This window comes from Mesorhizobium sp. M1142 (genome assembly GCF_040318565.1).
Classification (GTDB): domain Bacteria; phylum Pseudomonadota; class Alphaproteobacteria; order Rhizobiales; family Rhizobiaceae; genus Mesorhizobium.
This window is the reverse complement of record NZ_JAMYMK010000009.1, coordinates 168988-225893: the sequence shown is the minus strand read 5'-3', so window position 1 is coordinate 225893 and position 56906 is coordinate 168988. Positions and strand designations below refer to the sequence as shown.

Sequence of the window (56906 nt, the reverse complement as noted above, 5' to 3'; positions counted from 1 at the left end):
CCTTGGCCGCACTTTATGCACTGGTTGGAGAAACGGTCACAGCCGATCGACGATCCGCTCGACAGATGGTCGCGCGAAGTGATCGGCGCGGTGGCCGGAAAATTAGGGGCGCGCGCTGTGTCGCCGTCCGACAGGCCTTATCTGCCATTCCAGCAATGGGCGATGCGTGCGGAGGGGTTGAAGCCGTCACCGCTCGGCATTCTCATGCATCCGCAATATGGGCTCTGGCATGCCTATCGCGGCGCGCTGCTGTTCGAAGACGAAATTGCGCTCCAAGAACCCCGCGACATGATTCACCTTTGCGACACATGTCTGGAAAAACCCTGCCTGAAATCCTGTCCGGTAGAGGCTTATTCTGCGGATGGTTTTGCACATGAAGCCTGTCTGGCGCATGTGCGCGGGCAAAACGGCGAGCCCTGCCGGACCGGCGGCTGCCTTGATCGCAACGCCTGTCCTTACTGCACCGACTATCGCTATCCGGCCGAAGTTCAGGCCTTTCACATGGCAGCATTCGCGCGTCTGTAGCGTCGCCGAATGCCGCACGAAATCTTGAAGCAGATCGCCTCACTACAGCTTGCGGCGACGGTCACCGCCGGTATCTATCGCACGTCGGGCCGGTCGGCATTGTCGGCTGCTGCATGGGTGGAGCGCGGGCACTGAACGCAGCGGCCAGCTATCCCGGCCGCATCGTTGCCGCGGCCAGTTTCCACGGCGGCAATCTGGCTGGTGACGCCGCCGACAGTCCGCACCGGAAGGCCGCTTCGCTCAAGGCAAGGGTTTATATCGGTACGGCCGGCACTGATCGCAGCTTTCCGCCCGCGCAAGCCGCGCGGCTGGCCGAAGCGCTGCGCGCGGCCGAGGTCGACCATGTCATCGAGAACTATGCCGGCATGGCGCACGGCTGGTGCGTGCCGGACCACAGCGCCTTCGATGCAGCCGGCGCCGAGCGCCACTGGAAGCGGCTGACGACGCTGTTCGCGGAGACGCTCGGTCAGGGCACGCCAACCGTTACGACGTGACGGCGCGCCAGAAAATTCTTTCCATCGCCCCAAGGAACAGCCATTAGCCTTCGTCCAACAGGCAATGATGGCGATGATGCTGGACGAAAGCGAAGCCTCCGACGCTGAACTGATCGGGCGGGCGAAGGGCGGAGATCGGGGTGCTTTCGGCAAGTTGCTCGAAAGGCACTACGGTTTCGTCTATCGCGCCGCCTATCGCTGGTGCGGGAAAAAGGCCGACGCCGAGGATATCGCCCAAGAAGTCTGCGTCCGGCTTGGCCGGGCGATCCGCGACTATCATGGCAGCGGCGTCTTCACGACATGGCTCTACGCTATGACGCTGAATGCGGCGCGCGACATGATGCGCAAGACCGCCCGCGAGACGGTCAAGACCGATGCCTATGGCGCCTATGTCCTGATTTCGGGGGAAATCTCGGCTGAGCCGGAAGACCCGGCCGAGGCGCTCTGGGCGGCGGTGCGCAAGCTGCCGGACAAGCAGCGCGACGCGGTGCTGCTGGTCTATGGCGAAGGGCTGAGCCATGCAGCCGCCGCCGAGGCGATGGCGATCTCGGAGACGACGGCTTCCTGGCACATCCATGAAGCGAAGAAACGGCTGAAGACGCTGATGCGTTCAGCCGGGGAAGTGTGACCATGGTCGACGACAACGAACTCAACAAACTGCGCGACATCGCGGCACCGGCGCCGGACGCGGACGCAAAGGCGCGTGCCCTCCAGGCCGCGCTGCGCGCCTATGACATGGAAGAAAAAACTTTACCGGCCGCCCAAGGATCGGCAAGCGGGCTTCGTCTCACAGAGCGAGCACAAAGGCTCTGGAGCGAAATCATGCAAAAGAAACTCTTCGCCACGCCGGCCATCGCCGGGCTCGTTGCCCTGCCGATCGCCGGATACGCTGCCATGTACATGCTTGGGGAATCCACATTCAGCGGGCCCGAATTCGGCGGGGACGACAAGATCACCGAGACACTGGCCGACAAGCCGGCGGCCGTCAAACCGCCGGTCGTGGCCGAAGCAGACAAGCAGAAGAAGGCGGACGCCGACAGCGAAAGCCGTAACGCCGGCGAGGCGCTTGTGGCGCCGACATCGCCGCCGAAAGCGGAATCGACCGCAGTCGGCGGGTTGACCCAGCAGGACGTGCTCACCCGCAATGCTCCCGAACCGGCGCAGAGTGGCGAGTTTGTGCTGAATGGCGGCACCAGCACCGCGGCTCCGGCCGTCGATGGCGGCGCGCGGGTCGGACGCATGCCTGGCACGGTTGCCGAGCCCAAGCTGATGGCACAGCAGCCTGCCGCTGCGCCGGCCGACCAGATGCTGCCGCAAGAGGAAAACCGCGATCGCATCGAGAATTTCAAGACCAATCCGGTGCATGCCGCGCTGGAAGATCCGGTCTCGACGTTCTCTATCGATGTCGACACCGCTTCCTATTCCTTCGTGCGGCGCTCGCTGAAGGAAGGTTTTATTCCGCAAGCCGATACGGTGCGCGTCGAGGAGATGGTCAACTACTTCCCCTATGACTGGAAAGGCCCGGACTCCACCTCGACGCCGTTCAACTCGACCGTCAGCGTCATGCCGACGCCATGGAACGAACACACCAAGCTGATGCACGTCGCCATCAAGGGCTTCGACGTGAAGCCGGCCGAGCAGCCCAAGGCCAATCTGGTCTTCCTGATCGATGTGTCGGGCTCGATGAACGAGCAGGACAAGCTGCCGCTCCTGCAGTCGGCCTTCCGACTGCTGGTCAACAAGCTGAGACCTGACGACACGGTCTCGATCGTCACCTATGCGGGCGATGCCGGTACCGTGCTGGAGCCCACCAAGGCTTCGGAAAAGGACAAGATCCTCGCTGCCATCGACAATCTGACATCGGGCGGCTCGACGGCAGGCGAGGCCGGCATCAGGCAAGCCTACCGGCTGGCGCAGAAATCCTTCGTCAAGGACGGCATCAATCGGGTGATGCTCGCCACCGACGGTGATTTCAATGTCGGCCAGACCGACGACGACGATCTGAAGCGGCTGATCGAAAAGGAGCGCAAGACAGGCGTATTCCTGTCGGTGTTCGGCTTCGGCCGCGACAATCTGAACGATCAGATGATGCAGACCATCGCCCAGAACGGCAATGGCACCGCTGCCTATATCGATACGTTGGCGGAGGCCGAGAAGGTACTGGTCGAGGATGCCTCCTCGACACTGTTCACCATCGCCAAGGACGTGAAGATCCAGGTCGAGTTCAACCCGAACAAGGTTTCGGAGTACCGGCTGATCGGCTACGAGACCCGCGCCATGAATCGCGAGGATTTCAACAATGACCGGGTCGACGCCGGCGAGATCGGCTCAGGCCATTCGGTCACAGCGATCTACGAAATCACGCCTAAGGGCAGCGGCGGCGAACAGATTGATCAACTGCGCTATGGCCAGGCCTCGGTGAACAATGGCGGTGTTGCCAATGCCGACGAATATGCCTTCGTCAAGATCCGCTACAAGCTGCCGAACGAGGACACTTCGAAGCTGATCACCACGCCAGTGACGTCAGCCAACGAAGTGGCGTCGTTCGACCAGGCCAGCACCGACCAGCGTTTCTCCGTTGCCGTTGCTGCCTTCGGCCAGAAGCTGCGCGACGAGGATGCGACCGCGAAGTTCGGCTACGACAAGATCATGCAGATTGCCATCGCCGCCAGAGGAGCCGACCCGTTTGGATACCGGTCCGAGTTCCTCTCGCTTGTGCGCCTTGCCTCGGCGCTCGGCGGTAACCGGTAGTGGCAATGACGGCCGGTTTCTTTCAGATGGGATCGTTCTGATAGGGGGAGCCGGCCTACGGGCGGGTGAGGCAGGCCGGCGAGGGAAACCTTGCCGGCCTTTTTTCGCGGCCGCACTGCTTCGCGCGGACGATGTCGCAGACGAAAGCGTCAGGCGCGTCCGCGGCGCCGTTCGCGGCGGGCTTCGCTGGTCTCGGCGACGTTGACCGTCGCCTGCTTGTTACGCATCGGACCGATGCGTTCGACGATCTGCTCGATGGTCGGGCGATCCGACCTGGTGTGCGCATCGAGCGCCTTGCGCATGGCGGCAAGGTGCTGGAACGAGGTACCGCAGCAGCCGCCGACGATCTTGGCGCCGGCATCGACGGCTAGGCGCACATAATCGGCCATCAGCTCGGGCGTGCCCGAATAGTAGATCTCGGCACCGCGAAATTCGGGGATGCCGCAATTGCCCTTGACGATCACCGTTGCTTCCGGCTTCGCCTCGGTCATGTCGAGCAGCGAGGCGAGAATATCGGAGGCGCCGACACCGCAATTGGCGCCGACACCGAGCGGTGTCTGCGACAGGCCATCGACAACGCCGTGAATGTCCTTTGGCAGCAACCCCATCATGGTACGCCCGGCGGTGTCGAAGGAACCGGTATAGGTATACGGCAGGCCGACGCGGATGGCGGCTTCGGCGGCGGCGCGGATCTCGTCGGGCGCCGACATGGTCTCGATCCAGGCGACTTCGGCGCCGCCGGCCTTCAGGCCTTCGATCTGTTCGGCAAAGGCCTCGACCGCCTCATCATAGGTCATGGCGCCGAGCGGTACCAGCAACTCGCCGGTCGGGCCGACTGAGCCGGCCACGATCACCTTGCGGCCGGCCTTTTTTGCAACGGCACTTGCGATCTCGGCGGCGCGCTTGTTCAGTGCATAGACCCGGTCCTGCGCATGATGCAGCTTGAGCCGATGGCGGGTGCCGCCAAAAGAGTTGGTCAGGATGATGTCGGCGCCGGCATCGACAAAGTTTTGGTGCAGGCTGGTGATGGTGTCGGGAGCGGTCTCGTTCAAGAGCTCGGGAGCCTCGCCGGCCTCAAGGCCCATGGCGAACAGATTGGTGCCGGTGGCGCCATCCGCGAGCAGGACGCCCTTTTCGGCAAGCAGCGCGTCGATCGGATTGGTCATTGTGGAATACGCCTTCCCGGAGAATAATTGAGATAACGATATAAAGAATTCTTTATGTGACGTCAATGTCGGCGCGGGAAACAACCGGTCAAAATCGCATCTCCGCCAGCTTTCGTGTGAAGCTGGCCGCCTCATGCGCGTTGACGTCCGCGGCACGGATCAGATTGTCGAAATGGCTGGTCAGGATGCGGATCGGCTGCGTGGCGTTCAGCACCAGATACATGTCGCCGACGTAAATGGCAGCGCGATAAGGTCCGAAGATCGTGTAGGGGATCGAATAGCGCATCCGCCCGTCATAGAGAAACAGGCGGAAGGTGGGATAGAGGTCGTCGAGCAGTGTCGCCATGTGCAGGAGTTGCTGGTGGCGGTCGGCTTCCGGAAAGCGGTCCCACACGCCCAGCCCGCGCGCGAAGATCTCCAGCGTGTGGCGCGGCATACAGACTTCCATGTCGGTTTCGGGCCGTCGGTTGTAGTCGATGCGGTACTGCGTTTCGCCGGCCTGTGCCTCGCGGCTCTTGTTGGCGATGACGGCTTCGTAGTCGACAAGCGCCTCGGTGCGCAGAAGATCGGGAATGCCGGCCGGCACGTAGCGGATTTTCGTTCCCGCCGCCTCGGCATGCCAGCGAGCCAGCAGCGTGCGGTCGAAGCCGTCCGACGCCTCCTCGATCTCAAGGCTCTCGCGGATTTCACCGGTGACGCCCTCGTCGTGGCTGAGGCCGAGCAGCCAGTCGAGCGAGACTTTGAATTCGGCGGCGATGTTAAGCAGCGTTTCAGCACGGGGAAGGCGGGTCGAGCCGCCGGAGAGCAGCTGCGACAGTGCCGAACGGTCGATGCCAACCGCACCGGCGAACGCTGACTGGTTCAAATCGGACCTTGTCAAGAGCATTTTCAGGCGCTCGCGAAAGATCGTCGACAGGTCGCGTTTGTCCAAATCGCCGTCCCACTCGATAGGAGGAAAAATTTGCGCTGAAACCCGCGAGCGCGGAGCTTCCGGCGTAAATGAATCCGGTTCGTTGTTTACAATGCATAACATATGCAGCTGAAAATGCGCAATCGCAACAGTTTGTGCGCTTTATCGCGTTGCCCCGATGCAACACTCCTGACACAATGCTGTCAGGAATCAAACGGGTTCCGGCGACTGGAAGGCAGTGGTCGATAGCATGACGAGCATGGGCAATAGGCGACACGGCGCGGCAGCCATCGAATGGCCGACCGTATTTCTCGCACTTCTCTGCTACGGCGGCTGGCTCGCTGCCGGCTTTCTGCTCTGGCCATCCTACCCGCTGCTGGCTCTCGCCTTTCTGACCCTGATTGCGACGCTGCAATCCTCGCTGATGCACGAGGTCCTGCACGGCCACCCAACCCGGAACGCGCGGCTCAACGAAGCGTTTGTGTTCCTGCCGATTGGCCTTGTCTGGCCGTTTCGCCGGTTCAAGACCATTCACCTGCGCCACCATGCAGACGAGCGCCTGACCGATCCGCTCGACGATCCCGAAAGCTATTACAAGGCGCTCTGGCAGCACGAGGGCCTGCCGTCGGCGATGAAATTCCTGCTGAAGATCAACAACACAATGCTCGGCCGTTTCGTGCTGGGCCCTTGGCTGTCCTGCATAGGCTTCTTCATCGACGACGCCAGGCAGGTTGCCGCGGGCGACAAGGTCGTCCGCAAGGCTTGGCTGCTGCACGCTATCGGCCTCGCCATCGTGCTGCCCATCGTGCAGTTCGGCTTCGGCATGCCATTGTGGCTTTACGTTCTGGTGCCGGTATGGCTGGGACAATCGCTGATTTCGATCCGCACCTACGCCGAGCACCAATGGTCGGAACATCCGGAAGGCCGCACGATCATCGTCGAGCGCTCGCCGCTGTCCTTCCTGTTCCTCAACAACAATCTACATTTCGTCCATCATAAGAGCCCGACGGTGGCCTGGTACAGGCTGCCGAAACTGTTTCGCGACCGCCGCGACGAGTGGCTGCGGATGAACAATGGCTACGCCTATCCGAACTATTTCGCGTTGCTCAAGGCCTATGCCTTCAAGGCGAAGGAGCCGGTCGTCCATCCCGTGCTGCGGCGCATGCCGGAACCGGGACGCGCATTCAAGCCGCGTGTCAGGGCACGCAGCCTCAATGGGCTTGGCAGCGCACCGGTACCCGCCGAGCCGCCGAAAGAGTGAATTTTGCGTTGTTGCAGGCGGTTCCGCGCGGACGACGCTTTCCTGAACTTGTCAACTTCCCGCATAACGGTCAAATCCCCGACATGAGCGAATTCATTGCGGCTTTGCCGATGTATGACTGGCCGGAAGCGCGGGACGAGGTCGACGCGCAATGGGCGCGGTTGCGCGACACTTTCAGACAAAGAGGCATCGATGCGCCGGAGACGATCATCCGCCGCAATGGCGATTTGCCTCCAGTGCCTGGCGGTATCCGAGACGATCAGGGAAAACCCGTCGCGCCAGATCCGGCGACATTGCCGCCGGACGAGCTGGATTTTCACCGGCTCTGGCTGCACCCGGCGCTCCTCCTTGCGCAAGCCTGTTGGGGACCGATGGAACTCGGCCTGTCGCAACGTGTCCAGCTCGTCGGTCAGCCGCGTTACGATGCCTTCGAGGGTGGACAGGGCGAACTCTATTCGAGCGCCATCATCATGAGAGCGGGCGAGGCACCGCAGGCAAGGTCGCCGGCCGACGGCGGTGCCGTCATTCCGCTCGATCTGCTGCGCGGCCAGCGTTTCACCTTTAACAGCTTGGATTCCATGTCGGGCATCATCGCGCCAACTCGCGACCTGCAAGCATTGGGCGAGAGTCTGGACATCTTTTCCGCGTTGAGCGAAAGCTGTGGGCACCGTGCTTCGATCGTTGCTGTTGCCGAGGGCAGGGCCGACGTCGCGGCGATCGACTGCGAGAGCTGGGCGCTGGCGCAGCGTTTCGAGCCTGCGGCCCAGAAGGTGACGGTGGTCGGCTGGACAAGGCGTCGCAAAGGCTTGCCGTTCATCACGGCAAGGACAACGCCGGAAACGATCGTCACCACGATGCGCGAGGCGATCGCAGCGCTCACATAACCGCGTCGCGTTCGGTCGGCCTCATGCGAGCACTTTAGATTCCTGTTTATGCATGTCGTTATCGCAGAACCGCTGCACACCCTCGGGTCAAGCCCGGGGGCATGCTTTTACGCGACATGCATTAGCGTCGCTCAGCCGCCAAGCAGCCGATTGTCGAGCGGGTAGGTCGAAAGCTTCTCATTGCCGGTTTCGGTGATCAGGATCTGTTCCTCGATCTTGACGCCTTCGTAGCCGCCAAGCCGGCCGATATAGCTCTCGACGCACAGCACCATGCCAGGTTCGAGCACTCCGTCGGGTGTGTCGTCGGTCCAGTCGCTAGCATGCGGCAAGGTCGGGTATTCGTCGGCAAGACCGACGCCGTGATAGAGCACCCCATAACGGGCCGGGAAGCAGTCCCCGGGCGGCACTGACGAGCGCTCGACGAGGTCGCGGAACGATACGCCCGGCCGCATCAGCTCCGTGTTGTGGGCGATCTGGTCGGCGGCGATTCGGAACAGGTCGCGCTGCTCCTGCGAGGGCGGCGCGTCAGCGCAAAGCCAAGTGCGCGAAAGGTCGGCGCAGAAGCCGTAAGGACCGATCAGGTCGGTGTCGAAAGCGACGAGCTCGCGGGCCTCGATCGTCCGCGACGAACACTCCTGAAACCATGGATTGGTGCGCGGACCTGACGACAGGAGCCGGGTTTCGATCCATTCGCCGCCGCGCGCGATGTTGCCACGATGGAGTTCGGCCCACAATTCATTCTCCGAGATGCCAGGCCTCAGCGCCTGCTCCATCTCACTCATCGCTGCCTCGCAAGCGACGATCGCCCGGCGCATGGCAAGGATCTCGTCGGGCGATTTGATCAGCCGCGCATTTTCCATCACCGCCTCGCCATTGCCGGTCGAAATGCCGAGACGGGCGAGCTCTTCGATGCCCTCGGGATTGATGTGGTCGATCGCGATACGGCGATTGCCGCCGCCGTGTTCCAATACCAGCTCGGCAATGCCGGCTGCCCAGCGGCGGACTTTTTGACCGGTCAGCTCGCCGCTGTACAGATAAGCCCACGACACTGCCGGCCGCACCTCGTCGACGACCCCGGAATGATCGGAAAGGTGCTCGCAGGAGAAATAGTCGAACAGCACCACCGGGCCATCGGTGGCGACGAAACAATGCCTGGTCCGATTGTGTGCGACCCAGAGCTGCATGTTGGTCGCATCCGTCGCATAGCGGATGTTGACCGGATCGTAGAGCAAGGCTCCCGCATAGTCGCGGCGCTTCAGCTCGGCGCGGATGCGCTCGAGCCGGTATCGGCGCATGGCGGGCAGGTCAGGAGCAGCAATTCCCGCCGCCTGCCATTCGGTTTCCGCCAGCGCTCCATAGCCCAGCGCATGCTGGTTGAGTTCAGCGGCCTTCAGCCGCGATTTTTTGCGCAGCACATCGTTCGAGCCGTCCGGCTCGAACGGCATGATCTTGCGGTGATGACGGGGCCGGTCAGTCGGGTTCCTGTCCACCGTCGGCTCCTCCGCTAACGCCTTCTTTTGGCGCCGTGGCTCCTCCCACCGGCATTCTCTTCAATCTTACATAGGCGCCGGGCCGGGTGGCTTTGTCGGTGCCACGCAACAGCGGAACCATCATTTGCCGCGGCTGGCCGTCCGGCTCATAGCCGGCCGCTTTGAGCTGCTCCAAAATGACCGGACGTGGATCGTCGCGGTCAAGCCAGACGAGTACGGCCGGCTCCTGCATCAGCATTTCGAAATTAGGCACTTCCTGGTCAAGTGCGACCAGTTTTTCGTCGACCAGCCGCAGGTTTCCGACCCATGCACCATCAGATATTGCGGTTTTGACCGGTCCGTCCGCAGTCAGTTGGCGATAGAGGGCGGGGTAATCCACGCGGATCATCCGCGACAGACCACTGGTCCCGTTTATCTGGACGTACCAGGTGGCGGGCGCTAGGAGCACGGCGATGATCGCTCCAGCCGCGATTACCAGGAGCTGCGCATTCCTGCCGTGCGGTGCCAGCCGTTCCATAGTGGCGACGATGGCCAGCGGCAACATGAACAGGACCGGTAGCAGCCAACGGTCTTTGACCACCGTCACGCCGGTAGCCAGTACCAGTATTGCAAGCATGGCCAGGCCGAGCGCCAAGGTACGCCGCAACAGAATTTCCCGAGGCGGACCTTTCGGGTGCCACTCGGAGAAACGAAACCCGGCCAGCCCGAAAGCCAGCGCGGAAACGAGCACCGGCAAGACCGCGAAATTGAAGGTTCCCATGATAAACTTGCCGGCACCGACAAAAGCCGCCGCCATGCGCCCTCGTTGCGAGTCTATTCCGAACTTCTCGCCTCTCGACAATAAATCGGCGGGATGCATGAGGCTCCAATAGGTGGTTGGCGCCAGCACCAGTATCGCGACCGCTATGCTGATGGCGAACTTCGGATCGAGGATTACGCTGCGCCATTCGCGCAGCGACAGCACTGCAGCAACAAGGGCCACCACGAGGAAGACATCATTATATTTGGCAAGAATTGCGGCCGCCGTGGCCAAGCCAAACGCCGCATAGGCGACCATGCTTCGCCGCTCGAGAAGATAGGCCATGGCAAGCAGGAGCAGCGAGCAGAAGGCGACGACGGCGACGGAATGCGACAAGGCGCGCTGCGATTCCCAGACGATCTGCGGGATCGTAAACAGGCCGAACATGGCCGCCGCCGCTGTCGCTTTGGTGTAGCCAAACCGCCGCATGGCGGCGAACACGCTGCAGGCGGCGAGGAACAGCACGGAGTATTTGACGAGCTTCAGCGTGAAGATACTGGTGCCGAAAACATGCGCGGCCAGCCAGTTGATCCAGGTGTAGAGGGGTGGTTGCGAGCCGCCATATCCAGCCCAGAGATACGGTATATAGATCAGCTGCTCCGCATCATCGATGCCGACGCCGGTTCCCGCCCAAGAGCTCAACAGGGACAGTATGATGGTCTGCAAGGCGAAGTAAGCCGCGACCATGACGATCGCCGCCGGGAACGGGCCGATCCGTCCCTCGGCCAGCCACTCGGCCCATCTCAGATTGTACTTCAATGAAATCTCATCGCCCTTGCCAGCAGAGTGTTGCCGGCTGCGCTAGCATGAAGAGCATGCTCCGCACAATGCGACCGGCTGGCTGCGCCTACGTCCTCATCTTTTCGCCGCTCGGATCGAACGGCGGTTCGACATTGATGCGTGCGGGACGCCGGTGGCCAAGGATTTCGATCTCGAACAGGCCGGCGCTCTCGTTCTCGGCAAGCGCTGCCGGTACATAGCCTTGCGCCATCGACTTCTCGACATAATGCGCATAGCCGCCGGAGGTGACCCAGCCGACCACGCGCCAGTCGCCGTCGACAATGCCGCGCACGGCAGACGCGCCTTCGGCGGCGCTCGAGCCGCGCACTTCCTTGCCGCCCGCGTCGAAGCGCGGTGCACCGTAGCCATGCGGCTTTTCCACCGTGCCGTAATCCTTGCCGCCGACTTTGGCCCAGATCGGCTCGTCGCCCATGACGTCGGCATCCGCGGCATCGACGATGAAGGAAACGCGGCGCAGCTTCGGCCCTGCCGCCTGTTCCCTGGCTGCCGCCTCCCGGCCGATGAAATCGTTCTTCTCCAGCTTGATGAAGCGGTCCATCGAGCCTTCGAATGGTCCGTAGATTGGACGTAGCTCGCGGAACCAGGTCGGGAAGTTCTTCTCAAGGCGCATCGAGAGCAAAGCCCGCATGCCGAAATCGATAAGGCCAAACTCTTCGCCAGCCTCCTTGATCGCCTTGTAGACCAGGCGCTGGTAGGCGGGCGCCATCCAGATCTCATAGCCGAGGTCGCCGGTGTAGGTGATGCGGTTGACCATGCAGGGCGCGCCGCCGACCGCCATCTCGCGGAAATCCATGAAGCGGAAGGCCTTGGTCGAGATGTCGACATCGACCAGTTTCTGCAGCAGGTCACGCGATTTCGGCCCGGCGATGGAGAGGCCGACCAGCGTCTGGTCGAAGCGGTGGATGCGCACCTCTGACGCCCTTGGGCCGTCCTTGGGCAGATGCTTCTCGAACCAGCGCATGTGGTATTTCTGCGCTGCCGAAGAACCCCAGATCATGAAGCGTTCTTCGCCCGCCTTGGCGATGGTGAAGTCGCCGATCAGCCGGCCGAACTCGTTCAGCATCGGCGTCAGCACGATGCGGCCGGTCTTTGGCATGCGATTGGTCATCAGCCGGTTGAGGAAATCCTCGGCCCCTGGTCCGGAGACTTCGTATTTGGCGAAGTTGGCGATCTCGGTGACGCCGACCCTCTCGCGGGTGGCTCGCACTTCCTCGCCGATCGGGCCAAAATCATTGGAACGGTGGAAGGACACGATGTCCTTCGGCTCAGAGCCTTTCGGCGCGAACCAGAGCGGGGTTTCGAGCCCCCAGCTATCGCCCATGACGGCGTTGTTGGCGAGCATCGTGTCGTAAAGCGGGGTCGTCTGCGCTGGTCTTGCCGCCGGCAATTCCTCGTTGGGAAAGCGGATGGAGAAACGGCGCGAATAGTTTTCGCGCACCTTTGCGTTGGTGTAGCGCAGCGTTGCCCATTCGCCGAAGCGGGCCACGTCCATGCCCCAGACGTCGAAGCCCGGATCGCCATGGACCATCCAGTTGGACAGTGCGAGACCGACGCCGCCACCCTGGCTGAAGCCGGCCATGACGGCGCAGGCGCACCAGAAATTGGTCAGGCCCTGCACCGGGCCGACCAGCGGGTTGCCGTCCAGCGCGAAGGTGAAGGGACCATTGATGATCTGCTTGATGCCGGCCTTCTCGATGCCGGGGAAATGCTTGAAGCCGATCTCGAGCGACGGCGCGATGCGGTCGATGTCGGGCTGCAGCAGCTCGTGGCCGAAATCCCACGGCGTGTTGACCGGCGACCACGGCTTGCAAGCCTTTTCATAGGTGCCGAGCAGGATACCGTTGCGCTCCTGGCGGGTATAGATCTCGCCCTTGAAATCGAGCACGCCGATCATCTCGCGGCCGGTCGACTTGTTGAATTCCTCGACCTCCGGCATCGGCTCGGTCAGGAGATACATGTGCTCCATGGCCAGCACCGGCAGTTCGACGCCGACCATGCGACCGATCTCGCGCGCCCACAGGCCGCCGCAGTTGACGACATGCTCGGCTTTGACCGTGCCTTGCTCGGTGACGACGTTCCAGGTGCCGTCGACCTCCTGCGTCAGTTCGACGACGCGGTTGCGGAGCACAATCTCGGCGCCCAGCTTCCTGGCGGCCTTGGCATAGGCGTGGGTGGTGCCGGAAGGATCGAGATGGCCCTCGACCGGATCCCACATGGCGCCGACGAAATTCGTCTCGTCCATCAGCGGGAACATCGCCTTGGCTTCGGACGGCGTGATCAGTTCGGTATCCATGCCGAGATAGCGGCCCTTGGCGTGGGCGAGCCGCAAGAAGTCCATGCGCTCGGGCGTGTCGGCCATCATCACGCCGCCGGTCAGGTGCAGCGAGCAAGATTGGCCGGAAATCTCCTCGATCTCCTTGTAAAGCTGCACCGTATAGGCCTGCAGCTTGGCGACGTTGGGATCGCCATTCAGCGTATGGAAGCCGCCCGCCGCATGCCAGGACGAGCCGGAGGTGAGCTCCGAACGCTCGATCAGCAGGATGTCGGTCCAGCCAGCCTTGGCCAGATGATAGAGCACCGAGCAGCCAACGACCCCGCCGCCGATGACAACCGCTTTTGCATGAGATTTCATGAAGATAGTTCCGTTTTTGGAGAGATTGAATCGAGTGAGCGGGGGCGAAAACAAAGCGGATGTTTTCGGCCAGCCTGCCATCAAGACGGAGTAGGGGTCGACTACTCATCAGATGATCAGAAATCGGTCGGCGCGCCGCCTTCGGCCCGGCGCTTGTCGACGAAAGCGTTGAGCTCCTCGCGGATTGCCGGGTCCATATAAGGCTCTTCATAGGACGCCAGCCGTTCCTTCCACACGCGATTGGCCTTTTCGAGTGCGGTCGGCGATCCGGCCTCAACCCAACTCTCGAAATTGCGCCAGTCGGAAATGATTGGCGCGTAAAACGCGGTCTTGTAGCGGTCCTGCGTGTGCTGGGTGCCGAAGAAATGGCCGCCGGGGCCGACCGACTGGATGGCGTCGAAACCGAGCGCTTCCTCGGAAAGATCGAGCGGCGTCAGGAACTCGGCGACCATCTGCAACAGGTCTATATCGAGGATGGTCTTTTCGTAGGAACAGCGCAGGCCGCCTTCGAGCCAGCCGGCTGCATGCATCATCAGATTGCCGCCACCCTGAATGGCGCCCCACAGCGAGAACACGCTTTCATAGGCGGCTTGCGCGTCGACCGTGTTAGCGGCGCAGGTGTTGGAGGTGCGGTAGGGGATGTTGTAGCGGCGGGCGAGCTGCCCGCCGACCAGCTGCGCCTTCATATATTCCGGCGTGCCGAAGGCCGGCGCGCCGGACTTCATATCGACATTCGAGGTGAAGCCGCCGTAGCCGACAGGCGCGCCCTTGCGCACCATCTGCGCAAAGGCGATGCCGGACAGCGCCTCGGCATTCTGTTGCACCAGCGCGCCGGCAATCGTCACCGGCGCCATGGCGCCCGACAGGGTGAAGGGCGTCACGATGACCACCTGGCCCTTGCTCGACATCTGGATGATACCTTCCATCATCGGCACGTCGAGCTTGAGCGGCGAATTGGTGTTGATGATGGTGAATACCGACGGCTCTGCGAGCAACTGCTCATGGCTGATGCCGCGCGCGATCCTGGTGATCTCGATGCCGTCGACGTTGCGCTCCTTACCGAGCGAATAGATGTGGAACATCTTGTCGGTCAGCGTGGCGAGGTCTCGGATGCATTCGAGGTGGCGCACGGACGGATGGATGTCGATCGGCTCGACCGGGTAGCCGCCCGTGCAGTTCAATATGTTGTGCATCTGCGCAAGCTTGAGGAAGTTGCGGTAGTCCTGCTGGTTGCCTGGCCGGCGGCCGCGGTCGACGTCTGAGCAATTGGGTGCCGACGCCATCATCGAGATGATCAGATTATCGCCACCAAAGCGCACATTGTGCGCCGGGTTGCGGGCGTGGATGGTGAATTCCGGCGGGCAATGGGCAACCAGTTCCAGGATCATGTCGCTGTCGAAGCGCACCCGCTCACTGCCCTCGCGGACATCGGCACCATGCGCCTTCATGATGCGCCGGGCTTCGTCATGCAGCACATCGACGCCGATTTCCCGCAGCACGCGCAGAGAGGCGAGGTGAATTGATTCCAGCTCGTCGTCGGAAACCAGCCGGGTCGGCGTCAGCGGGTTCTTCAACTGCCGAAACGGCGGCTGCTCAAACGCCGTCGATCCGCCCGCACGCTTCCCCGCGCGGCCGCCGCGACGGGCGCGGTCGTTTGCCAGTGCCGGTTCGGCGGGCTGAAGGGCGGCGGTCATGATAGTCCTCGTACGCTGCGGCAATGCGGCGGCATAATGGACCGCCCGCCGTCCGGCCATTGCGGAGGCGGCGACCACTAGGGCGAGGGAAGCGACATGCCCTGGGGGCAGCCGGCGGGATCGCCAGCCTCTTGATCGCGTTCCGGTTGGCGCAAGCGGTTTTCGTTGCCGGTGCTTACCGGGACGGAACCGAAACGCTAAATCCCGCATCATGGACCGGGCGGAACAAAGCAGCGGCGAAATAGGGCAATGGGCGGCGATCACCGGCGTGATCGCCACCGTCTCGGTGTTCGCCATCGCGCAAGGGCTGAGCTATCCGCTGTTGAGCTTCATCCTGCAGCGCCAGGGCGTCTCGCCGGCCATAATCGGCCTGTCGGCGGCAATGACGCCGATCGGCTTCATCGTCTCGTCGCCGCTGGTTCCGGCGCTGGCGCGGCGTTTCGGGGCAGGGCGCACCGCGCTTACTTGCGCGGCACTTTCCGCGCTGGTGCTGGCGCTGATCGGCTGGACCCAAAATGTCTATCTGTGGTTTCCGCTGCGTTTTTTGATCGGCGCCGTCACCAACCCGCTCTACGTGCTGAGCGAAGTCTGGGTGATCGCACTGGCCCCGCCGGCACGCCGCGGCCGCGTCATGGGCATCTATTCGACCATCATTTCGGCGGGCTTTGCGGCGGGGCCGCTGTGCCTGCTTGCGGTCGGCACCGTGGGATGGCCGCCGTTTCTGGTCGGCATCGGCGCATTCCTGTTTTGCGGCGCCTGCCTCGCCTCGGTGCTGGCACGGCTGCCCAAGGTCGACGAGAGTGGGCACCGGGTTTCGGTGCTGGGGTTCGTGCCGCAGGCGTGGCTGCTGTTATCGGCGGTGATCGTGGCCGCCGGTTTCGAACAGGCGGTGCTCGCCTTGCTGCCGGTCTACGGAACACATTATGGCATTGCGGAAGCGCGCATGTCGGCGCTGCTGTCAGTGATGATCGCCGGCAATATCGCTATGCAGGTGCCGCTCGGCCTGTTGGCGGAACGACTGACGGCGCGGCTGGTGCGGTTCATCTGTGTTTCGATGACGGTGCTGGGATGCGCGCTGCTGCCGGTTCTCATCGAGACGCCGCTGATCTGGCCGTGCGTCTTCGTCTGGGGTGCGGTTTCGTACGGTATCTACACCATGTCGATCATCGAGCTCGGTGAGCGGTTCACCGGCTCGGCACTGGTCGCCGGCAATGCCGCCTTCTCTTTGATGTGGGGCATCGGCGGCATAGCCGTGCCGCCGCTGGCGGGCAGCGCCATGGATGTTGTTGGCGCCGGCGGCCTGCCAATGACGCTCGGTGCCATTTGCCTGGCGCTGGCAGTTGTAACGGTCATTCGAAGACGGATGGCGTGAATGCCAGAAAGCCGCCGTTTCTGACGAACGACTTGAATATAAGCGGCCCCATGTCGATCTTGGCTATGCCGCCGCCCGACTCAACCGGAGACCTCATGACCAAATCGAATACCAAGGGCCAGCCGGGTTCGGCGGCCGAAGACCCGTTTCTCTGGCTGGAGGACAGGAGGGGCAAGCAAGCGCTCGACTGGGTGCATCGCCAAAATGCGATCACGGTCGGGGAGCTGCAGGGTGATCCGTCCTATCAGACGTCGTTCGAGACGGCGCTCGACCTGATGACGGCCGAGGATAACATCGCCGTCGGGACCGCTATCAACGGCCATGTCTATAATTTCTGGCAGGACCGGACGAACGTACTCGGCCTCTGGCGGCGCACCACGGTCGCATCCTACAAGACCGACAAGCCGGAATGGCAGACGATCATCGACTTCGACAGCCTGGCGGCGAAAGAGGGAGTGAAATGGGTGTTCAGCGGCGCCAGCCGACTTTATCCTGACTTCAGCCGCTGCCTGCTCAGCCTGTCGCCGGATGGCGGCGATGCCAGCGAGATGCGCGAATTCGATATCGAAAGCAGGTCCTTCGTCGATGGCGGCTTTCGTGCTCCTGCTTCGAAGTCGAGCTTTAGCTGGCTGGACGAGGACACGGTTATCGTTTCCGCCGCCTTCGAGGAGGACGACAAGACCCAGTCCGGTTATCCGCGCGTGGTCAAGCTTTGGCGGCGCGGCACGCCACTGGAAGCGGCGATGCCGATCTTCGAGGCGCTGAAGCAGGATCTTGCCGCCGGCGGGTCCGTCGAATTCGACGGCAACAAGCGTCATGTCTTCCTCGCCCGGACCATCGACTTCTTCGCCTCGCACAGTTTCCTGCGGCTGCCATCGGGCGAAAACAGGCGCATCCCGCTGCCGGACGACGTCACCGATACAGCACTGTTCAAGGGCCAGTTTGTCTTCGGCGTGCGTACGCCATGGACGGCGCCGGACGGCACGCTGTGCAAGCCCGACGGGCTCTATTCACTCGATTTCGAGCGCTGGATCGAAACCGGGCTATTCGGATCCCTCGATACCGTGCTCGAGCCGGCGCACCGTGTCTCGATCGCCGGTATTGCCCGCACGCAGGACCGGCTGTTTATCAATTTGATGGACAATGTGCGCGGCAAGGTCGTCGCCGGCAAGCGCAGCGACAGCGGCTGGGAGTTCAAGCTCGTGCCTTTGCCCGAAAACGGCAATGTCGGCATCAGCCATGCCGAGCATTTCGGTTCCAGCGTCTCCTTCTCCTTCACCGATTTCCTGACGCCGAGCTCGATCATCTGGTCGGACGACAACGCCGCGGGGCTGGCAACGGTGAAGTCGCAGCCGGCGCGTTTCGATGCGTCGTCGCTGGTCTCCGAACAGTTCGAAGCGCGCTCGAAGGATGGCACGACGATCCCGTACTTCGTCGTCAGGAGGCGCGACTTGCATGGACCCGTGCCGACATTGCTTTACGGATATGGCGGCTTCGAAGTGCCGCTGCTGCCCGGCTATGCCGGCGTGCGCGGCAGGCTGTGGCTGGAGAAGGGCAATGCCTATGTGCAGGCCAACATCCGCGGCGGCGGCGAGTTCGGGCCGAACTGGCATCAGGCGGCGCTCAAGGCCAATCGCCAGAATGCCTTCGACGATTTCGCCGCGGTGGCGCAAGATCTGGTCAAACGCGGCATCGCTACGCCCGCCACGCTGGGCATCCAGGGCGGATCGAATGGTGGCTTGCTGACCGGCGTCTCGCTGACCCAGCACCCGGAATTGTTCGGTGCCGTGATCATCGAGGTGCCGCTGCTCGATATGCTGCGCTACACCGAACTGCCGCCCGGCGCGTCATGGATGGCCGAGTATGGCGATCCGGCGAAGCCGGAAGAGGCAGCCTGGCTCGCCGCCTATTCGCCCTACCAGCATGTAGACACGGACGCAGCCTATCCGCCGGTGTTGCTGACGACCTCGACCGCCGACGATCGCGTCCATCCCGGGCATGCGCGCAAAATGGCGGCACGGCTGCAGGCGGCCGGCCACGGCAAGACGCTATTCTTCGAGGAGACCGAGGGCGGCCATGGCGGACGCGGCGATCGGCGGCCGCAAGCAGTCCAGGCGGCGATGAAATATGTCTTCCTGCAGCGGGCCCTGACTGGCACCAATTGACTGGCACCAATTGACCGGCGTCGCTTGAGCGGCACGGCTTGAACTGAGGGCTCGAGGCAGCCTAAGGTACAAGCATGGCTCGGCTGGCGAAATCGGGTTGCGCATTTGGGGTCGCGGTGACGCCGTCGCCGCGCACGCTTCGCGCCGAGCTGTTGCGGCTGTGCGCCCGCATCGGCTATTCGCCGCCCGCTGTCCTCTGACGAATCCGCCCCGGCGCAAAAGCTGCCGGATTGGTTCAAGAGGAAAGATCAGACATGACCTACCAGAATTATTCGCTGAAGCAGCTTCAGCAGATCGATGCCGCGCATCACCTTCATCCGTTCACCGACCACAAAGAGATGCGCGAGACCGGCTCGCGGATCATCACTCGCGCCAACGGGCCGTTCATCTACGATTCCGAAGGGACGGAAATCCTCGACGGCATGGCAGGGCTGTGGTGCGTCAATGTCGGCTATGGCCGCGACGAGCTGGCCGACGCCGCCTACGCCCAGATGAAGGAATTGCCCTACTACAACTCCTTCTTCAAATGCTCGACGCCGACGCCGGTTCTGCTGTCGAAAAAGCTGGCGGAGATCGCGCCAAGGCATATCAACCAGGTGTTCTACGGCTCGTCGGGTTCGGAGGCCAACGACACGGCGCTGCGCCTGGTCCGTCACTATTGGGTGCTGGAAGGCAAACCGGAGAAGAACCGCATCATCTCGCGCAAGATGGGCTATCACGGCTCGACCATCGCCGGCGCCTCGCTCGGCGGCATGGATTTGATGCACAAGCAGCTCGGTGGTGCCGTGCCCAACATCGTCCATGTAATGATGCCCTATGCCTATGAGCTCGCACTGCCCGGCGAAAGCGACCATGATTTCGGCCTGCGCGCGGCAAAAGCGGTCGAGGACGCGATCCTCGAAGCTGGCGCCGACAAGGTGGCCGCCTTCATCGGCGAACCGGTGATGGGGGCAGGCGGGGTGAAGATCCCGCCGATGAGCTATTGGCCGGAAGTGCAGCGCATCTGCCGCAAATACGACGTCCTGCTGATGCTGGACGAGGTCATCACCGGCTACGGCCGCACCGGCGAGTGGTTCGCGGCACAAGCCTTCGATGTCGAGCCCGACACCATCACCACGGCCAAGGCGCTGACCTCTGGCTATCAGCCGCTGTCGGCGCTCCTGGTCGGCGACCGCATCGCGGCGACGCTGGTCGAAAAGGGCGGCGAATTCTATCACGGCTACACCTATGCCGGGCACCCGGTGGCCTGCGCGGTGGCGCTGAAGAACCTCGAGATCATCGAGCGCGAGGGGCTGGTCGAGCGCGTCAGGAACGACACCGGGCCTTACTTCGCCAGAGCTTTGCAGGAACGTCTCGGCGGGCACGATCTGGTCGGCGAGGTGCGCTCGTTCGGGCTGATGGGAGCGATCGAGATCGTCAAGGACAAGGCAACCAAGGAGCGCTTCCTGCCGGCCGGCAACGCGGCGGTGACCGTTCGCGACCACGCAATTGCCCAGGGCATGATGCTACGCGCCACCGGCGACACGATGATCCTGTCGCCGCCGCTGATCTGGACGCGCGAGACGATCGACATGGCTTGCGATCGTATCGCAAAGGCGCTCGATCTGGCCGAAGCAGATCTGCGCAAGCGGTGAACGACCGCCGGGCGCTCCATGTCGGGCGCCCGGCGATCGACCGAGCGCTTGCCAAGCGAGGAAGCGAAACGCAAAAACCGCGCTCCATCGGGAACGCGGCTTTGCCAGATACGCATGGCGCTTCGCCAACAATACACTTGCGAAACTAACGGCGAAACTTGCGGGCTCCGGTACGCGAGACCTGATCCGGAGCGCCGGGCGGATGTCCGCCTCGCAATCCGTTTTAAACGCATATCGTTACTGCAGGGTTAGCAAGAGCTTAAGCAAACCTAAATTTGCCGACTTTCCGCTTTGGGCAGATCGAAAACCTGTGAACTTGGAGCTTACGCCGGGTTACCACGGAGGAAATTAATGATGCCGGAAAAATCGGCACCGGCATTCCCTTGTGCGTTGAACAGCGCATAGAGCTGAGCTGCCTCGGCGCCGAGCGGCGTTGCTGCACCGATGCTCTGTGCGGCCTCCTGCGACAGTTTCAGGTCCTTCAGCATCAGTGCCGCCGCGAAGCCAGGCTTATAGCCATTGTTGGCGGGCGATGTCGGCACCGGGCCGGGCACCGGGCAATAGGTGGTCAGCGACCAGCACTGGCCGGACGAGGTCGAGGCGACGTCGAACAGCGCCTGGTGCGACAGGCCGAGCTTTTCCGCCAGCACGAAGGCCTCGGCAACACCGATCATCGAAATGCCCAAAATCATGTTATTGCAGATCTTCGCCGCCTGTCCGGCGCCGTCGTCGCCGCAATGAACGATGCGGCCGGCCATCGGCTTGAGGATTGGTTCGGCCTTGGCGAAGGCATCCTTCGAACCGCCGGCCATGAAGGTCAGCGTGCCGGCCGCGGCACCGCCCGTGCCGCCGGAGACCGGCGCGTCGATCGACAGCAACCCGTGCTTGGCGGCGATGGCATGGGCCTTTCGAGCCGACTCGACATCGATGGTCGAGGAATCGATGAACAGCGCGCCTTTTTTTGCCTTGGACACTATGTCTGCGTAAACCGTCAGAACATGCTTACCGGCTGGCAGCATGGTGATGACCGCATCGGCGTCTTTCACCGCTGCAACGGCGTTGGCCATGATGACGGCGCCGTGTTCCCTGGCGATGACGAGGTTCTCCGGCACCAGGTCGAACCCGTGCACGGCATACCCGGCCTTGACCAGGTTGGCGGCCATCGGATTGCCCATATTGCCGAGGCCGATGAAGGCGATGGTGGTCATATTGGCGCTCCCGTGGTGTGGGTAGGCAGTAGGCAGTAGGCGGTAGGCAGTAAGCGACCTATTCGGGCGCAAGTTTGTTAATAAGCTGGCGAAGCATTTTCCCAATGCCCTCGGTCGCTAAAAGCACGTGATAAGCTTGATCATGCGTAGCAAGGCCAATGCGTTCAGCGATCTGGAGGTGTGTCTCGAACTCCTTCAGCGATCCCTGGGCAATCCTGAGAAATTGCTGATAGGAGCCTCTGTTGTCTCGGCCGTAACCTTCCGCGATGTTTGCAGGAATAGAGGTTGCTGAGCGGCGGATCTGGCTGGTCAACCCATACAATTCCTCTTTTGGCCATGCCTTGGTCAGGGAGTAGGTGGTGACGGCCAGATCCATCGCTTGCTGCCATACGATAAGATCCTTGTACGAATTGATCTTGCCGGTCATCTTTCTGCCTACTGCCTACTGCCTACTGCCTACTGCCTACTGCCTACTGCCTACTGCCTTACCGCCCGATCAGGGCGCGAGCGATGATGACGCGCATGATCTCGTTGGTGCCTTCGAGGATCTGGTGGACACGCAGGTCGCGCACCAGCTTCTCGATGCCGTAATCGTGCAGATAACCATAGCCGCCGTGCAGCTGCAGGGCGTCGTTGGCGACATTGAAGCCGGTGTCGGTGACGAAGCGCTTCGCCATCGCCGACCATTTTGAGGCATCCGGCGTGTTGCGGTCGAGCTTCGAAGCGGCGGTGTAGAGGAAGACGCGCGCTGCCTGCAATTCGGTTTCCATGTCTGCAAGCTTGAACTGCAGCGCCTGGAACTGGTTGATCTTCGAGCCGAAAGCCTTGCGCTCGGCCGTGTAAGCGAGCGCCTTGTCGAGTGCCGATTGCGCGCCGCCGAGTGAGCAGGCGGCGATGTTCAACCGGCCGCCGTCGAGCCCGGCCATGGCGATGCCGAAGCCGGCGCCTTCTGCAGACAGAAGGTTTTCCGCCGGCACCTTGCAGTCCTCGAAGACGACCTGGCGCGTCGACTGCATGTGCCAGCCCATCTTGTGCTCGTTGGCGCCGAAAGAAAGGCCCGGCGCATCGTTCGGCACGACGAAGGTGGAAATGCCTTTCGGCCCGTCGGCGCCGGTGCGCGCCATGACGACATAGAGGTCGCTGTCGCCGGCACCGGAGATAAACTGCTTGGCGCCGTTCAGCACATAGTCGCCGCCGCTCTTTGCCGCGCGCGTCTTCAGCGCCGCCGCATCCGAGCCCGAGCCGGGCTCGGTCAGGCAATAGCTTGCCAGCCATTCCATTGAGGTCAGCTTCGGCAGGAAGCGCCGGCGCTGTTCGTCGCTGCCGAAGCGGTCGATCATAGATGCCGCCATATTGTGGATAGAGATGAAGGCGGAAAACGCCGGATCGGCCCGCGAAAGCGCCTCGAAGATCAGCACGGCGTCGAGCCGGCCGAGCCCCGAGCCGCCGACATCCTCGCGGACATATATGCCTCCAAGGCCGAGCGGGCCCGTCTCGCGGATCACGTCGGCGGGGAAATACTTGTTGCGATCCCAGTCGAGTGCGTTCGGCGCCACACGGTCGGCGGCGAAGGCCTCGGCCATCTCCTGGATGGCGCGCTGGTCCTCGTTGAGTTCGAACTGGCTGGTGCCAGCATCGACAGCGGCGTCCATGGCGTGCTCCCTGACGTTTCCGGCCTGCTGGCCTGTCGTTTTTGGCTTTGCGCGCCGTTCAATCTAGACCAATGATGCCGCCGCGCAACCCGACCCGTCTGCGCAGCCGCTGTGCGCGAATGCGCTTTGGAGCAAAGTGTGACGACAAAATTCGACGAACTGCTTGGATGCTTCCATGCCTATCTCCCGACGTTCGATGCTGCGCTGGTGCGCGACGCCGTGGCCCGGATCGGCTGGGATATGCCAAGCCGGCCGCTCGAACCGCATGCACTGCCTTGTCTCGTCCAGCTCGACCGTATCGTCGAACTCGCTCCCGTTGCGGCCAAGCCGCTGGCGCGGCTGGTTGCGGCGCGTCGCGGCGATCTGCGCTGGGGCCAGACCTATGGGGAAGCGGATTTCGGCAAGGTTTTCATCGACAATTACGGCTGGCTTGAGGTGTTCGGTACGCGCGGCTATTTCGTCAATGAAGAGGTCGCGGCCGGCCTGCTGATCCTTGGACCCGACATCGTCTACCCCGACCACCACCATGTCGCGGAGGAGATCTACATCCCGCTGACCGGCGGCACCGAATGGCGCATGGGCGATGGCGGTTTTCGCCTTCGAGCGCCGGGCGAGGTGATCCACCATGCCTCTGGCGTCAGCCACGCCATGCGCACCGGCAAGGAGCCGCTGCTGGCGCTCTATCTCTGGCGCGGCGGGCCACTGGCAGCCAAGTCGACGATCACCGGAACTGTTGCGCAGGGCAGGGACTGATATGGCCAAGGCGATCATGCTGCAGGGCACGGGTTCGGATGTCGGCAAGACGGTGCTCGTTGCCGGTCTGTGCCGCGCGGCCAGGAACCGTGGGCTGAAAGTGCGGCCGTTCAAGCCGCAGAACATGTCGAACAACGCCGCTGTCGCCGATATTCCAGGCGTTTCAGGCGGCGGTGAGATCGGCCGCGCCCAATGGCTGCAGGCGATCGCCTGCGGCGTGCCGCCGACCATCCACATGAACCCGGTGCTCCTCAAGCCGCAGACCGATGTCGGCGCTCAAGTCGTGGTGCAGGGCAAGGTGTTCGGCGAGGCGCGGGCGCGCGACTATCAGGCGCTGAAGGGCCGGCTGATGGATGCGGTGCTGGACTCCTGGGCGACGGTCGGCGAGGGCGCGGACCTGGTCATTGTCGAGGGCGCGGGATCGCCGGCCGAGATCAACCTCAGGAGCCGCGACATTGCCAATATGGGCTTTGCGACGCGCGCCGGCGTGCCGGTGATCCTGGTCGGCGATATCGATCGCGGCGGCGTCATCGCCTCGGTCGCCGGCACCCACCTGATCCTGCCGGACGAGGACCGGCGCATGATCGTCGGCTATCTCATCAACAAGTTCCGCGGCGATGTCTCGCTGTTCGACGATGGCATCGAGGCGATCGAAAAATTCACCGGCTGGCGCTGCTTTGGCGTGGTGCCGTGGCTGAAGGCGGCGGCGCGGCTGCCGTCGGAAGACTCCGTCGTGCTCGAACGGCTGACGTCCGGCGAGAAGCGCGCGCTGAAGATCGCCGTGCCGGTGCTCTCGCGCATCGCCAATTTCGACGACCTCGACCCGCTCAAGGCCGAACCGCAGGTCGAGGTGGTGTTCGTGCCGCCTGGCCAGCGCCTGCCGCAGGATGCAGGGCTGGTGGTCATTCCCGGCTCGAAGTCGACGATCGGCGATCTCCTGAAATTCCGCGAGAACGGCTGGGACCGCGACCTTGCCGCGCACAGGAAACGCGGTGGCCATATCGTCGGCATCTGCGGCGGCTTCCAGATGCTCGGCCATGTCGTGCGCGATCCCGATGGTATCGAGGGCAGCGTTACCGAGGCGCAAGGCCTCGGGCTGCTCGACGTCGAAACGGTGATGGAGCCGGAAAAGACGGTGCGCAACGTCAGCGCGCGCTCGGTGCAATTCGATCTGCCGCTCGAGGCCTACGAGATCCATCTCGGCCGCACCACCGGTCCGGACACGCTGCGGCCGTCCGCCGTTATCAACGGCGTCGATGACGGCGCTATCTCGGCCGACGGCAAGGTGCTGGGCACCTATATGCACGGGCTGTTTTCCGCCGATGCCTTCCGGGCGAAATTCCTCGAAAGCCTCGGCGTCAAGGGCGGCGGCATCGACTACGGCGCCGAGGTCGAACGGGCACTGGACGAGATCGCCGCCGAGCTGGAAACCCACCTCGACTGCGACGCGATTTTTGGGCTGGCGCGTTAGCTGGCGGGCTCGTCAGCCTTCGGCCAGTAGGTGCCGAACGACCAGAGATTGCCTTCCGGATCGCGGCAGATGAATTCACGGCTGCCATAGTCGCGGTCGGTGAGTTCTTCCAGAATCTCGGCGCCGGCGGTCTTTGCCCGCGCGTATGCCGCATCTGCGTCAGCGACCGCAACGTAGATCGACTTGCCGCCGCCCGAACCGGGCGCGCCGACCATCTTGCCATAGGCATCGTCGCGCGCCGTGCCGAGCATGATGATCGAGGAGCCGAAAGCGAGTTCGGCATGGTGCACCACGTCGCCTTCGCCATAGCGGGCGCGAACGCTAAAGCCGAAGGCCTCGCACAGCCAATCGATCATCCTGCCGGCATTCCTGTAGCGCAGCGCCGGGTAAAGCCGCGGTGGTTCGGTGATGTTCGGCATGACTGATCTCCTTCAGCGGGTTGGTCGATCAACCCAGTCTGGGCGAAGGCTGGTTGCGCGTCTTGAAGAAATGTTACCTCGCGGCGACAGTGGTCGGCGTGACGCCTGCGAGGTCGCGGAACTCGCGCACCAGATGCGCCTGGTCGGCATAGCCGCAGTCGGCGGCGATGTCGGCCCAATCACTGTTGGTCTGTCTCGACAGGCCAAGCGCATGGTTGAAACGGACGATGCGCGACAGCGTTTTTGGGCCGGTACCGACTGCGTCCGAAAATTTTCCGGTAAGATGCTTGCGACTCCAGCCAAGCTTTTCGGCCAGCGTCGAGATGCGGGTCCGCCCACGCGTCGAGATGATCGTCTCATAGGCCCAGACCATTTCGGCCTGAGTGCGGTCTGCGCTTACCAACCGATCGCCGACGAAGGCCTCGGCGATGGCAAAGCGTGAGCTCCAATCCGGCGCATTGCCAAGCCTTTCGCGAAGCGCGATGCCTTCGACGCCGAGCACGTCATCCAGGCCGACCATGCGGTCGGTCAGTTCGCTCATCGGGCGGCCGAAGAAGCGACGAGCGCCGAGCGGAGTGAAATTGATCTGCACACAGCAGGCGCCGCCGAAGGATTCGATCACCACCGGCCCGGCATAAAGGCCGGCGGCAAAACTGGCGAAGCGGTCATTGTCGCTGGGGTTCCTGCCGAGCCCGATGGCAAAGGGTTCGGCAAAGCTGATGACCAGCGGCACGGTCAGCGAGGCATATTCGATCGCGCGGAAATGGCTTGGCATGGTTTCGCGAAAGCCGCACATGTCAGTGACGGCGCCCTGAAGCCGATGGCTCGGCGCGCGCCGCACCATCTCGAACTGATCGAGCTCCGGGCTGTCGTGGCGGCCGCCGTCTTCGCTGGTGGGCATTGTGCTTTCCCTGGTCCAGGAATTCTAACAGACCATCCTGCAGAATCAAAAGCGCCCGGCTTTTGGCCGGGCGCTCCGAGTTGCCTGAGATTCCGAATTGTCTGGACGTGTTTAAGCGCCGCGCATCAGACAGCCGGCGGCCAGCACGATGTAGGCGATGACGACAATCCACACAGAAGCCAAAGGGATAAACGCAAGAACGCCAAGCGCGGCGAGAACGCCGATGATGGCGATGACAAGGGATATGATAAAAATAAGCTGGGTAGGTGCACTGAGATTCATGTCCGTCCCTCCTCAACATGATTCGTACAGCGGCATAGTATCAGTCGCACGGTCACACACCAATGAGCGCAGCGGCTTGCCGGATTGGCCGGCAGCTTTCCAGCGAGAAAACATGCGGCTCCAGCACGCGCACCCCCGTTTGCGCCAGGCCGATTCCGCGCTACCTTCCGAACGAATCGGAAGGGGCTGATGGCGATGGGATTGCTGGACCAGATACGCTCGATTTTCGACGGCGACCCCGGCGTGCGCAAGGTGGCGGACGATCCGGTGCTGTCGGCGGAGCTACTGATGCTGTTCCGCATGATCCTGGCCGATGGTTCGGTCAGCGAAAGCGAAATGACCGCCTTCAGGCGTATCTGCCGGGACGCCTTCGGCATTCCCGAAACCAGCGTCGACAGCGTCATCGAATACCTCAACGAATTCGGCTACGAGACCAACGGCTCGCAGGCCATCGCGCAGTTCCGCGACCTCGATGTCGAACGGCGCAAGCTGCTCGCCCGCCATATGGCCGAGATCGCCAAGGCCGATTCGCAACTTGCCGGGAGCGAGATGCAGCTGTTGCGCCGCACCCTCGACCTGCTTGAAATCAGCCCTGCCGATGTGGTGAAGCCGCAAGGCTAACGGTCGCAGCTCACCCCTGTTCCTGCAGCCGTTTCGCGATCGCCCGATGCAAATCGGGAGCGGCGGCGACCAACGCCTTGGCGGCTGCGGATTGCGGGTGGTCGAGCACTTCGCTCGTCCTGCCGCGCTCGACGATCTTGCCGTCATGCATCACCATCACTTCGTCGGTGATGGCGCGGGCGACGGTCAGATCATGGGTGATGAACAGATAGGCGATGCCGAGCTTCTGGTTGAGCTCGGCGAAGAGGTCGAGGATCTGGGCGCGGATCGAGACATCGAGTGCCGAGACCGGCTCGTCGGCGACGACCAGCTTCGGCCGCGTGATGATGGCGCGGGCGATCGACAGGCGCTGACGCTGGCCACCCGAAAACTCATGCGGATACTTGTCCATGTCGCCTGGTGAGAGGCCGACCTCGTGCAGCGCATGCGCCACCATCTCGCGCCGTGCGGCGGGCGCCGGCTTCTTCTCCAGCACATGCAGGGGCTCTGCCACCAATCTTTCGACCTTCTGGCGTGGGTCGAAGGAGCCATACGGGTCCTGGAATACGACCTGCATGTCGCGCCGCGCCGGCTTGAGCTCCGCCTCGCTCTTGCCGGTGAGGGTGTCGCCGCGGAAGCGGATCGTACCGGTCGTCGGCTTGTCCAGTGCCAGGATCATGCGGGCAAGCGTCGACTTGCCACAGCCGGAACGCCCGACCAGTGCCACCGACCGGCCGGGCGCCATCGCGAAGGAGACATCGTCGACGGCGCGGATTGGAGCCGCGCGTTTCAACAGGGATGTGCGCCGTCCCGGATAATCCCGCGTTACGTTCTCTACCTGAAGCAGCGGTTTGGCCGATCCGCTGTCATGTGTGCGGGCCCGCGCCGGCACATGCATCGAGGCCTGCGCCAGCTGTCGCGTGTAGGGATGAAGTTGTTCCGACAGCGTGCGCGCGGTATCGCCGGCCTCCATCACCTCGCCATGGCGCAGGATGGTGATGCGGTCCGCCATCTCGGTCACCACTGCGAGGTCATGCGAGATCAGCAGCAGGCCCATGCGGTTTTCCGCTACGAGATCTCGCAGCAGGTCGAGGATCTGCGCCTGCAGCACCACGTCGAGCGCGGTCGTCGGCTCGTCGGCAATCAGCAGCTTGGGCTTCAGCGCACAGGCGATGGCGATGACGACGCGCTGGCGCTGGCCGCCGGAGAGTTCGTGCGGATAACGCGAGAGCGGGAATTGTGCTGCCGGCAGGCCGACCCGGTCCAGCATTTTTCGCGCCCGTTCCTCGGCGTCGGCGCGGCTCGCCCTGGTGTGCCAGCGAATACCCTCGGCGACCTGCTCGCCGATCGTTTTGACCGGATTGAGCGCCGTCATTGGCTCCTGGAACACCATGCCGATGTCGTCGCCGCGCAGCGCGCACATCTGGTCCTCGCTGGCGGCAAGGATGTCGACGCCGTCGAAGTTGATGCGTCCGCTGGCGCGCGCCGCCCAGGGCAGAAGCTGCATCACCGTGAGCGCTGTCATCGACTTGCCGGAGCCGGATTCGCCAACCAGCCCCATCACTTCGCCCGGCGCGACGGAAAGTTCGATGTCTCTGAGGATACGGGTGCTGCCGATGGTCAGCGACAGCTTCTCGATTTCGAGCAGGCTCATCGCTGCCGCCGCGATTTCGGATCGAGAATGTCGGCAATGCCGTCGCCAAGCAGGTTCAGGCCAAGCACGGTGACGACGATCGCCATGCCTGGAAAGATCGCCATCCAAGGCGCCACCACCATGCGGGTCTGGGCATCGAACAGCATGCGGCCCCAGCTCGGCATTGGCGGCTGGGTGCCCAGCCCGACATAGGAAAGCCCGGCTTCGGCCAGTATGCCCATCGCGAACTGGATGGTGCCTTGCACCAGCAGCAGCGTGGCGATGTTGGGCAGCACATGTTCGATGCTGATCAGCGTCCTGCTCTTGCCGGCGGCGCGGGCGGCGAGGATGAATTCGCGCGGCCAGATCGCCAAGGCGCCGGCCCGGGCGACGCGCGCGAACACCGGGATGTTGAAGATGCCAATGGCAATGATGGCGTTGAACGCGCCCGGCCCGAAGATGGCGGTGATCATAATTGCCGAAAGCAGCGCCGGAAAGGCGAAGACCAAATCGTTCAACCGCATCAGCACGTCGTCGGCGAAGCCGCCGCGCGCCGCGGCAAAGGCGCCGAGCGGTACGCCGACGCCCATGCCGATGCCGACCGCCACCAGCGCCACGGCAATCGAGTTGCGGGCGCCAACCATGATCATCGACAGGATGTCGCGACCGAAATGGTCGGTGCCGAACCAGTGCGCCAGCGACGGCGCCTGGGTCTTGTCGGAAATGACCAGATTGGTGACATCGTAAGGCGTCCAGAAGAACGACAGGATCGCGACCGCCGCCACCAGTGCGGTGATGAAGAAGCCGGCGAGGAACGAACGGTTTCGAAACGCCTTGGCCAGGATGCCGGCAAGGTTCTCGTCGGGGATGTCGATGTGCAGCGTCATTGCCGGCCTCTCAGGCGCGGATCGACCACCGCATAGGAGAGATCGACAACGAAATTGACGATGATGACCGCGGCGACCAGCAACATGACGACGCTCTCAACCACGATCAGGTCACGCTGATTGATCGCCTGGAACACCAGCCGGCCGAGGCCGGGCAAGTAGAAGACGTTCTCGATGATGATGGTGCCGGCAAGCAGGAAAGCGAATTGCAGGCCTAGAATGGTGACCACCGGGATCATGGCGTTGCGCAGCGCATGCCGCCACAAGACAAGGCGATAGGGCAGGCCCTTGGCGCGGGCGGTTCGGATGTAGTCCTCGTTCAGCACTTCGATCAGCGCCGAGCGGGTGACCCGGGCGAGGATCGCCGCCTGTGGCAGAGCGAGGGCGACCGCCGGCAGAAGTAGCGATTTCAGTGCCGGCCAGACGCCGGCGCTCCAGCCGGGAAAGCCGCCGCCCGGCACCAGCCGCAGCCAGACGGCGAACAGATAAATCAGCATCAGCGCAAACCAGAAATTGGGCACGGCGACGCCAAGCTGGGCGGCACCCATCGCGATCGTGTCGCCGGCCCGGCCGCGCCGGCTGGCGGAAAACAGTCCGACCGGAATGGCAATGACGGTGGACAGCGCCAGCGCCATCAGTGCCAGCGGCAGCGAGACGACGAGGCGCTCACGGACCAGATCGATGACCGGCACCGAATAGGTGTAGGAACGGCCGAAATCGAGGCTCAGCAAGCCGCCGGCCCAATGCAGATAGCGCAGCACGACGGGAGCGTTGAGACCCATCTGGTTGCGCAGCAATTCGATCTGGTCGGCACTGGCGTTCAGGCCAAGCATCAGCCGCGCCGGGTCGCCGGGAATGATCTCCAGCACGGCAAAGACCACTATCGAGGCCAGAACCAGCGTGACGACGGCGATGGCGAGCCGCTTGAGGAGGTAGGCGGTCATGGACGTTGAGGAACCGCTGTGTTGGCGAACGCAAAAACCGGGCGAAGCTTGCGTTCCCGCCCACCCTCTGTGCCGGACATCTCCCCCTCAAGCGGGGAGATTGAGCCCTCTTCGCTAACCACTGGCGTTGCAAGGACAGAGCCAGCGTGGAAACGGCCAGTCTCCCCGCTTGAGGGGGAGATGTCCGGCACAGAGAGGGGTGTGACGGAGTGCAACTTTCGCCCCTTCTGTCAGCGCCTCAATCCGTCCACTTCACCTTGGTCAGGTCGTTGGCCTGGATCGGGGCGTTTTCCCACAGGCCCTGCAGTTTGGCGTCCCAGACGCCGACCTTCGGCAATTCGTACAGGAAGCCGACCACGGCGTCATCTGCCAGGACCTTCTGCGCCTCGCCGAGCAGCGTCGTGCGCTTGGCCTCATCGGAGGTAAGGTTCAGCTCCTCGATGATCTTGTCGAAGGCCGGATTGTCGTAATTGAAGTAATAGTCCTTACGCGAATAGATATCGATGTCGTTGGGCTCGGTATGGGAAACGATGGTCAGGTCGTAATCCTTCTTGGTGAAGACCTGGTCCAGCCATTGCGCCCATTCAACCGGTATGATCTCGAGATCGATGCCGATTTCGCGAAGCTCGGAGGCGATGATCTCGCCACCGAGCCGCGCGTAGGAGGGCGGCGGCAGCTTGAGCGTCGCCTTGAAGCCATTCTCCAAGCCGGCTTCCTTCAGCAATTCCTTGGCCTTGTCCACATTGTGAGGATAGAGGCCGGTGAGGTCGACATAGGCTTTGCTGGCGGGCGACATGTGCGAGCCGATCGGCACGCCGAGGCCGGCCGAGGCGCCGTCGATGATCGCCTTGCGATCGAGCGCAAAGGAAATCGCCTGCCTGACCTGCAGCTTGTCGAAGGGCGGCTTCTTGTTGTTGATCGACAGGATGGTTTCACCCTCGGTCGAGCCGATCACCACCTTGAAGCGTGGGTCGTCCTTGACCTGGGCGACGCTGTCGGGGTCGAAGAACGGAAAGGCCTGAACGTCGCCGGAAAGCAGCGCCGGAACGGCGGCGGCGGCATCCGGAATGATGCGGAACTCGGCCTTGTCGAGGAATACCGGGGCGCCCCAGTAATTGTCCGACTTGACCAGCGTGATCGATGAGCCCTTGGCCCAGTTCTGGAACTTGAATGGGCCGGTGCCAACAGGCTTTTCCTTGTTGGTGTCGGCTGTCTCAGGCGCCACGATAACCGCGTCGCCCCAGCCCATATTGTAGAGGAACGAGCCTTGCGGGTTCTTCAGCGTGACCTTCACCGTCGCGGGATCGACAACCTCGACCTTGTCGATGGCGGCAAACAGGCCCTTTTGCGCGTTGACGGAATTGTCGGCGCGGGCACGGTCGAGCGAGAATTTCACGTCGTCGGCGTTGCAGTCGGTGCCGTCATGGAATTTCACGCCGGTATGCAGCTTGAAAATGTAGACCTTGCCGTCGTCGGAAATGCTCCAGCTTTCCGCGAGATCGGGCAGCACTTCGCCGTTCGGGCCGATGCGGGTCAGGCCCTCGAAGACATTGGCATAGAGTACCTCGTCGATTGCCGCGGCGGCACCCGCGGTCGGGTCGAGATGCGGGGGTTCGAGCGTAATGCCGATGACCAGGTCGGTGCGCGCGGCCATCGCCGAGGTTCCGGCGGCCAACGCCAGCGCCGCGGCGGCCAGAATGGTTTTCCACAATTTCATCGTGCAACTCCCCATGTCTAAAACACGTGCTCAAACCCGGCCGGATAGAAGCGTGAATTCGCCGCCGAGTAAATTGCGTTTCGTCCCGTCGGCGGTCGCCGGGAGGAATGTTTTTTCGCCCAAGGCCGGATCATCGCGGGCCGGCGTCCCTCAGCAGAACGTCGAGGCCGATCGCCATCACCTTTGCCGAGTCCAGCATATCGGCAATGCCGACCCATTCATCGGGCCGGTGGGCGAGATCGAGGATGCCCGGGCCATAGGCGATGCAGTCATAGATGTGGCCGATACGGGCGATGTGCTTCTGGTCGTAAGTGCCGGGCGAAATCACGTAATCCGGTTCGCGGTCGAATATCTCCATGATGCCTTGCGCGACCGCCTTAACCACCGGCGCGTCGCGCTCGGTCATCAGCGGCAGCACCTCCATCAGATCGCGGATTTCGTAGTCGAACTTTTTGCGCTCGCGCTTCAGCCGTTCGAGGATATCGGTCACCTCGCTCTTGACCGTAGCGAGATCCTCTTCGAGCAGGAAGCGGCGGTCGATGGTCAGCCGGCAGGAATCGGGCACGTTGGGCGAGGGCAGGCCGGGCCGGAAATCCTCCGTCTGGCCGCCATGGACCGAGTTGATGTTCATGGTTGAGCGTTTTGCGCCTTCGGGCACGACCGGCATGCACGTCATCTTGCGGTCGAGCGCCGGAAACAATTCGTCCTCGAAGGCGCGCAGCACGGCGCCCATATGGCGCACCGCATTGTCGCCGAGGAACGGCATCGAGCCGTGCGCGATCTCGCCCCTGGTCTCGATCTCCGCCCACCAGACGCCGCGATGGCCAAGGCAGATGCGATCCTTGTTGAGCGGTTCGGGAATGATGACGTGGTCGACCTTCGGCCTGGAGAAATAGCCGAGCTTGGCCAGATGCGCGACGCCGCCAAAGCCGCCGGACTCCTCGTCGACCGTGCCTGAAATCTCGATGGCGCCGGGAAAATCGGGAAAGACCTCCATGAAGGCTTCAGCGGCGATGATCGAGGCGGCAAGCCCGCCTTTCATGTCGCAAGCGCCGCGGCCATAGACCTTGCCATCCCTGACGATGCCGGCGAATGGATCGAGACTCCAGCCGTCGCCGGGCTCGACGACGTCGATATGCGAATTGAAGTGCACGCAAGCACCCGGCGCCCGGCCATCGAAGCGGGCGACGACATTGACGCGCGGGTAATGGTCAGTGTCGCCAGGCGTGCCCTCGGCACGGATGAATTCCGTCTCAAAACCACGCTTCTTCAGCCGCGCGCCGATATATTCGGCACATGGCCGATAGGCTTCGCCGGGCGGATTGATGGTCGGAAAGCGGATCAGATCCGCAGCCAGTGCAACCAGATCATCGGCTCGGTCATCGATAGCCTTGAGGAGCCGTTCGTTCGGTTCGTTCATTCGGCGAATTGAGCAGCGGATGAGGGGGTTTTGCAAGCCCGATGGCGAATTGCCAGGCGATTGCGTGTCGTTACGGCAACTATTGCGGGAAATCGTTCAAATTCGCTGCTTGGGATTGGTGAAATCGTCAGGGAGTAAGTGTTAGCTCGCTGGCTTGCCATCAAAACGCTGGGGAACAGCGTGAGGGCAGGCAGGCAAGGGGCATCAAAGGGGTTTGATTGCATGAAAAACACTGTTCTCATGGCAGCGGCATTAGTAGCGATGCTGTTCGGTTCGTCGTTCGAGAGTCGTGCGGCCAGCCTGGTCGCGAACATCGATATTTCCTCACAGACGATGACGGTAAGATATGGGCTGTCGTATTACCGGTGGAGCGTTTCCACCGCCCGCAAAGGCTACATCACGCCACGCGGCAGCTATCGTCCACAGCGGACGGCCCGGATGTGGTATTCGCGCAAATACGACATGTCGCCGATGCCCTATTCGGTGTTCTTCCGCGGCGGCTATGCCATCCACGGCACCGGCGCGATCCGGCAATTGGGGCGCCCGGCATCGCATGGCTGTGTGCGCCTTCACCCCAGCAACGCGGCCGCATTCTATTCGATGGTGCGCAAAGCCGGCTTCGGCAATACGCGGATCCTCGTGACGAATTAGGGTCTGCTCCCCGGCCCGCAACAAAAAACCCGCCGGAGCGGCGGGTTCGTCGGAGCCAAATAGCACCATAACTAAATTTGTAGCATAGCTGCCGGCACAAAGCAAGAACAAAATACGTCAGTAGCGGAAAACGCTTGCTATGGTTTCCGCTCAAGCGGCTTTGTCGCGCATTGTCACCGGCCGACGCTTTTTGCGCTTGCTGATCTCCCAGCGCTTGTGGAACCACATCCACTGGCCGGGGTCTTCGCGCACCCAGCGCTCGACGACGTCGTTGAGAAGCTGGGTAGTGGCGGGGACGTCGACACTGCCGCCGGCGGTGCGCGGCAAGGTGAGCTTGTCCTCGATCTCGAGCCGGAAACGATTGTTCGGCAAGCGCACGCAGCGCGCCGGGTAGACATCGCAATCGTAGTGCCGCGCCAGGGTGCCGAGGACCCGGTTGCTCTCGCAGGGGCGGCCGAAGAATGTCGTCTCGAGCCCGCCGGTGAATTTCTGGTCGACTAGCACGCCGATATTGCCGCCCTTCTCCAGGACGGCCGCAAGCGCGAACGAGGCACCGGTCGAAGACGGCAGCAGCGATCCCATGCTCGAGCGGCGGGTCGAGAGGATGTAGTCGGCGAGGTAAGGGTTGTTGGGCGGGCGAAACAGCGCCGTGATATTCATGCCGAAAGTCGCCGCCGCCACCGGCAGCAGTTCGAAATTGCCGAGATGCCCGGTGAAGACGATATGCGGCTTGTCCTCGCCCGCGATGCGCACGAAATGCTCCACGCCCTTGACCTCGACGCGGCCTGGCTTCGTCGCAGTGGGATCGTAGTCGAACAAAGCATCGAGAAAAATGTATTCGGCGGCCAGGCGGGCCATGTTGCCCCACATGTCGGAAGCGATCGCTTCGATCTCGGCATCGCTTTTTTCCGGATAGGCCTGGCGCAGATTGTCGACCGCAACCTGATGGCGCGCCACCCAAGGGCCGATGCGGCGGGCGGCGCGGTCGGCAAAATTGAGCGCGCTGTCGGGCGGCAGCAGGCGCAGCGCGGAGATGATGATCATCGCGACCCGCGCGACCAGCCAGTAATTGAACTGGCGAAGCCGCCTGCCATAGCGGAATCCCAGGTCCCTGCGGATCTTCTTGAAGGCGTTGCCGATCATTCTCAGCCGACGCGCAGGATGATCTTGCCGAAGACGTCGCGGCCTTCCATGCGTTTCAGCGCCGCATCGATGCCGTCGAAGCCGACCTCGGTGTCGATCACCGGCGCGACCAGGCCCGCCGCCATCTTCTGCATGGCGTCGGCCATGTTTTCCATGCGGCAGCCGAACGAGCCTAGCAGCTTCAGCTGCTGCTGGAACAACTGCATCAAATTGATCTGCGTCGACACGCCCGAGGTCGAGCCGCAGGTGACCAGCCGACCGCCGCGTTTGAGGCACAGCATCGAGGCGGCAAAGGTGTCGGCGCCGACATGCTCGAACACCACGTCGACGCCCTTCTTCTTGGTCAGCTTGCGCACGACGCCTTCGAAGCGGTCGTCGCGGTAATTGATGACGTGGTCGGCGCCGAGCGCCTTGGCCTTGTCGATCTTGTCGTTCGAGCCGACGGTGGTGATGACCGTGCAGCCCATCTTCTTGGCCAGCTGAATCGCGGCGGAGCCGATGCCGGAGCCGCCGGCATGGACCAGTATCGTCTCGCCGGACTGCAGCCGGGCATTGTCGAACAGCATGTGCTCGACCGTGCCGAAGGTGACAGGCGCCACCGCCGCGCCGATTTCGCTCACGCCGGGCGGAACTGGGACCAGAAGGCGCGCCGGCAGGTTGATCTTTTCCTGCGCAAAGCCGTCGAGATGGAAGCCGTGCACGCCCGAAACATGCTCGCAGAGATTGTCGCGGCCTTCGCGGCAGGCGCGGCAAAGCCCGCAGGTGCGGGCGCCATAGATCGAGACCAATTGCCCGGGCACAAGGCTGGAAACGCCGGGGCCGACCGCCTCGACCTCGCCCGAGGCCTCGGCGCCGACGACCAGCGGCAGCTTGCGCTTGGCAAAAGCCATGCCGCGCCAGCCCCAGACGTCGATGTGGTTCAGCGCCACGGCCTTGATGCGCAGCGTCACCTCGCCTAGCGCAGGTTGCGGCGGGGGCGGCAGGTCCACCGTTTCAAGGCGGCGGTCCTCGATAAGTTGCAATGCGCGCATGGTGCCTGTCGGTTCAGTCTGGCTGAAAAAGGTCGCTTAGACCGGTTCCCGCGCCATGACAAGGCAGGTGTTCTGGCCGCCGAAGCCGAAGGAGTTCGACAGGACCGTGCCGACCTCGGCGTTGCGCTTGGTGTTCGGCACCACGTCGAGGACGATCGCCGGGTCGGGATTGTCGTAGTTGATGGTCGGCGGAATGACGCTTTCGCGCATCGTCATCAGCGAAAATGCTGCCTCGACAGCACCGGCAGCCGATAGGGTATGGCCGATCATCGACTTGTTCGACGAGACCGGCATTGACGAGATCCGCTCGCCGAACACCGTCGACAGCGACAAATGCTCCATCTTGTCGTTTTCGGGCGTCGAGGTGCCATGGGCGTTGACATAATCGATCCCGTCCTCGCTCAAGCCGGCATCGGCAAGAGCGGCGCGCACCGCCGCGATCGCCGGCGAACCGTCCGGCTTAGAGCGGGTGCGATGGAAGTCGTCGGCCTTTTCGCCGCAGCCGCGCAATATGCCGAGAACGGTGGCGCCGCGGGCAAGTGCTGCCTCCAGCGATTCCAGCACAAGGGCGCCCGAGCCTTCGGCGAGCACGAAGCCGTCGCGATCCTTGGAGAAGGGTTTTGAGGCCTTTTCAGGGATGTCGTTATGGGTGGAGAGCGCCGATAGAAGCGAGAAGCGGATCAGCGCCTCGGCGGTCGCCGAGCCGTCGGCGCCGATCGACAGCGCCCTGTCGCATTCGCCGCGGCGGATCGCCTCGACGCCGAGCTGGATCGAGGTGGCGCCCGAAGCGCACGCGGTCGACAGCGTAATCGGCAGGCCGCGCGTGCCGAAACGGTCGGCAAGCCGGTCGGCAATCGAGCCGAACTGGGTGGTCTCGAAGATGTCGAGTTCTCTGAGGCCGCGCGCTACCCGCAGCAGCCTTTCGGCGCCGGAATCGTGCCTGTCTGAATTATTGGGCTTGTCGGAATTGTAGAGCGAAAAGCGCTCGCTCCAGTCGAGCTCGACCGGCGGCGAAGCGAGGAACAGCGGTCCGCCGAAATCGCCGGCATCGAGGCCCGCCTCCGACATCGCTTCCTGGGCGGCGGTTTCGGCAAGCTCATAGGTGAGGAGACTGGCGCCCTTGGAGCTCGACGGCAGGAAGTCGACCATGCCGGAGATGCGGGTGTTGAGATGATCGACCGGGAAGCGGGTGATCGGATGGATGCCGGATTTGCCCGATGTCAGCGCCGCCCAATTGTCGGCCTTGCCGACACCGAGCGACGTCACCACGCCGATGCCGGTGACCGCGACGATCGGCCTGCCCATATGGTCGTTCAGATTGGCCATTTGTTGTCCAAAAACCTGTTTCTCTTGGAGCGTCGCATCGCCCGAAAACCGCGTCACACTTTTCGGTCCGATGCTCTAGGCGGCTTTGATCAGCGCCATACCCTCGAATTGGTGATAGCCGATCGCCGTTGCAAGGACGGTCTTCGGGACACCGGCAAACGGTTTTTCGACTGTGGCGTCGAACACAGGGTAGGCGGCCTTGCGGTCGACAGCCAGTACCGCCAGCGCAACGGCAAAGGGGAACTGCGCTTCCTTCATGTGGCCGGTCAGCGTCGAAAAGCCGCGTGCGGCGATCGCCGGATTGGCGTCGAGCGCCGATTTCTCGGCGGCGGTCGCGGCATGGGCGCCCGAAGCGCCGGAGATCGCGAGCAGCTCGCCATTCGGCAATGCGGCCTGCTTCAGCAGCGCGGCGATCTCACCGTCGAGTTCGCCCCGCCGGCGCTTGGCACGGCCGGACAGGATCGGGCCGAGTTCCGCATAGATCTTCCGGCCACGGCTTTCCGCATGCTCGCGCTGCTCCAGAACGAGAAACGCGCCGCCGGATCCGGTCACCACGCCGCCGCCCTCGGCACCTTGCCTTTGCCAGACCGGCGTCCACGGACCGCGATGCAGGTAGCCGGCCAGTTCATAGCCGAGCAGCATGTCGGAGTGTTCGGTCTGGAAAGCGCCGCCGACCAGTATATGCGTCGACTGGCCGGAGCGGATGCGCGCGGCCGCCGTCTCGACAGCGGCAACGCCGGCACCTTCCTCGCCCATGAAGGTGCGCGATGATCCCGTCACCTTATGGACGATCGAGATGTTGCCGGCGAGCAGGTTGGAGAGCTGTGCCAGAAACAGCGTCGGGCGCAATTCCGTGGTAAGCTTCTCGTTGAGCAGCACGTCGCGGTCATTGCGGCTTTCCGATGCCGCGAGAATGGCCGCGTCGACCGCCTCGTCGCGCTCGCCGCCGCCGGCGGCCACCACCATGTCCATGGTCGCGCAGAGTTCGTCATTGCCCTTGATGCCGGCATCGTCGAGCGCAAGGCCGGCCGCATAGGTGCCGAGCCTCTGCCAGGTCTCCATCTGCCGCTGGTCGCCACGCTTGGCGATCTGCAGGTTCCAGTCGATCTCCGGCAGCGGGTGGACCGTATAGGGCGAGAAGCGCGAGGCCTCCAGAACCGGTTCAAGGCGCGGCTGGACGAGCTTTTGCCAATGCGCATCCGGACCCTCGCCCAGTGACGAGACAAGGCCGATGCCTGATATGACGACGTCGCGGGGGTTCATGGGCGGCTGTTGTGGGTGAGGGCGCGTCAAGCGCAGTGCTTAGATGGCGTTCTTGGCGGCGACGAGCGCGTCGATCTTGGCGCACAGGTTCTTCATGACGAAATAGTCGTCGGTCGAGGCCTTGCCGTCATTGACCTCCTGCGTCCACTTTTCCAATGGCACCTTGATGCCGAATTCCTTGTCAATGGCAAAGACGATGTCGAGGAAGTCGAGGCTGTCGATGCCGAGATCGTCGATGGTGTGGCTTTCGGGCGTGATCGTCTCGATGTCGATCTCGCTGGTGTCGGCGATGATCTTGGCGACTTTGTCGAACGTGGTGGACAAGGGCTTTTCCTTCGATTGCGGGCGGAATCTGTCCGCATGTGTTTTGGGCTGTCTAATCGGTTTTTCCGGGCAGGAAAAGGCCTGATACGCCGGGCGCAGATGGGATTGATGTTCTGGCAGAGCAAGATGAGATCGGAATCCAACCACGGCTTCTCGTGGCAGTGGCATTTCGGCAACACCTATCTCGCTCGACGCGAGGAGCGACCGGCCCGGTCAGAAGGTAACGCGGCCGAGCACGCGCAATCCGTCGCCTTGCGGCTCGACGACCACGGCTTCGCCTTCGCGCGGCGAGATGCCGGTCAATTCCTTGATGTCTTCGAGATGCGTGACCATGACCAGATTGTCGGAGCCGGAATAGCCGCGGATCTCTGCCAGGATCGCAGCGATCTGAGCGGCCTTCTCCTTTTCGTCGGTCTTCAGCAGGTCAAGCGGTGCGAACGGCTCCGGTTCGCTTTCGAAAGCTATGCGCGCGGTTTCGAGGCAGCGGCAATAGCGGCTGGACAGCACGCGCTCGACCGGTGCCGCGCGGGCGCCAAACAGCGCGCCGATCTTGCGCGCCTGTTGCTTGCCGCGCTCAGAGAGATTGACCTGGGTGGCGCATTTGCCGAGGTCGAAATTGGCCGCATCGGTGGTGCCGGTGACCATGGCATGGCGAAGCAGCACCACATGCCCGCCGTCGCGCAGCAGCGCCCAGCCGGCTTCCGTCGCATGGGCTGTGGCGGAAACGGCAAGCAACAGCAGCGCCAGCACAAATCGAAGCATCAGACATCCTTTTCGGGTGACCGGCAGGCAGGTCCCCGGTGACCGGCATATAGGGACGGCAAAGCCGGCTGAAAGACAAGCCGAGTGCAACCTGCGGCCGAGACGCCTATTTCTTCGCTATCTGCTTCTTCACCAGATCGATCTTGCGGTCGGTCAGCGGGATGGGGAGTGTATAGCCAGCATCGGTAAAGCCCTGCTTGGCGTTCTCGAAGAATTCGATCGCCTTTTGGTATTCGGCATTGCCACCGCCATAGCTGCCGCGGTTCCAGTGGACGTCGCCGAGATTGTTCTGCTCGAAGGCCCATTGCATCGGCTGGCTTTCGCGGGTGAAGACCTTGAGCGTTGCCTCGAAGGCGGCTTCGGCTTCGTCCAGATATTTGCCGGTGCGTTCGAGATTGCCTAGATTGATCAGGCTCATGCCGATGCCGTTCTGCGCGTTCGCCCAGTCGACGGGCGAGGTCTCGAAGGTCAGCACCTCCAGCGCTGCCCGGCGCGCGGCGATCGAAGCGGCCAGTTTGCGGGGATCGGCCTCGCTCATGCTCAGCCATTGCAGCGCCGAGCCTAGACCGGCCTGCGCCAGTGCCCATTGCCGCGGCGTCGTCTCGCGCTTGTATTCGCGAAGTGCATCGCGATAGGCCTCGATCGCCTCCTCGTAATGCACCGGCTTGTCGGTCACGCCGCCGAGCAGTTGCAGCGTGTTGCCGAGATTGTAGTGGGTCATCGCCCAGTCGAGCGGAAACTCCTTCTTGGTGTAGACGCGCCGTGCCGCCCGGTATGCGGCCGCCGATTGCTCAAGCCTGGCAGGATCGCGCGTGCGCTGGCCGAGCGTCTGGTAGATCGAGCCGAGATTGTTCTCCGCCGAAGCCCAATCCGTCGGAAAACGTTGGCGTGTGAATATGGTCAGCGCGTCGCCATAGGCGGCAGCCGCCTCTTCGAGCAGGCCGGTGCCGAGATCGAAACGGGCAGCACTGCTCAGCGCGTTACCCAGATTGAGACGGCTGCTCGCCCAGGAGAGCGGGAAGGTGTCGCGTGTGCGGATTTCGAGCGCGGCGCGGAATGCCGCGGCTGCCTCGTCGATTTTTGCCTTGTCGTTGCGTTGCGTGCCGAGAGACACCAGCGTGTTGCCGAGATTGTTCTGGACCATCGCCCACTGAACGGGCGCCTTTTCGCGCGTGTATTCTTCAAGCGCCAGCCGGTAGGCGGCCTCGGCCTCGGTCAGGCGCTCGCCGTCCGGTTCGCGCTCCGAAAGCGCGTAAAGCGCAAGGCCAAGGTTGCTTTGCGAGGCGGCCCAGTCCAGCGGGACTTTGTCGCGGGGCCGCTTCTCCAGCGTGGCGCGCATCGCCACCACCGCCTCATTCAGGCGTTTCGGGTCGCTCTCGCGTTCGCCGATCTTCAACAGCACATTGGCCAGGTTGTTCTGGGCCGCGGCCCAGTTGATGTCGTCCTTCTCGCGCTCGAACACGGCAAGCGAATCGCGAAAGATTTTCGCTGCCTCTTCCAGCCGGTCGGTTTCGCGCTCGCGCTCGCCGATCGTCTGCAGCACCACCGCCATGTTGTTGCGGGTGATCGCCCAGTCGCGGTTCTGCTCGCCATTGGGGATGAAGTTCAGGATGACGCGGTAGGCGTCGATAGCGTGCTGCAGCGCTTGCCTGTCGCCGGTGGCGTTGCCATGCGCGTTGAGCGCTTCCGCCTCCTGGTTCTTGTAGTTCCAGCGCAGCCTGTCGTCCCATCTCTCGACCAGCGAGAAGGCCTCGCCGTAGTCGTTGGCGGCCGACAGATAGTCGAAGACCAGCGCCGAAGCGTCGGCGCGCCTGGCATAGATCGCCGCGTCGGCAAGACGCTTCTGCCTGACCAGATCCTCTGCCCGATCGACCACGCCGCTGGCCTGCTCGACCCGGCCCACCGCCTGGTCGAGGAAGTTGCGCGCGGTGACGATGGCGCCCTGGCCGATCGCTTTGTCGGCCGAGGCGACGAGGCGGCTGATCTCGGGGTCGTCGGTGCGCAGCGCGTTGCGCTCGGAGATCATCTTCTTCAGGCGCTCGGCCTGCGCATCAAGCAGCTTTTGCAGGTCGGTGGGGTCCTCCGGCATCTTTTCGGTGCCGAGCGCCTTCAGCACGCCATAAAGCGCGTCGAGCGGCACGCCGTCCTGCAGCGAGGCCAGTTCGACCTGTGCCCGCTTGGGGTTCGGCAACTCGGCGATCGTCAGCAGCAATTGCCGCCGCTCGCCGGTGATCAGGTCGTCGTCGCCGGTCGGCTCCTGCGGTGCAACGCCGAAATAGAGCAGCCGGCGCAGGCTTTCATTGACCCATGGCCGCTGCCTTGCCTTGGTGTCGAGATAGACCTCCTCGGTCACCATGCGCATGACCGAGCCGAACTCGGTGCCCTTCATTGCCGCTAGGTGGCGCAGAAGTGCCGCTGCGTAGGGGCTGTTTTCGCCGACGATGCCGTCGAGTGCCGGCCGCCCCGGCTCGGCGGCAAAGCCGATCACCGTTCCCAGATTTTCCGTCGCGGTCGCGTTTGCCAGTGCCCTGGCACCGCGCACCGGCTCCAATCCGCCGGCGCTGATCGGGGAGGCCGAGGCCGTCGGCGCCCGGCGCAGCACCGCATCCGCCGGAAACGGGTTGGTGCGGCAGGCATCGAGCAACATGATCGTTACCGGCACGGTCGTCTTCAATTCGTCCATGACGGCGGAGATCGGCACCAGGGCCTGATCGGCGTCCTTCAATGAAGAAACGTCGGCGTCGACCGGCACCAGATAGTTTTCGCCGCCGGCCTCGATGCCGTGGCCGGAATAGTAGATCAAGGCGACGTCGGCGTCCTCTGCATCCTCGGCGAAACGCTCGAGGTCGCGCTTCAGCTTTGCCGTGTCGCGGTCGGTTACACTGCGCGCGTCGAAGCCGAGGTCGGTCAGCATCTTGGCGATGTCGCGGGCGTCGTTGGCGGGGTTGGGAAGAGCCGCTATGTGCTGGTATTTCGACTGGCCGACGATCAGCGCCACACCCTTGAGGCTCGCCGGCTCCGCGGCATGAGCCGAGGTCACCACGAGGCAAAGCATGGCGCCGACGAAAGCCGTCAGCCACGCCTGCTTGAAGAAGTGCTGATTTCCGACAAGGCCCATTCGCCGCGTGTCCCCCGACAACCCTGTATAGCGCTGGCATCCAACCATGAGCAAATTCGGGCAAGATCCGAGCGGCCGGATTGTTGGCCGGTACATTCGCGAGGGAAGGGCGATTGCGCCGCGCTCAGGGCTCGCCTATCACGGGAAAAATGTCTCCGCTTACCGAAACCGTCCTCTTCGTCTTCAGTCTCGTCGGGCTCGGCTATCTTGCCGGGTTGACCGGCTATTTGAAGCCGGCGAGCGGTGAGGGCGTATCCGAATTCGCCATCAACGTGGCAATGCCGCTTTTGCTGTTCCAGACCATGGTAAAGGCGGATTTCCACGGCGTTGCGCCGTGGTCGCTGTGGGGCGCCTATTTCGCGGCGGTCGCGCTCACATGGGCCGCCGGCCATCTGGTTGTTACGCGCATCTTCGGGCGGGACGCCCGCGCCGGCGTCGTCGGCGGCGTATCGTCGTCCTTCTCCAACGTCGTCCTGCTCGGCGCGCCCTTCATCATCGGCGTGTTCGGGCCGGCCGGGTTCGAAGTGCTGTCACTGCTCGTCTCCATTCACCTGCCGGTGATGATGATGGCCTCGATCATCCTGTTCGAGATGTTCGGCCGCGGCGGCAGCGAGCCTGTGCATCCGCTCCGCGTCGTCAGGAGCTTTCTCAGGAGGGTGTTTCTCAATCCGCTGATCATCGGCATACTGGCCGGGCTGGCGTGGCGCTTCACCGGTGCGCCACTGCCGGTGCTTGCGACGCGGCTGAGCGACGCGCTGGCCGGCACGGCCGCCCCGGTTGCACTGTTTGCCATGGGGCTCAGCTTGCGCCGCTTCGGCATCTCCGGCAACGTAAAGCCGGCGCTGGCGCTGTCGGCGCTGAAACTGTTCCTGATGCCGGCGCTGGTTCTCGGCCTGGTGTGGCTGATCGGCTTGCCGCCATTGACGGCCAAGGTGGCGGTCATGGTTGCGGCGCTGCCGTCCGGCATCAATTCCTATCTCATCGCGGTGCAGTTCAACACCGGCCAGGCGCTGGCGTCAAACCAGATGACCATCGCCACCGGCAGTGCGGTCGTGACCACGGCGTTTTGGCTGGCCGTGGTCGTCCATGTTTTTGGGTAGGGTATGTCGATATTCAGGTGATGCCGGCCTGCGAATGGCGGTTTCCTGCGCTTCCGGTACTCACGGACCCGAATGTCCGATCCGTTCCGGTTCTCGGAACCCACCCTTCTCGACTCGGCCTGACCTGAATCTCAACATACCCTGGAGCCTTGGCGGGATCGCTCTCGCTTTGGCTGGCCCAAACCCTATATGCCATCTTGTGATTGCTTGCGGGGCTTGCCCTGGGCTAAGAGCAGTGGCTCTAGCGATGCTATCGCGCACGTCCATTCACGAAATCAGCGACCGGCCCGCCAGGTGCCGAACGGAGGCGAGATCATGCTTCAGAAAACCAGCCATTTCATGCGGCAGGCCAATCTCATCAATGGCGAATGGGTGCAGGCCGATTCAGGCCAGACGATCGACGTCAACAATCCTGCCACCGGCCTCAAGATCGGCACAGTGCCGAAGTCGGGCAAGGCCGAGACCCGCCGCGCCATCGAAGCCGCCGACGCTGCTTTCCAGACATGGCGCAAGACCACCGCGCTCGAACGCTCGAAGCTGTTGCGCAAGCTGCACGACGCGATGATGGACAATCAGGACGTGCTGGCCGAACTGCTGACCATCGAGCAGGGCAAGTCGCTGTTCGAATCGAAGGGCGAGATCGGCTCGGCCGCGTCCTACATATTGTGGTTCGCCGAAGAGGGCCGCCGCACCTATGGCGACGTCGTTCCGTCGCCCTGGGCGGACCGCCGTATCCTGGTGACCAAGGAGCCGGTCGGCGTCATCGCCGCCATTACGCCGTGGAATTTCCCATCCTCGATGTTGGCCCGCAAGCTTGGCCCGGCGCTTGCCGCCGGCTGTACCGCCGTGGTCAAGCCCGCTTCGCAGACGCCTTATTCCGGCCTTGCCTGGGGCGCGCTTGCCGAGGAAGTCGGCTTCCCCAAAGGCGTAATCAATATCCTGACCGGCGCCGCCGGTGAGATCGGCGACGAGATCTGTGCCAACCCACTGGTCAAGAAGATCACCTTCACCGGCTCGACCGAGGTCGGCAAGATCCTGATCCAGAAGTCGTCGGTGACCGTCAAGAAAGTGTCGATGGAGCTCGGCGGCAATGCGCCGTTCATCGTCTTCGACGACGCCGACATCGAGCGGGCCGTCGCCGGCGCCATCACCGCCAAGTACCGCAATTCCGGCCAGACCTGCGTCTGCACCAACCGCTTCCTGGTGCAGGCCGGCATCTATGACCAGTTCGTCGAAAAGCTCGCTACTGCGAGCAACGGGCTGAAGGTCGGTTCCGGCCTCGAGGAGGGTGTCCAGCAGGGACCGCTAATCGATGAGAAGGCGGTGGAGAAGGTCGAGGAGCTGATTGCCGACGCTACTGCCAAAGGCGGCAAGGTCGTCGCCGGCGGCAAGCGCCACGCGCTCGGCGGCTCGTTCTTCCAGCCGACGGTGATCGCCAATGCCACGCCGAAAATGCGCTTCATGAAGGAAGAAATCTTCGGCCCGGTGGCGCCGGTATTCAAGTTCGAGACCGAGGAAGAGGCGGTGGCACTCGCGAACGACACCGAGTTTGGCCTGGCTTGCTATTTCTACACCGGCGATCTCGGCCGCGCCTTCCGGGTCATGGAAGGGCTGAAATACGGCATGGTCGGCGTCAATGAAGGGCTCATCACCACCCCTGAAGCGCCGTTCGGCGGCGTCAAGGAATCGGGCCTCGGCAAGGAAGGCGGCCATCAGGGCATCGAGGATTATCTCGACACCAAATATGTCTGCATCGGCGGACTTGGTCTCTAGAAACCTGATGCGGTAATACCGAGAACGACCCTGGGCCGCTTCGAAAGGCCAGGCTGGCATCGAGCAGCGAACTTGCGAGCATGGCAATGAAGGACGGCGAGGTTTTCGGCACGACGCAGGCGGGCGAGGCCGTCCGCCGCTTCACCATCCGTGGCGGCGGCCTCACCGCCAACATCATCGGGCTGGGTGCGATCATCCAGGATCTGCGTCTGGCCGGGCACGACGCGCCGCTGGTGCTCGGCTATGATCGTTTCGAGCACTATGAGACGGACACCGCCTTCTTCGGCACCGTCGTCGGGCGTTATGCCAACCGTATCCGCGACGGCCGCTTCACGCTCGCCGGCAAACGCTATCAGACCGAGCGCAATTTCCTCGAAAAGCACACGCTGCATGGCGGTTCGCAAGGTTTTTCGCGCCGGCCCTGGGCGGTTTCGCTGCATGGCAGGGATTTTGTCACGCTGACCCTGCACGACCCGGACGGCATGATGGGCTTTCCCGGCGCACTCGATGTGACCTGCACCTACCGGCTGAAGATCCCCGGCACGCTCAGCGTCGAACTGACCGCCACCTGCGAGGAGCCGACGCTCTGCAACCTCACCCAGCATTCCTATTTCAACCTGGATGACGGCGGCGCCGGCGACATTCTCGACCACCGGCTGATGCTGAATGCCGGGGCCTATCTTCCTGTCGACGCCGATCTGATCCCGACAGGCACGGTCAAGCCGGTCGACGGCACGCCTTTCGACTTTCGCCAGGCGCGGCCGCTGCGCATGGAGACCGAGGGCGAACAGCTCCCCTATGACCAGAATTTCTGCCTCGCCTCGACGCGCGGGCCGCTGAAACAGGCATCATGGGCGCAAGGCGCGAATTCCGGCGTCGAGATGGAGCTCTGGACCACGGAGCCGGGCGTCCAGCTCTATACCGGCCAATATCTGGCGCCGTCCTCGCCTGGATTGGGGGGGCGCCAGTACAAGGCCTTTTCAGGTTTCTGCCTGGAGCCGCAGATCTGGCCGGATGCGCCGAACCGGCCGTATTTCCCGCAAGCCACGCTGTGGCCCGGGCAGATCTATCATCACGTGACGGAATACCGGTTCAGGCTGCCTTAGGACGTGACTGCCGCTGCCGAAGCGTACGACTCGAGCGTCGCGAACATGCCCAGCGCAGCGCCTCGGGATGATAGTGTCCTGAAGGTTCTGCAAAAGCTCTGGAGAGAGAACAGCTCTTGGCCTGAGGCAAGAGGCTGCCATGGCACGCTGGTGACGTTTCGACCACCGATTCCCGTGGAAGGGGAGTGCCATGACCAATCGAGAAATAGGCTGAGCAGAGGGCGAGTTGAAAGCGTTGCTGTCGTCGGATGAGGACGGCTTTCGCAAGGTCTTGCAGATTGTGGTGCAGGAGGCTTTGGAGGCCGAGATGACGCAGGCCATCCAGGAACTTACCAAGAGCAATCAGTAACGCACTTCGTCGACCCGCAAACCGGCTTGAATGTCATTCGCGATAGTTCAGGAAATCTCCTGTCTTGATGGAAGCTCAGTCCCAAGCAGTTAGAATATGTCTTGACGACCGGAAAACTGGGAGGCGAACTATGAGCAGCGTATCTGGCGAATACCGTGCGTTGGTTGAAACTTTTCTCGCAGGGGAAATAGATGCTCCTAAGTTGGTAGAAATTTACTTAAAGAAATTTAAGGATGAGACGCGAGCCATCCCAGAGCAGGAGTTTAAGGTGATAGATGAGATCTTTGCTGGCATTGACTCATATACTTCCGATATCAGCTTGATTAGAGAGAATCCTAGATTCTATCTTGACGAAGCGCAACTGAGAGTAAAAGTTGCGGAGGCCCTAGACCGGCTCCCATAGGCTTACCGGCTGCCCGGCGGACACGCCAACGTCATCGCTGAATGCAACGCCATTTTTGCAGAGCTTGACGCACACAACTCTCGAGATCCCTAGTCTGCGGCAGAGCTTCAGCCATCTGGCGGGTATCTCAGAACCGGCTGGAGCGTTCTTTCGGCTGAGGCGACTTCAAGCCCTGACAGGAGCATGCCGGATCAGCAGGAAGTCGCGCGGCGGTCTCCAGCGCGACCCGCGAGGCTGTCATTGAGAGATTGGGCAGCACGTCCTCCTGCAGCAATTTCTGGCGATTGCGATCCATATAGTCGTTGAAGCCCGCCGTCACGAACGCGCAAGGCACGAAACACGCGCCGATCTCGCGCGACAGGGTCGCCTCAGGGGCGATGGAATGGTTGAGTACATCCGCCCCCATGCCCCGATACGCCAAGGCTTCGGCTGGCGTTGTCAGCCGGGGCCCATAACAGTGGGCAGCCACCAACTGCTGTTCGATGCCATAAACGCGGCATTCGGCTGGCCAATGACGGCGGGCCGTTTCGACCAGAACCGCCGCACATCTTGGACACACGATTTGCTTGCCCGAACAGTCAAAGCTCTGGCGGTCAGGCAACAGTGAAAACGGGGTCTGCGTCAGTTCGATGATGTCGGCGGTCACCACCATGTCGCCCGGCTGGATCGCCTTGTTGACGGCGCCAACCGTCGAGCAGGCGAGAACTTGCCGTACACCCGCCCGCATCAATACCCAGAACGCGCGGCGATGGCAGGAATGGTCGATACGGTCGCGGGGATTGCCGTGCGAATACATGCACAGCGCGCGTTTTGCTCTCCCTTCCGCGGTGATCGACGCATCGAACTCGAGCAGCTTCCAGTTGTCGGTGCGACCGAAAGGTGTTTCAAAACTCATGTCGCGCCGCAAGGTACGCACACCATCGAATTCGACATCTTCCGGGAAGGCAAGCCCCCAGTTTGCCGACCCGGTGATGATGGCCAACCCTACCTGAGGGATGTCCGTCGAATGATCCGTCAGATCGTCGGCTGCATGGTAATTGGTGGGCATGTTTCCAGTCTCGGTCAGGATTTTTGGCGAAGGGTCACAATCAGGACCACGGCCACGACGATGACGGTCCACAATGTCGAGATCGCCGCAATGGTCGGATCGATCTGATCGCGCAGCGACAGGAACATAAGCTTCGGCATCGTGCTATTGCGACCACTTGCGATGAAGATCGAAATCACCGACTCGTCGAGCGAAGTCAGGAACGCCATCAATGTCGCTGACAGCAAGCTGATCCGAAGTTGCGGAACGATGATTCCGCCAATGGACCTGGCCCAGTTTGCACCGAGGCTGCGCGCCGCCTGAACCTGGTTCCAGTCAAAGCGGGCGAGAGCGGGTAGCAACACAATGCAGGCGACCGGAACGGCCAGCACCACATGTCCGACCAGCACACCGAATAGCGTTCCGATCAGATGTTGTGCGGCCAACACAAAGAAGAGACCGATCGCAAGCAGGATACCTGGGGTGATCGAGGGGGTCAGCAGGACGCTCTGGATGGCCGTAGCGGTCTTTCCGCCCAGCCGATTCATTGAAATGCAGGCGAGCAGCGCGAAGGGTACCGCGATCAACGCCGTCAACGTCCCAAGGATCAAACTCGTTCTGAGCGCGGCCATCCACGTTGCCGAGCCGAAGAAGTTCTCGTACCAGCGCAACGAGTAGGCGTGCGGCGGAAACTCGAGGAGATTCGACGCCGAAAAGGAAAGCGGCACCACCACGAGCGTCGGCAGCATCAGAAATGCCATGACAAGAGCGGCAAAGCTCCAGAGCAAAATGCGGGCGAGCCTGTTTTGCGGATAGGCTTCAAGCATGGGAGGCTTCCACGGTGTTCTGGGCCACCATACGGCGTGCCGCCAGCAACATCACACCGATCAGCGACATAAGAACGAGGAGCAGAATGCCCAGGACGCTTGCCGACCCCCAGTCCTGAAAGGTCGATAGTGTACGCTCGATCCGGGTAGAGAGCGGATTTACCTTGCCGCCGCCAAGCACCGCCGGCGTGATGAAAAAACCTATGGCGTAGATGAGGACGATGATCGAACCCGAGAAGATGCCGCCCGCCGAAAGCGGCATAATGACTGTGCGGATGACCTGCCTGAGAGTGGCTCCCATGCTCGCAGCCGCGCGAATGAGATTTGGGTCGATATCGCGCATCGCAGCATAAACAGGCAGCAGAAAAAGTGGCAGCATGTAGTGCACCATGCCGATGAGCGTTCCCGTGAAGTTGTAGACCAGCGGCAATGGCTCCGCCGTCAGGCCTGAACCGGTCAAAGCCGCGTTGATCAGGCCGTCGCGCCGCAAGAGCACGAGCCAACCATAGGTACGCACCAGAATAGAGGTCCACAGCGGCAGCATGACGAACGCCATGAGCACGTTGGCCAGCCTTGGTCTGACGCTGGCCAGAGCCAGCGCCAGAGGAGTGCCGAGGAGAATGCAGGCCGCCACCGTACCCAAGGACAGTTCGAGGGTCGTGACGAGCGCCGACCACGTCAGTCCGCTCGAAAGGACCTTCTCGTAGTTGCCGACGGTGTACTCACCCCCGGTGGTCAGGAAGGATTGCCGGATGATCCAAAGGATGGGCAGTATCGCCGCCAGTCCAACGATGAACAGCGCCGGGAGCGAAAGTGAAAGAAAAAACCGCCGCTCGCGCCGCGCATCCGCCGCGAGCGCCGGGTCCCGGACGACGGTCACGCCATCGCTCCCGGTATCGCGTGAACCTTCGCTGCCGGTGCATATGCGGTCATCCGCTGACCGGCGGCAAGCTCGGCGCAGCCGCCGGCCAGCGCTGCCGGAATGCAGACAAGAACCTCTTGCCCGCCGTCAAGCGCCAGCGTCAAAAGCCAGTTCTCGCCGCGGAACGCTTTGGCGCGCAGTATTCCTTCGAGAGCCACTCCGTCTCCCCCGACGAGCTTCGCATCAAGATGGAAGCTTTCGGCGCGGATCATCAGAGTTTCGCGTGATGCTTCGGCGCCGTCGATTCTGCGCGCTGAGCCCGGGGCCACAATGTTGGCCTCGCCCATGAACTCCGCGACGAAGCGGGTCGATGGACGATCATAAATCCGCTGCGGCGTATCTATCTGCTGGATGCGGCCAGAATTCATCACCGCAATCCGGTCAGACGTAATCAGCGCTTCGCGCTGGTCGTGGGTTACATAGATCGTGGTGATCCGTAGATGATCATGCAGACGCCGGATCTCATACTGCATGGTCTCGCGCAGGTTCTTGTCGAGCGCCGACAGCGGCTCGTCCATCAACATCACGCGCGGTTCGAAGACGATAGCCCGCGCCAATGCCACCCGTTGACGTTGGCCGCCGGATAGTGCGGCAATATTGCGCTCCGCCAGACCATCCAGCTTCACGCGGGCCAAGGTATCAAGCGCCCGCTGACGCGCCTCCGCTCTCGGTACCTTGCGCAGCACCAGCGGATACGCGACGTTCGCCAGGACATTCATGTGGGGAAACAAGGCGTAATTCTGGAATACTATGCCGATGTCTCGTTTGTTGGGCGGCAGGCGGGTGATGTCTCGATCGCCCAAGAAAAGTTTACCGGAATCCGGCCGGACAAAACCGGCCAGAGCCATGAGTAACGTGGTCTTGCCCGATCCCGATGGCCCTAGCAGCGTGAGGAATTCGCCAGCCTGAATGTCGAGCGAAACATCATCCAGTGCGACGTAGGACCCATAAGCCTTGTGCACGCTTTCGATGGTGATCGCGAGCGACTTCATGATGTGCTCCAGCCTTAAAGCGCGTCGCGTTCGACCGGCTTCACGCGACGCGCTTTAGGTTCTTGTTTTCATGCATGTCGTTGTCGCGCGCTGCACATTTTTGCGCGACATGCGTCAGAGCTGAGAGTCAGCGAGCCATCATTTCATCGAAGGCTCTTTGGGCAGCCTCGCCATTCTTGACCCACCATTCTGAATTGGAAAACACCGAAGTGCCAGCATTTTCAGGCGCGGTCGCTAGGGTCTTCAGACGGTCCTCGGGAATAAGGCCACCCTCATATGCCGCAGGATTGACTGGGCCGTAGGCAATGAAATCGGTCAGCTTGGCAACCCGCGCGGGCTGCGTCATCGCTGCGATGAGCTTCATCGCGGCTTCCTTGTTCGGCGCTCCCTTCGGCACCCCAAGACAGTCCGTGCCGATGACCGAACCCTTGAACGTGTAGTCAGCCGCGCCGCCATCTGCTTTCACGGTTTGGGCGCGTCCGTTCCAGGTAATGACCAAATCCGCCTCACCGTCTTTCAGCAACTGCGCGGACTGGGCGCCCGAGGTCCACCACACGGCGACATCTGGTTTGATCGCTTCAAGCCGCTTGATGGCGCGCTCTAGCCCTTCCGGGGTGCTGAGCACGGAATAGACGTCCGCCGGTGCCACGCCATCGGAGAGAAGCGCGATCTCGATCGAGTCTTGCGCATTGGCGCGCAACGCGCGACGGCCAGAAAATTTGGCAACATCCCAGAATTCCGCCCACGTCTTCGGCGGGTTCTCGCCATAGGTCTTGGTGTTCCACGACATGACGGTGCCATAGGAGTCAAACGGATAGCAGTAGTCGGACTTCGCACCCTCCGGCACGGATTTCGGATCGATGATCTTGTAGTCGAGCGGCTCCAGCAGCGATTGTGCGGCCGCCTGGGCACCTTCCGGCGAACCCAGGTGAATGACGTCGGTCGTGACCGCACCCGAGGTGACCTGCATCTTCAAGGCGGCCAGGCCGTCGCTTAGGGTCTCCTCGCGGACATCATAGCCAAGCTCTTTTGCAGCCGGGCCCCACATGGCCTCCTTCATGGCGTTACCATAATCCCCACCTGCGGTCGTGATGGTGACCGTCTGCGCATGAACGGGCAGGGCAGCCGAGATTGCGAATGCTGTTAAGGAAATGCGTAGCCAGGACATAGGTTCTCCTCCCCAACTTTATCAAACATCGCTCAAAAGAGCCATTATTTTGTAATCGTAACGTTACGATTGCATCTCAATGCACTGGAGTCAAGCTGCTTCCTACGGGAGTTCGATTGACCGGGATGTCGAATTCGGTAACGTTATGGCGGTCAGCAAATCAGCCGGCGCTTTCGCAAATGAAGTCGGGCGAACAATGGCCAATCTAAAGCAGATCGCCGCGGAACTTTCGCTCTCGGTGACCACGGTTTCCCGCGCTCTGAAAGATGGACCGGAAGTGCAGCCCTCGACCATAGCCCGCGTCAAGGAGGCGGCTAAGCGGGTCGGCTATTTACCAAATCATCATGGTCGCGCGCTCAAAACCGGTCGAACGCAGACGCTGACGGCCGTACTCCCGATGGAAACACGAGACCATCTGTCCGATCTGTTGAAGCTTCCTTTAATCGAAGGCATGACGCTGGCGGCGCGGCAAGCCGGTTATAGTCTGTCCATCTATTCCACCACTCCCGACGACGATCCCGTTGAGAGTGTGCAGCGGCAGCTTCAGGCGCACAGCGCAGACGGCCTGATCATCACGCGCCTGGTGTCGGCTGATCCGCGCGTCAAGCTGCTGCTGGATAAACGCATGCCGTTCGTTGCGTTTGGAAGAACCGACCTGGATATCGCGTATCCTTATGTCGATGTCGATAATGAACAGATTGCCTACGAGGCGACCCGGCGGCTCATGGATAAGGGCTGTCGACGCATTGCGCTGCAACTTCTCGTTCCGGAGGACCAGACGAGTGCTATGCGTCTTGCCGGGTATGGAAGGGCAATGGCCGAGGCCGGTATTCCGATCGACCAATCGCTGATCGGTCATGGCATGTTCACCATGGAATCGAGCGCAGGCTGGTTCGATCGCTTGCTGGCGTCATCAGATCCGCCAACGGGCTTGGCGTGCGCCAACGAACTGGGCCTTCTGGGAGCGTTGCACGCTCTCGGCAAGCGGGATCTTACACCAGGCCGCGACGTCCACATCGTCACCCGTGACAGCACGCGGCTGGCACGCTTCCTGCCGGCAAAGATCGGAGTTCATTCCGTGGATATGGCGGGTGTTGGACGCAAACTTATCGAAGTCCTGGTTAGCCGGATCATCAATCCGCTTGGGCCGGTGGAGACAGTCTTGGTGCAAGGCAGATTCGAGCCGGCCGAATAATCCGGGCTGCCATCAGGAGGCCACCTCGTCTTGAACCGGCCGGATCAGCGCCTTTGCGGCAGCTGCTCCCGCCGCTAGGATACGATCCGACAATTCCGTTCCTTCCACGGCGCGCGCGAGTTGAAGCGCGCCGATGAGCGTTGCAAACATGCCCAACGCAGCGCCCTCGGGATCGTTCGTCTGCGGCAGAGCTTCAGCTATCTGGCGCACCAGGGATTGAGCGCGCTCGGCATAGAGGGCTCGCGTTTCAGGCGGCTGCCGCGCGATTTCCGGCAACAACGCGGCCGAAGCGCAACCCTTTCCAGGATTGTCCCGGTGCTCGGCCGATAGATACGTCTCTATGGCCATTTCCGGACCGCCGGCGGCCAATGCTTCCTGCACTTCATGCGACTGCGCGTCCAAGGCCGCCGCCACGCTTTCACGGACGAGCTCCGCCTTCGACTGGAAGTGCGGATAGAAGGCGCCGTTCGTCAGCCCGGCGTCGCTCATGATGGTTGCCAGCCCGGACGCCGCGATGCCGTCAGATCGAAAACGTTCGGCGGCGACCTCCATGATCCGGCTGCGTGACGCGTCTTTTCGGCCCTTTTCGTAGCGCATGGTCTTTCTTTCCTGTCCTGCTATTGCATTATGCTCATAATCTGATATTACGACCATAATTCAATTTGTGGAAATAAGCTAGACCTCTCGAACCTGGAATATCAAAAATGAATGGGAATTCTGAAAAAACCGCAATCGTGACCGGAGCCTCCTCCGGCATCGGCCGCGCCAGCGCCGAGGCCTTGGCGCGGGCGGGTTTCACTGTCTTCGGGACAAGTCGCCGCAAGACCAGTAATGGTCCGGGCGGAGTGACCATGCTGGCATGCGACGTGACCGATGATGCGGCCGTCAATGCGCTCGTTGCCACCGTGCTCGCGCAGACCGGCCGGATCGACCTCCTGGTCAACAATGCCGGTGTCGGTCTGCTAGGAGGCGCCGAGGAATCCTCGGTCGCCCAGGTACAAGCCCTGTTCGACGTCAATCTGTTCGGCGTCATGCGAATGACCAATGCGGTGTTGCCGTCGATGCGGCGGCGCGGCGAAGGGCGCATCATCAATATCGGCTCCATTCTGGGACTGGTACCCGCGCCATACTCAGCTCATTACTCGGCGGTCAAGCACGCGCTCGAAGGCTATTCGGAATCGCTCGACCACGAGGTGCGCGCCTTCAACGTCCGCGTTTCCGTCATCGAGCCGGCATTCGTCCGCACCGTCTTCGACCAGAACGGCATCGAGCCGGATTCGCTGTTGAAGGAATACGATCGGGCTCGAGCCGGGCTCAAGGCGCTGCTGGGCGATGTGATGCCCAAAGCCGATCGGCCGGAAGTGGTGGCGGATGTGGTTGTCAAGGCAGCGACCGATGCCCGCCCGCGACGGCGCTATACCGCTGGCAACGCAGCGCGCCAGGTCAGCCTGCTGCGCCGCTTTGCCCCCGCGGGGATTTTCGACAAGAGCCTGCGCAAACAGTTCCGACTGCCGGTCTGAACAACGGCGAGCCAGAGGATTTCACGCACATGCGACTAGCAACTACGACACATTTGGCCAGGCCCTACGAAACGGAGGCGCCAAGCATGACACATAGATCCAATCGGTCGCCGCGTTCACCGGCGTTGTTCCAGGACGCGCCAACGCTCTCGATCGATGTCGGCGGCACAGCCTTTGCTTACAGGGAACTCGGGCCCAGGGCGGGCGTGCCGGTGATCCTGCTCAACCATCTGGCTGCTCAGCTGGACAATTTTGATCCGCGCATCGTCGATGGCCTCGCTGCGACCCGGCGGGTAATTGCCTTCGACAATCGCGGCATCGGTGCTTCGGGTGGCAAAACTCCGTCGACCATTTCCGGCATGGCGCGGGATGCAATCGCCTTTGTCCGGGCGCTGGGGTTCGAAGAAGTCGATCTCTTCGGCTTTTCACTCGGCGGCTTCG

At 62.5% G+C, this 56906-nt stretch carries 50 protein-coding genes and 1 pseudogene (2 of these 51 only partly in view); 21 read left to right on the top strand and 30 right to left on the bottom strand.

The features are described 5' to 3' along the window. From NKH42_RS17305 to NKH42_RS17290, 4 genes and pseudogenes are all read left to right on the top strand, one after another. On the top strand, positions 1-525 hold the 3' portion of the coding sequence (locus NKH42_RS17305; RefSeq protein ID WP_352505751.1) for a hypothetical protein. Its footprint begins 165 nt before the window's first position; only the last 525 of its 690 coding nucleotides appear in the window; its start codon lies off the left edge, out of view; it ends in the stop codon at positions 523-525. 86 nt (positions 526-611) lie between these two features. Continuing rightward, a pseudogene (locus tag NKH42_RS17300) lies at positions 612-1019 on the top strand (dienelactone hydrolase family protein); the annotation flags it as partial. 67 nt (positions 1020-1086) lie between these two features. Continuing rightward, positions 1087-1647 carry an RNA polymerase sigma factor gene (locus NKH42_RS17295; protein WP_352505752.1) on the top strand — a complete coding sequence of 187 codons (561 nt, stop codon included), beginning with the start codon at positions 1087-1089 and terminating at the stop codon, positions 1645-1647. Between the two features lie 2 nt (positions 1648-1649). Then, a complete protein-coding gene (locus NKH42_RS17290; protein WP_352751358.1) occupies positions 1650-3770 on the top strand; it encodes a vWA domain-containing protein in 2121 nt (706 codons plus the stop codon). A gap of 149 nt (positions 3771-3919) precedes the next feature. Here the strand turns inward: NKH42_RS17290 and bmt are convergent, their stop codons facing one another. Next, on the bottom strand, positions 3920-4936 hold the full coding sequence (bmt, locus tag NKH42_RS17285; protein ID WP_352751356.1) for a betaine--homocysteine S-methyltransferase: 1017 nt from the start codon (positions 4934-4936) through the stop codon (positions 3920-3922). Positions 4937-5024: 88 nt separating this feature from the next. Continuing rightward, positions 5025-5867 (bottom strand): helix-turn-helix domain-containing protein, encoded by an 843-nt coding sequence (locus NKH42_RS17280; protein WP_352751354.1) that lies wholly within the window; start codon positions 5865-5867, stop codon positions 5025-5027. A 229-nt stretch (positions 5868-6096) separates the two neighbouring features. Between NKH42_RS17280 and NKH42_RS17275 the strand changes: the two genes are divergently transcribed. Both NKH42_RS17275 and NKH42_RS17270 read left to right on the top strand, forming a co-directional pair. Further along, a complete protein-coding gene (locus NKH42_RS17275) occupies positions 6097-7107 on the top strand; it encodes a fatty acid desaturase (RefSeq protein WP_352737204.1) in 1011 nt (336 codons plus the stop codon). Positions 7108-7190: 83 nt separating this feature from the next. Continuing rightward, positions 7191-7991 (top strand): phosphate/phosphite/phosphonate ABC transporter substrate-binding protein, encoded by an 801-nt coding sequence (locus tag NKH42_RS17270; protein WP_352751353.1) that lies wholly within the window; start codon positions 7191-7193, stop codon positions 7989-7991. 131 nt (positions 7992-8122) lie between these two features. Here the strand turns inward: NKH42_RS17270 and NKH42_RS17265 are convergent, their stop codons facing one another. The 4 genes from NKH42_RS17265 to NKH42_RS17250 all read right to left on the bottom strand — a co-directional run bounded on the left by NKH42_RS17265 (position 8123) and on the right by NKH42_RS17250 (position 15407). Further along, positions 8123-9436 carry a M24 family metallopeptidase gene (locus NKH42_RS17265; protein WP_352751386.1) on the bottom strand — a complete coding sequence of 438 codons (1314 nt, stop codon included), beginning with the start codon at positions 9434-9436 and terminating at the stop codon, positions 8123-8125. A gap of 25 nt (positions 9437-9461) precedes the next feature. Beyond that, positions 9462-11039, bottom strand: coding sequence for an ArnT family glycosyltransferase (locus NKH42_RS17260; RefSeq protein ID WP_352751351.1), 1578 nt, complete (start codon positions 11037-11039; stop codon positions 9462-9464). Positions 11040-11127: 88 nt separating this feature from the next. Further along, positions 11128-13713, bottom strand: coding sequence for a GcvT family protein (locus tag NKH42_RS17255; RefSeq protein WP_352751349.1), 2586 nt, complete (start codon positions 13711-13713; stop codon positions 11128-11130). 116 nt (positions 13714-13829) lie between these two features. Further along, positions 13830-15407 carry a trimethylamine methyltransferase family protein gene (locus NKH42_RS17250; RefSeq protein WP_254818184.1) on the bottom strand — a complete coding sequence of 526 codons (1578 nt, stop codon included), beginning with the start codon at positions 15405-15407 and terminating at the stop codon, positions 13830-13832. Positions 15408-15615: 208 nt separating this feature from the next. Here NKH42_RS17250 and NKH42_RS17245 point away from each other — a divergent pair, with 208 nt between their 5' ends. From NKH42_RS17245 to NKH42_RS17235, 3 genes are all read left to right on the top strand, one after another. Beyond that, entirely contained in the window at positions 15616-16779 is a 1164-nt protein-coding gene (locus NKH42_RS17245; RefSeq protein ID WP_502896054.1) for an MFS transporter, read from the top strand. 95 nt (positions 16780-16874) lie between these two features. Further along, positions 16875-18944 carry a prolyl oligopeptidase family serine peptidase gene (locus NKH42_RS17240; protein WP_352751347.1) on the top strand — a complete coding sequence of 690 codons (2070 nt, stop codon included), beginning with the start codon at positions 16875-16877 and terminating at the stop codon, positions 18942-18944. Positions 18945-19198: 254 nt separating this feature from the next. Further along, positions 19199-20578, top strand: coding sequence for an aspartate aminotransferase family protein (locus NKH42_RS17235; RefSeq protein ID WP_352753450.1), 1380 nt, complete (start codon positions 19199-19201; stop codon positions 20576-20578). A 323-nt stretch (positions 20579-20901) separates the two neighbouring features. On the opposite strand, the gene mmsB is transcribed toward NKH42_RS17235, so the two are convergent. From mmsB to NKH42_RS17220, 3 genes are read right to left on the bottom strand one after another with little or no spacing between them, the layout of a single operon-like run. Next, a complete protein-coding gene (gene mmsB, locus NKH42_RS17230; protein ID WP_352505761.1) occupies positions 20902-21786 on the bottom strand; it encodes a 3-hydroxyisobutyrate dehydrogenase in 885 nt (294 codons plus the stop codon). A 58-nt stretch (positions 21787-21844) separates the two neighbouring features. Then, the gene (locus NKH42_RS17225) at positions 21845-22213 is read right to left on the bottom strand and encodes a four helix bundle protein (RefSeq protein WP_254818189.1); all 369 of its coding nucleotides are present in this window, start codon (positions 22211-22213) and stop codon (positions 21845-21847) included. A 58-nt stretch (positions 22214-22271) separates the two neighbouring features. Next, positions 22272-23438, bottom strand: coding sequence for an isobutyryl-CoA dehydrogenase (locus tag NKH42_RS17220; RefSeq protein WP_352505762.1), 1167 nt, complete (start codon positions 23436-23438; stop codon positions 22272-22274). A gap of 138 nt (positions 23439-23576) precedes the next feature. Here NKH42_RS17220 and NKH42_RS17215 point away from each other — a divergent pair, with 138 nt between their 5' ends. Together NKH42_RS17215 and NKH42_RS17210 are read left to right on the top strand one after the other, a co-directional pair. Beyond that, positions 23577-24191, top strand: coding sequence for a dimethylsulfonioproprionate lyase family protein (locus NKH42_RS17215; RefSeq protein WP_352751344.1), 615 nt, complete (start codon positions 23577-23579; stop codon positions 24189-24191). Position 24192: 1 nt separating this feature from the next. Next, positions 24193-25662 carry a cobyric acid synthase gene (locus NKH42_RS17210; RefSeq protein ID WP_352505764.1) on the top strand — a complete coding sequence of 490 codons (1470 nt, stop codon included), beginning with the start codon at positions 24193-24195 and terminating at the stop codon, positions 25660-25662. Here the strand turns inward: NKH42_RS17210 and NKH42_RS17205 are convergent. The 3 genes from NKH42_RS17205 to NKH42_RS17195 form a co-directional block, all read right to left on the bottom strand. Beyond that, the gene (locus tag NKH42_RS17205) at positions 25659-26081 is read right to left on the bottom strand and encodes a VOC family protein (RefSeq protein ID WP_352505765.1); all 423 of its coding nucleotides are present in this window, start codon (positions 26079-26081) and stop codon (positions 25659-25661) included. The two genes, NKH42_RS17210 and NKH42_RS17205, sit on opposite strands and share 4 nt — an antisense overlap. 73 nt (positions 26082-26154) lie before the next feature. After that, on the bottom strand, positions 26155-26982 hold the full coding sequence (locus NKH42_RS17200) for a helix-turn-helix domain-containing protein (RefSeq protein WP_352505766.1): 828 nt from the start codon (positions 26980-26982) through the stop codon (positions 26155-26157). 111 nt (positions 26983-27093) lie between these two features. After that, complete coding sequence (locus NKH42_RS17195; protein ID WP_254818195.1) at positions 27094-27264, bottom strand: hypothetical protein; 171 nt, start codon at positions 27262-27264, stop codon at positions 27094-27096. 189 nt (positions 27265-27453) lie between these two features. Between NKH42_RS17195 and NKH42_RS17190 the strand changes: the two genes are divergently transcribed. Next, positions 27454-27885: a tellurite resistance TerB family protein gene (locus NKH42_RS17190; RefSeq protein ID WP_352505767.1), complete on the top strand. Its 432-nt coding sequence runs from the start codon at positions 27454-27456 to the stop codon at positions 27883-27885. A gap of 10 nt (positions 27886-27895) precedes the next feature. Here NKH42_RS17190 and NKH42_RS17185 read toward each other — a convergent pair whose 3' ends face one another. From NKH42_RS17185 to NKH42_RS17165, 5 genes are all read right to left on the bottom strand, one after another. Continuing rightward, a complete protein-coding gene (locus NKH42_RS17185) occupies positions 27896-29518 on the bottom strand; it encodes an ABC transporter ATP-binding protein (protein ID WP_352505768.1) in 1623 nt (540 codons plus the stop codon). Next, entirely contained in the window at positions 29515-30384 is an 870-nt protein-coding gene (locus tag NKH42_RS17180) for an ABC transporter permease (protein ID WP_352505769.1), read from the bottom strand. The genes NKH42_RS17185 and NKH42_RS17180 overlap by 4 nt, the downstream gene beginning before the upstream one ends. Continuing rightward, a complete protein-coding gene (locus NKH42_RS17175) occupies positions 30381-31328 on the bottom strand; it encodes an ABC transporter permease (protein ID WP_352505770.1) in 948 nt (315 codons plus the stop codon). The genes NKH42_RS17180 and NKH42_RS17175 overlap by 4 nt, the downstream gene beginning before the upstream one ends. Positions 31329-31566: 238 nt before the next feature. Next, entirely contained in the window at positions 31567-33045 is a 1479-nt protein-coding gene (locus NKH42_RS17170) for an ABC transporter substrate-binding protein (protein WP_352505771.1), read from the bottom strand. A 130-nt stretch (positions 33046-33175) separates the two neighbouring features. Further along, positions 33176-34465 (bottom strand): acetylornithine deacetylase/succinyl-diaminopimelate desuccinylase family protein, encoded by a 1290-nt coding sequence (locus tag NKH42_RS17165; protein WP_352505772.1) that lies wholly within the window; start codon positions 34463-34465, stop codon positions 33176-33178. Positions 34466-34687: 222 nt separating this feature from the next. Between NKH42_RS17165 and NKH42_RS17160 the strand changes: the two genes are divergently transcribed. Further along, on the top strand, positions 34688-35116 hold the full coding sequence (locus NKH42_RS17160; RefSeq protein ID WP_254818202.1) for a L,D-transpeptidase: 429 nt from the start codon (positions 34688-34690) through the stop codon (positions 35114-35116). A 150-nt stretch (positions 35117-35266) separates the two neighbouring features. On the opposite strand, the gene NKH42_RS17155 is transcribed toward NKH42_RS17160, so the two are convergent. From NKH42_RS17155 to NKH42_RS17125, 7 genes are all read right to left on the bottom strand, one after another. Then, entirely contained in the window at positions 35267-36259 is a 993-nt protein-coding gene (locus tag NKH42_RS17155) for a lipid A biosynthesis lauroyl acyltransferase (protein WP_352505773.1), read from the bottom strand. A 2-nt stretch (positions 36260-36261) separates the two neighbouring features. Continuing rightward, positions 36262-37290, bottom strand: a complete 1029-nt coding sequence (locus tag NKH42_RS17150; RefSeq protein WP_352505774.1) for a zinc-binding dehydrogenase — start codon at positions 37288-37290, stop codon at positions 36262-36264. 36 nt (positions 37291-37326) lie between these two features. Beyond that, positions 37327-38616, bottom strand: a complete 1290-nt coding sequence (locus NKH42_RS17145) for a beta-ketoacyl-ACP synthase (RefSeq protein WP_352505775.1) — start codon at positions 38614-38616, stop codon at positions 37327-37329. A 75-nt stretch (positions 38617-38691) separates the two neighbouring features. After that, positions 38692-39879: a beta-ketoacyl-ACP synthase gene (locus NKH42_RS17140; RefSeq protein WP_352505776.1), complete on the bottom strand. Its 1188-nt coding sequence runs from the start codon at positions 39877-39879 to the stop codon at positions 38692-38694. A 39-nt stretch (positions 39880-39918) separates the two neighbouring features. After that, on the bottom strand, positions 39919-40203 hold the full coding sequence (locus NKH42_RS17135) for an acyl carrier protein (protein WP_023676462.1): 285 nt from the start codon (positions 40201-40203) through the stop codon (positions 39919-39921). Positions 40204-40416: 213 nt separating this feature from the next. Further along, a complete protein-coding gene (locus NKH42_RS17130) occupies positions 40417-40965 on the bottom strand; it encodes a histidine phosphatase family protein (RefSeq protein WP_352454578.1) in 549 nt (182 codons plus the stop codon). A gap of 106 nt (positions 40966-41071) precedes the next feature. Beyond that, positions 41072-44083 (bottom strand): caspase family protein, encoded by a 3012-nt coding sequence (locus NKH42_RS17125; RefSeq protein WP_352505777.1) that lies wholly within the window; start codon positions 44081-44083, stop codon positions 41072-41074. 149 nt (positions 44084-44232) lie between these two features. Between NKH42_RS17125 and NKH42_RS17120 the strand changes: the two genes are divergently transcribed. The 5 genes from NKH42_RS17120 to NKH42_RS17100 all read left to right on the top strand — a co-directional run bounded on the left by NKH42_RS17120 (position 44233) and on the right by NKH42_RS17100 (position 48814). After that, complete coding sequence (locus tag NKH42_RS17120) at positions 44233-45183, top strand: AEC family transporter (RefSeq protein WP_352751340.1); 951 nt, start codon at positions 44233-44235, stop codon at positions 45181-45183. A 315-nt stretch (positions 45184-45498) separates the two neighbouring features. Beyond that, the gene (locus tag NKH42_RS17115) at positions 45499-46956 is read left to right on the top strand and encodes an NAD-dependent succinate-semialdehyde dehydrogenase (RefSeq protein ID WP_352751338.1); all 1458 of its coding nucleotides are present in this window, start codon (positions 45499-45501) and stop codon (positions 46954-46956) included. 80 nt (positions 46957-47036) lie between these two features. Beyond that, positions 47037-48062, top strand: coding sequence for an aldose epimerase family protein (locus NKH42_RS17110; protein WP_352751336.1), 1026 nt, complete (start codon positions 47037-47039; stop codon positions 48060-48062). Positions 48063-48288: 226 nt separating this feature from the next. Next, positions 48289-48411 (top strand): hypothetical protein, encoded by a 123-nt coding sequence (locus NKH42_RS17105; protein ID WP_352505781.1) that lies wholly within the window; start codon positions 48289-48291, stop codon positions 48409-48411. Between the two features lie 130 nt (positions 48412-48541). Further along, a complete protein-coding gene (locus NKH42_RS17100) occupies positions 48542-48814 on the top strand; it encodes a colicin immunity domain-containing protein (protein ID WP_352753435.1) in 273 nt (90 codons plus the stop codon). A gap of 127 nt (positions 48815-48941) precedes the next feature. Here the strand turns inward: NKH42_RS17100 and NKH42_RS17095 are convergent, their stop codons facing one another. From NKH42_RS17095 to NKH42_RS17075, 5 genes are all read right to left on the bottom strand, one after another. Then, complete coding sequence (locus tag NKH42_RS17095) at positions 48942-49862, bottom strand: phosphorylase family protein (protein WP_352751332.1); 921 nt, start codon at positions 49860-49862, stop codon at positions 48942-48944. A 14-nt stretch (positions 49863-49876) separates the two neighbouring features. Next, positions 49877-50668, bottom strand: coding sequence for an ABC transporter permease (locus NKH42_RS17090; protein ID WP_352505784.1), 792 nt, complete (start codon positions 50666-50668; stop codon positions 49877-49879). Further along, the gene (locus NKH42_RS17085; RefSeq protein WP_352505785.1) at positions 50661-51548 is read right to left on the bottom strand and encodes an ABC transporter permease; all 888 of its coding nucleotides are present in this window, start codon (positions 51546-51548) and stop codon (positions 50661-50663) included. Before NKH42_RS17085 ends, NKH42_RS17090 begins: the two co-directional genes overlap by 8 nt. Next, positions 51545-52582, bottom strand: a complete 1038-nt coding sequence (locus NKH42_RS17080; RefSeq protein ID WP_352688195.1) for an ABC transporter ATP-binding protein — start codon at positions 52580-52582, stop codon at positions 51545-51547. The genes NKH42_RS17085 and NKH42_RS17080 overlap by 4 nt, the downstream gene beginning before the upstream one ends. A 127-nt stretch (positions 52583-52709) precedes the next feature. Then, on the bottom strand, positions 52710-53750 hold the full coding sequence (locus NKH42_RS17075) for an ABC transporter substrate-binding protein (protein ID WP_023676450.1): 1041 nt from the start codon (positions 53748-53750) through the stop codon (positions 52710-52712). A 145-nt stretch (positions 53751-53895) separates the two neighbouring features. Here NKH42_RS17075 and NKH42_RS17070 point away from each other — a divergent pair, with 145 nt between their 5' ends. Continuing rightward, on the top strand, positions 53896-54945 hold the full coding sequence (locus NKH42_RS17070; RefSeq protein ID WP_352451960.1) for a LacI family DNA-binding transcriptional regulator: 1050 nt from the start codon (positions 53896-53898) through the stop codon (positions 54943-54945). Between the two features lie 12 nt (positions 54946-54957). On the opposite strand, the gene NKH42_RS17065 is transcribed toward NKH42_RS17070, so the two are convergent. Further along, on the bottom strand, positions 54958-55542 hold the full coding sequence (locus tag NKH42_RS17065) for a TetR/AcrR family transcriptional regulator (RefSeq protein ID WP_352451959.1): 585 nt from the start codon (positions 55540-55542) through the stop codon (positions 54958-54960). Between the two features lie 107 nt (positions 55543-55649). Between NKH42_RS17065 and NKH42_RS17060 the strand changes: the two genes are divergently transcribed. Together NKH42_RS17060 and NKH42_RS17055 are read left to right on the top strand one after the other, a co-directional pair. Beyond that, positions 55650-56465 carry an oxidoreductase gene (locus NKH42_RS17060; protein WP_352451958.1) on the top strand — a complete coding sequence of 272 codons (816 nt, stop codon included), beginning with the start codon at positions 55650-55652 and terminating at the stop codon, positions 56463-56465. An 86-nt stretch (positions 56466-56551) separates the two neighbouring features. Then, positions 56552-56906, top strand: partial view of an alpha/beta fold hydrolase gene (locus tag NKH42_RS17055; protein ID WP_352505787.1) — the 5' end (the start) only. The gene runs 593 nt beyond the window's last position; only the first 355 of its 948 coding nucleotides appear in the window; the start codon lies at positions 56552-56554; its stop codon lies beyond the right edge, outside the window.

Bases quoted from the DNA above. Each gene is read 5' to 3' on its own strand.
- NKH42_RS17295 (WP_352505752.1), top strand. From the start codon at position 1,087: ATGGCGATGATGCTGGACGAAAGCGAAGCCTCCGACGCTGAACTGATC.
- NKH42_RS17290 (WP_352751358.1), top strand. From the start codon at position 1,650: ATGGTCGACGACAACGAACTCAACAAACTGCGCGACATCGCGGCACCG.
- bmt (WP_352751356.1), bottom strand. From the start codon at position 4,936: ATGACCAATCCGATCGACGCGCTGCTTGCCGAAAAGGGCGTCCTGCTC.
- NKH42_RS17275 (WP_352737204.1), top strand. From the start codon at position 6,097: ATGACGAGCATGGGCAATAGGCGACACGGCGCGGCAGCCATCGAATGG.
- NKH42_RS17270 (WP_352751353.1), top strand. From the start codon at position 7,191: ATGAGCGAATTCATTGCGGCTTTGCCGATGTATGACTGGCCGGAAGCG.
- NKH42_RS17265 (WP_352751386.1), bottom strand. From the start codon at position 9,436: ATGCCGTTCGAGCCGGACGGCTCGAACGATGTGCTGCGCAAAAAATCG.
- NKH42_RS17255 (WP_352751349.1), bottom strand. From the start codon at position 13,713: ATGAAATCTCATGCAAAAGCGGTTGTCATCGGCGGCGGGGTCGTTGGC.
- NKH42_RS17250 (WP_254818184.1), bottom strand. From the start codon at position 15,407: ATGACCGCCGCCCTTCAGCCCGCCGAACCGGCACTGGCAAACGACCGC.
- NKH42_RS17240 (WP_352751347.1), top strand. From the start codon at position 16,875: ATGACCAAATCGAATACCAAGGGCCAGCCGGGTTCGGCGGCCGAAGAC.
- NKH42_RS17235 (WP_352753450.1), top strand. From the start codon at position 19,199: ATGACCTACCAGAATTATTCGCTGAAGCAGCTTCAGCAGATCGATGCC.
- mmsB (WP_352505761.1), bottom strand. From the start codon at position 21,786: ATGACCACCATCGCCTTCATCGGCCTCGGCAATATGGGCAATCCGATG.
- NKH42_RS17225 (WP_254818189.1), bottom strand. From the start codon at position 22,213: ATGACCGGCAAGATCAATTCGTACAAGGATCTTATCGTATGGCAGCAA.
- NKH42_RS17220 (WP_352505762.1), bottom strand. From the start codon at position 23,438: ATGGACGCCGCTGTCGATGCTGGCACCAGCCAGTTCGAACTCAACGAG.
- NKH42_RS17210 (WP_352505764.1), top strand. From the start codon at position 24,193: ATGGCCAAGGCGATCATGCTGCAGGGCACGGGTTCGGATGTCGGCAAG.
- NKH42_RS17205 (WP_352505765.1), bottom strand. From the start codon at position 26,081: ATGCCGAACATCACCGAACCACCGCGGCTTTACCCGGCGCTGCGCTAC.
- NKH42_RS17200 (WP_352505766.1), bottom strand. From the start codon at position 26,982: ATGCCCACCAGCGAAGACGGCGGCCGCCACGACAGCCCGGAGCTCGAT.
- NKH42_RS17195 (WP_254818195.1), bottom strand. From the start codon at position 27,264: ATGAATCTCAGTGCACCTACCCAGCTTATTTTTATCATATCCCTTGTC.
- NKH42_RS17190 (WP_352505767.1), top strand. From the start codon at position 27,454: ATGGCGATGGGATTGCTGGACCAGATACGCTCGATTTTCGACGGCGAC.
- NKH42_RS17185 (WP_352505768.1), bottom strand. From the start codon at position 29,518: ATGAGCCTGCTCGAAATCGAGAAGCTGTCGCTGACCATCGGCAGCACC.
- NKH42_RS17180 (WP_352505769.1), bottom strand. From the start codon at position 30,384: ATGACGCTGCACATCGACATCCCCGACGAGAACCTTGCCGGCATCCTG.
- NKH42_RS17175 (WP_352505770.1), bottom strand. From the start codon at position 31,328: ATGACCGCCTACCTCCTCAAGCGGCTCGCCATCGCCGTCGTCACGCTG.
- NKH42_RS17170 (WP_352505771.1), bottom strand. From the start codon at position 33,045: ATGAAATTGTGGAAAACCATTCTGGCCGCCGCGGCGCTGGCGTTGGCC.
- NKH42_RS17165 (WP_352505772.1), bottom strand. From the start codon at position 34,465: ATGAACGAACCGAACGAACGGCTCCTCAAGGCTATCGATGACCGAGCC.
- NKH42_RS17160 (WP_254818202.1), top strand. From the start codon at position 34,688: ATGAAAAACACTGTTCTCATGGCAGCGGCATTAGTAGCGATGCTGTTC.
- NKH42_RS17155 (WP_352505773.1), bottom strand. From the start codon at position 36,259: ATGATCGGCAACGCCTTCAAGAAGATCCGCAGGGACCTGGGATTCCGC.
- NKH42_RS17150 (WP_352505774.1), bottom strand. From the start codon at position 37,290: ATGCGCGCATTGCAACTTATCGAGGACCGCCGCCTTGAAACGGTGGAC.
- NKH42_RS17145 (WP_352505775.1), bottom strand. From the start codon at position 38,616: ATGGCCAATCTGAACGACCATATGGGCAGGCCGATCGTCGCGGTCACC.
- NKH42_RS17140 (WP_352505776.1), bottom strand. From the start codon at position 39,879: ATGAACCCCCGCGACGTCGTCATATCAGGCATCGGCCTTGTCTCGTCA.
- NKH42_RS17130 (WP_352454578.1), bottom strand. From the start codon at position 40,965: ATGCTTCGATTTGTGCTGGCGCTGCTGTTGCTTGCCGTTTCCGCCACA.
- NKH42_RS17125 (WP_352505777.1), bottom strand. From the start codon at position 44,083: ATGGGCCTTGTCGGAAATCAGCACTTCTTCAAGCAGGCGTGGCTGACG.
- NKH42_RS17120 (WP_352751340.1), top strand. From the start codon at position 44,233: ATGTCTCCGCTTACCGAAACCGTCCTCTTCGTCTTCAGTCTCGTCGGG.
- NKH42_RS17115 (WP_352751338.1), top strand. From the start codon at position 45,499: ATGCTTCAGAAAACCAGCCATTTCATGCGGCAGGCCAATCTCATCAAT.
- NKH42_RS17110 (WP_352751336.1), top strand. From the start codon at position 47,037: ATGGCAATGAAGGACGGCGAGGTTTTCGGCACGACGCAGGCGGGCGAG.
- NKH42_RS17100 (WP_352753435.1), top strand. From the start codon at position 48,542: ATGAGCAGCGTATCTGGCGAATACCGTGCGTTGGTTGAAACTTTTCTC.
- NKH42_RS17095 (WP_352751332.1), bottom strand. From the start codon at position 49,862: ATGCCCACCAATTACCATGCAGCCGACGATCTGACGGATCATTCGACG.
- NKH42_RS17090 (WP_352505784.1), bottom strand. From the start codon at position 50,668: ATGCTTGAAGCCTATCCGCAAAACAGGCTCGCCCGCATTTTGCTCTGG.
- NKH42_RS17080 (WP_352688195.1), bottom strand. From the start codon at position 52,582: ATGAAGTCGCTCGCGATCACCATCGAAAGCGTGCACAAGGCTTATGGG.
- NKH42_RS17075 (WP_023676450.1), bottom strand. From the start codon at position 53,750: ATGTCCTGGCTACGCATTTCCTTAACAGCATTCGCAATCTCGGCTGCC.
- NKH42_RS17070 (WP_352451960.1), top strand. From the start codon at position 53,896: ATGGCGGTCAGCAAATCAGCCGGCGCTTTCGCAAATGAAGTCGGGCGA.
- NKH42_RS17065 (WP_352451959.1), bottom strand. From the start codon at position 55,542: ATGCGCTACGAAAAGGGCCGAAAAGACGCGTCACGCAGCCGGATCATG.
- NKH42_RS17060 (WP_352451958.1), top strand. From the start codon at position 55,650: ATGAATGGGAATTCTGAAAAAACCGCAATCGTGACCGGAGCCTCCTCC.